This is a genomic window from Sulfitobacter sp. 1A13421 (assembly GCF_043557285.1).
In the GTDB taxonomy this organism is placed as follows: domain Bacteria; phylum Pseudomonadota; class Alphaproteobacteria; order Rhodobacterales; family Rhodobacteraceae; genus Sulfitobacter; species Sulfitobacter faviae.
The window spans coordinates 55,361-111,301 of the sequence record NZ_JBIFFQ010000011.1 but is presented as its reverse complement, the minus strand read 5'-3'; the positions used below and the strand labels follow the sequence as shown (position 1 = coordinate 111,301).

Annotated in this window: 52 protein-coding genes, 1 tRNA gene and 2 riboswitches (2 of these 55 only partly in view); of the genes, 27 read left to right on the top strand and 26 right to left on the bottom strand. The window is 62.7% G+C overall.

All coding sequences use genetic code 11. The features are described 5' to 3' along the window. The 10 genes from ACGYLI_RS16220 to ACGYLI_RS16175 all read left to right on the top strand — a co-directional run. A protein-coding gene (locus ACGYLI_RS16220; protein WP_394419898.1) for an ABC transporter permease crosses the window boundary here: on the top strand, window positions 1-224 show its final stretch. Its footprint begins 592 nt before the window's first position; only the last 224 of its 816 coding nucleotides appear in the window; its start codon lies beyond the left edge, outside the window; it ends in the stop codon at window positions 222-224. After that, window positions 221-1,822, top strand: coding sequence for an ABC transporter ATP-binding protein (locus ACGYLI_RS16215; RefSeq protein WP_394419897.1), 1,602 nt, complete (start codon window positions 221-223; stop codon window positions 1,820-1,822). The genes ACGYLI_RS16220 and ACGYLI_RS16215 overlap by 4 nt, the downstream gene beginning before the upstream one ends. A gap of 222 nt (window positions 1,823-2,044) precedes the next feature. Further along, window positions 2,045-3,004 (top strand): TAXI family TRAP transporter solute-binding subunit, encoded by a 960-nt coding sequence (locus ACGYLI_RS16210; protein WP_067268205.1) that lies wholly within the window; start codon window positions 2,045-2,047, stop codon window positions 3,002-3,004. A 103-nt stretch (window positions 3,005-3,107) separates the two neighbouring features. Then, a complete protein-coding gene (locus tag ACGYLI_RS16205; RefSeq protein ID WP_394419896.1) occupies window positions 3,108-5,861 on the top strand; it encodes a TRAP transporter permease in 2,754 nt (917 codons plus the stop codon). A gap of 12 nt (window positions 5,862-5,873) precedes the next feature. After that, window positions 5,874-6,305 carry a universal stress protein gene (locus ACGYLI_RS16200; RefSeq protein WP_067268202.1) on the top strand — a complete coding sequence of 144 codons (432 nt, stop codon included), beginning with the start codon at window positions 5,874-5,876 and terminating at the stop codon, window positions 6,303-6,305. A gap of 67 nt (window positions 6,306-6,372) precedes the next feature. Continuing rightward, the gene (locus tag ACGYLI_RS16195) at window positions 6,373-7,455 is read left to right on the top strand and encodes a nitrilase-related carbon-nitrogen hydrolase (RefSeq protein ID WP_394419895.1); all 1,083 of its coding nucleotides are present in this window, start codon (window positions 6,373-6,375) and stop codon (window positions 7,453-7,455) included. A 66-nt stretch (window positions 7,456-7,521) separates the two neighbouring features. Further along, window positions 7,522-10,257, top strand: a complete 2,736-nt coding sequence (locus ACGYLI_RS16190; RefSeq protein ID WP_394419894.1) for an aminotransferase class I/II-fold pyridoxal phosphate-dependent enzyme — start codon at window positions 7,522-7,524, stop codon at window positions 10,255-10,257. A 17-nt stretch (window positions 10,258-10,274) separates the two neighbouring features. Then, the gene (locus ACGYLI_RS16185) at window positions 10,275-11,732 is read left to right on the top strand and encodes a biotin carboxylase (RefSeq protein ID WP_394419893.1); all 1,458 of its coding nucleotides are present in this window, start codon (window positions 10,275-10,277) and stop codon (window positions 11,730-11,732) included. Between the two features lie 17 nt (window positions 11,733-11,749). Further along, window positions 11,750-12,721, top strand: a complete 972-nt coding sequence (locus tag ACGYLI_RS16180) for a C45 family autoproteolytic acyltransferase/hydolase (protein WP_394419892.1) — start codon at window positions 11,750-11,752, stop codon at window positions 12,719-12,721. Further along, complete coding sequence (locus tag ACGYLI_RS16175; protein WP_394419891.1) at window positions 12,718-13,821, top strand: CaiB/BaiF CoA transferase family protein; 1,104 nt, start codon at window positions 12,718-12,720, stop codon at window positions 13,819-13,821. The genes ACGYLI_RS16180 and ACGYLI_RS16175 overlap by 4 nt, the downstream gene beginning before the upstream one ends. A 50-nt stretch (window positions 13,822-13,871) precedes the next feature. On the opposite strand, the gene ACGYLI_RS16170 is transcribed toward ACGYLI_RS16175, so the two are convergent. After that, window positions 13,872-14,432 carry a type 1 glutamine amidotransferase domain-containing protein gene (locus tag ACGYLI_RS16170; protein WP_394419890.1) on the bottom strand — a complete coding sequence of 187 codons (561 nt, stop codon included), beginning with the start codon at window positions 14,430-14,432 and terminating at the stop codon, window positions 13,872-13,874. A 193-nt stretch (window positions 14,433-14,625) separates the two neighbouring features. On the opposite strand from ACGYLI_RS16170, the gene ACGYLI_RS16165 reads away from it, so the two are divergent. The 7 genes from ACGYLI_RS16165 (at window position 14,626) to ACGYLI_RS16135 (ending at window position 23,507) form a co-directional block, all read left to right on the top strand. Beyond that, on the top strand, window positions 14,626-15,237 hold the full coding sequence (locus tag ACGYLI_RS16165; protein WP_280322496.1) for a paraquat-inducible protein A: 612 nt from the start codon (window positions 14,626-14,628) through the stop codon (window positions 15,235-15,237). Next, complete coding sequence (locus ACGYLI_RS16160) at window positions 15,195-15,854, top strand: paraquat-inducible protein A (protein ID WP_209217005.1); 660 nt, start codon at window positions 15,195-15,197, stop codon at window positions 15,852-15,854. The genes ACGYLI_RS16165 and ACGYLI_RS16160 overlap by 43 nt, the downstream gene beginning before the upstream one ends. Next, window positions 15,847-17,931: an MlaD family protein gene (locus ACGYLI_RS16155; RefSeq protein ID WP_394419889.1), complete on the top strand. Its 2,085-nt coding sequence runs from the start codon at window positions 15,847-15,849 to the stop codon at window positions 17,929-17,931. Before ACGYLI_RS16160 ends, ACGYLI_RS16155 begins: the two co-directional genes overlap by 8 nt. Window positions 17,932-17,934: 3 nt before the next feature. After that, on the top strand, window positions 17,935-18,501 hold the full coding sequence (locus ACGYLI_RS16150; RefSeq protein ID WP_394408183.1) for a membrane integrity-associated transporter subunit PqiC: 567 nt from the start codon (window positions 17,935-17,937) through the stop codon (window positions 18,499-18,501). Between the two features lie 123 nt (window positions 18,502-18,624). Then, complete coding sequence (locus ACGYLI_RS16145; protein ID WP_276155695.1) at window positions 18,625-19,095, top strand: GbsR/MarR family transcriptional regulator; 471 nt, start codon at window positions 18,625-18,627, stop codon at window positions 19,093-19,095. Between the two features lie 42 nt (window positions 19,096-19,137). Beyond that, a complete protein-coding gene (locus tag ACGYLI_RS16140; protein WP_394419888.1) occupies window positions 19,138-20,379 on the top strand; it encodes an efflux RND transporter periplasmic adaptor subunit in 1,242 nt (413 codons plus the stop codon). Beyond that, window positions 20,376-23,507, top strand: a complete 3,132-nt coding sequence (locus ACGYLI_RS16135) for an efflux RND transporter permease subunit (RefSeq protein ID WP_394419887.1) — start codon at window positions 20,376-20,378, stop codon at window positions 23,505-23,507. The genes ACGYLI_RS16140 and ACGYLI_RS16135 overlap by 4 nt, the downstream gene beginning before the upstream one ends. A 7-nt stretch (window positions 23,508-23,514) precedes the next feature. Here the strand turns inward: ACGYLI_RS16135 and ACGYLI_RS16130 are convergent, their stop codons facing one another. From ACGYLI_RS16130 to pcaF, 15 genes are all read right to left on the bottom strand, one after another. Further along, entirely contained in the window at window positions 23,515-23,979 is a 465-nt protein-coding gene (locus ACGYLI_RS16130) for a PTS sugar transporter subunit IIA (RefSeq protein ID WP_067630567.1), read from the bottom strand. Between the two features lie 40 nt (window positions 23,980-24,019). After that, window positions 24,020-24,586 carry a ribosome hibernation-promoting factor, HPF/YfiA family gene (gene hpf / locus ACGYLI_RS16125; RefSeq protein ID WP_067267651.1) on the bottom strand — a complete coding sequence of 189 codons (567 nt, stop codon included), beginning with the start codon at window positions 24,584-24,586 and terminating at the stop codon, window positions 24,020-24,022. 308 nt (window positions 24,587-24,894) lie between these two features. Next, on the bottom strand, window positions 24,895-25,653 hold the full coding sequence (gene lptB, locus ACGYLI_RS16120) for an LPS export ABC transporter ATP-binding protein (protein ID WP_136720275.1): 759 nt from the start codon (window positions 25,651-25,653) through the stop codon (window positions 24,895-24,897). Further along, window positions 25,650-26,123, bottom strand: a complete 474-nt coding sequence (lptA, locus tag ACGYLI_RS16115) for a lipopolysaccharide transport periplasmic protein LptA (RefSeq protein ID WP_394374296.1) — start codon at window positions 26,121-26,123, stop codon at window positions 25,650-25,652. The genes lptB and lptA overlap by 4 nt, the downstream gene beginning before the upstream one ends. Before the next feature lie 26 nt (window positions 26,124-26,149). Further along, on the bottom strand, window positions 26,150-26,758 hold the full coding sequence (gene lptC, locus ACGYLI_RS16110; RefSeq protein ID WP_209216978.1) for an LPS export ABC transporter periplasmic protein LptC: 609 nt from the start codon (window positions 26,756-26,758) through the stop codon (window positions 26,150-26,152). A gap of 6 nt (window positions 26,759-26,764) precedes the next feature. Beyond that, the gene (locus tag ACGYLI_RS16105; RefSeq protein WP_394419886.1) at window positions 26,765-27,733 is read right to left on the bottom strand and encodes an SIS domain-containing protein; all 969 of its coding nucleotides are present in this window, start codon (window positions 27,731-27,733) and stop codon (window positions 26,765-26,767) included. Further along, a complete protein-coding gene (locus ACGYLI_RS16100; RefSeq protein ID WP_394419885.1) occupies window positions 27,730-28,344 on the bottom strand; it encodes a ribonuclease D in 615 nt (204 codons plus the stop codon). Before ACGYLI_RS16100 ends, ACGYLI_RS16105 begins: the two co-directional genes overlap by 4 nt. Before the next feature lie 54 nt (window positions 28,345-28,398). Next, entirely contained in the window at window positions 28,399-29,178 is a 780-nt protein-coding gene (locus ACGYLI_RS16095; RefSeq protein WP_394419884.1) for a PaaX family transcriptional regulator C-terminal domain-containing protein, read from the bottom strand. Continuing rightward, the gene (paaZ, locus tag ACGYLI_RS16090; protein WP_394419883.1) at window positions 29,168-31,192 is read right to left on the bottom strand and encodes a phenylacetic acid degradation bifunctional protein PaaZ; all 2,025 of its coding nucleotides are present in this window, start codon (window positions 31,190-31,192) and stop codon (window positions 29,168-29,170) included. The genes ACGYLI_RS16095 and paaZ overlap by 11 nt, the downstream gene beginning before the upstream one ends. Before the next feature lie 10 nt (window positions 31,193-31,202). Further along, window positions 31,203-32,267: a 2Fe-2S iron-sulfur cluster-binding protein gene (locus ACGYLI_RS16085; protein WP_394419882.1), complete on the bottom strand. Its 1,065-nt coding sequence runs from the start codon at window positions 32,265-32,267 to the stop codon at window positions 31,203-31,205. A 7-nt stretch (window positions 32,268-32,274) separates the two neighbouring features. After that, window positions 32,275-32,823, bottom strand: a complete 549-nt coding sequence (gene paaD / locus ACGYLI_RS16080) for a 1,2-phenylacetyl-CoA epoxidase subunit PaaD (protein ID WP_394419881.1) — start codon at window positions 32,821-32,823, stop codon at window positions 32,275-32,277. Beyond that, window positions 32,817-33,539: a 1,2-phenylacetyl-CoA epoxidase subunit PaaC gene (gene paaC / locus ACGYLI_RS16075; protein WP_247744737.1), complete on the bottom strand. Its 723-nt coding sequence runs from the start codon at window positions 33,537-33,539 to the stop codon at window positions 32,817-32,819. The genes paaD and paaC overlap by 7 nt, the downstream gene beginning before the upstream one ends. A 35-nt stretch (window positions 33,540-33,574) precedes the next feature. Continuing rightward, window positions 33,575-33,919 (bottom strand): 1,2-phenylacetyl-CoA epoxidase subunit PaaB, encoded by a 345-nt coding sequence (gene paaB / locus ACGYLI_RS16070; RefSeq protein WP_231886377.1) that lies wholly within the window; start codon window positions 33,917-33,919, stop codon window positions 33,575-33,577. 5 nt (window positions 33,920-33,924) lie between these two features. Continuing rightward, window positions 33,925-34,917, bottom strand: a complete 993-nt coding sequence (gene paaA, locus ACGYLI_RS16065) for a 1,2-phenylacetyl-CoA epoxidase subunit PaaA (protein ID WP_394409401.1) — start codon at window positions 34,915-34,917, stop codon at window positions 33,925-33,927. A gap of 28 nt (window positions 34,918-34,945) precedes the next feature. Next, on the bottom strand, window positions 34,946-36,151 hold the full coding sequence (gene pcaF, locus ACGYLI_RS16060) for a 3-oxoadipyl-CoA thiolase (protein ID WP_394419879.1): 1,206 nt from the start codon (window positions 36,149-36,151) through the stop codon (window positions 34,946-34,948). Window positions 36,152-36,357: 206 nt separating this feature from the next. On the opposite strand from pcaF, the gene ACGYLI_RS16055 reads away from it, so the two are divergent. Further along, a complete protein-coding gene (locus ACGYLI_RS16055) occupies window positions 36,358-37,905 on the top strand; it encodes an alkaline phosphatase D family protein (RefSeq protein ID WP_394419878.1) in 1,548 nt (515 codons plus the stop codon). A gap of 57 nt (window positions 37,906-37,962) precedes the next feature. Here ACGYLI_RS16055 and cobO read toward each other — a convergent pair whose 3' ends face one another. The 3 genes from cobO to aroC form a co-directional block, all read right to left on the bottom strand. Next, window positions 37,963-38,568 (bottom strand): cob(I)yrinic acid a,c-diamide adenosyltransferase, encoded by a 606-nt coding sequence (cobO, locus tag ACGYLI_RS16050; RefSeq protein ID WP_394419877.1) that lies wholly within the window; start codon window positions 38,566-38,568, stop codon window positions 37,963-37,965. A 70-nt stretch (window positions 38,569-38,638) separates the two neighbouring features. Continuing rightward, entirely contained in the window at window positions 38,639-39,577 is a 939-nt protein-coding gene (locus tag ACGYLI_RS16045) for a DMT family transporter (RefSeq protein WP_394419876.1), read from the bottom strand. A gap of 10 nt (window positions 39,578-39,587) precedes the next feature. After that, window positions 39,588-40,697, bottom strand: coding sequence for a chorismate synthase (aroC, locus tag ACGYLI_RS16040; RefSeq protein WP_394419875.1), 1,110 nt, complete (start codon window positions 40,695-40,697; stop codon window positions 39,588-39,590). Between the two features lie 92 nt (window positions 40,698-40,789). Beyond that, window positions 40,790-40,891, top strand: a riboswitch (TPP riboswitch). Window positions 40,892-40,925: 34 nt separating this feature from the next. On the opposite strand from aroC, the gene thiB reads away from it, so the two are divergent. From thiB to ACGYLI_RS16025, 3 genes are read left to right on the top strand one after another with little or no spacing between them, the layout of a single operon-like run. Further along, window positions 40,926-41,903: a thiamine ABC transporter substrate binding subunit gene (gene thiB, locus ACGYLI_RS16035; protein WP_394419874.1), complete on the top strand. Its 978-nt coding sequence runs from the start codon at window positions 40,926-40,928 to the stop codon at window positions 41,901-41,903. Beyond that, the gene (locus ACGYLI_RS16030; RefSeq protein WP_394419873.1) at window positions 41,879-43,435 is read left to right on the top strand and encodes a thiamine/thiamine pyrophosphate ABC transporter permease ThiP; all 1,557 of its coding nucleotides are present in this window, start codon (window positions 41,879-41,881) and stop codon (window positions 43,433-43,435) included. Before thiB ends, ACGYLI_RS16030 begins: the two co-directional genes overlap by 25 nt. After that, window positions 43,422-44,114, top strand: a complete 693-nt coding sequence (locus ACGYLI_RS16025) for an ATP-binding cassette domain-containing protein (RefSeq protein WP_394419872.1) — start codon at window positions 43,422-43,424, stop codon at window positions 44,112-44,114. Before ACGYLI_RS16030 ends, ACGYLI_RS16025 begins: the two co-directional genes overlap by 14 nt. Here ACGYLI_RS16025 and ACGYLI_RS16020 read toward each other — a convergent pair. Beyond that, entirely contained in the window at window positions 44,111-44,593 is a 483-nt protein-coding gene (locus tag ACGYLI_RS16020; protein ID WP_209219590.1) for a 6,7-dimethyl-8-ribityllumazine synthase, read from the bottom strand. The two genes, ACGYLI_RS16025 and ACGYLI_RS16020, sit on opposite strands and share 4 nt — an antisense overlap. 77 nt (window positions 44,594-44,670) lie before the next feature. Then, window positions 44,671-44,810, bottom strand: a riboswitch (FMN riboswitch). Between the two features lie 58 nt (window positions 44,811-44,868). On the opposite strand from ACGYLI_RS16020, the gene ACGYLI_RS16015 reads away from it, so the two are divergent. The 5 genes from ACGYLI_RS16015 to ACGYLI_RS15995 all read left to right on the top strand — a co-directional run bounded on the left by ACGYLI_RS16015 (window position 44,869) and on the right by ACGYLI_RS15995 (window position 49,668). Continuing rightward, complete coding sequence (locus ACGYLI_RS16015; RefSeq protein ID WP_394419871.1) at window positions 44,869-45,483, top strand: FMN-binding negative transcriptional regulator; 615 nt, start codon at window positions 44,869-44,871, stop codon at window positions 45,481-45,483. A 60-nt stretch (window positions 45,484-45,543) separates the two neighbouring features. Further along, window positions 45,544-46,152: a glutathione S-transferase gene (locus ACGYLI_RS16010; protein WP_394419870.1), complete on the top strand. Its 609-nt coding sequence runs from the start codon at window positions 45,544-45,546 to the stop codon at window positions 46,150-46,152. 190 nt (window positions 46,153-46,342) lie between these two features. Then, window positions 46,343-46,903 carry a ubiquinol-cytochrome c reductase iron-sulfur subunit gene (gene petA, locus ACGYLI_RS16005; RefSeq protein WP_276153787.1) on the top strand — a complete coding sequence of 187 codons (561 nt, stop codon included), beginning with the start codon at window positions 46,343-46,345 and terminating at the stop codon, window positions 46,901-46,903. 15 nt (window positions 46,904-46,918) lie between these two features. Beyond that, window positions 46,919-48,262: a cytochrome b gene (gene petB / locus ACGYLI_RS16000; protein WP_067265773.1), complete on the top strand. Its 1,344-nt coding sequence runs from the start codon at window positions 46,919-46,921 to the stop codon at window positions 48,260-48,262. Window positions 48,263-48,273: 11 nt separating this feature from the next. Beyond that, a complete protein-coding gene (locus ACGYLI_RS15995; protein ID WP_394419869.1) occupies window positions 48,274-49,668 on the top strand; it encodes a cytochrome c1 in 1,395 nt (464 codons plus the stop codon). Between the two features lie 249 nt (window positions 49,669-49,917). On the opposite strand, the gene mtaB is transcribed toward ACGYLI_RS15995, so the two are convergent. Continuing rightward, window positions 49,918-51,171 (bottom strand): tRNA (N(6)-L-threonylcarbamoyladenosine(37)-C(2))-methylthiotransferase MtaB, encoded by a 1,254-nt coding sequence (gene mtaB, locus ACGYLI_RS15990; protein ID WP_394419868.1) that lies wholly within the window; start codon window positions 51,169-51,171, stop codon window positions 49,918-49,920. After that, on the bottom strand, window positions 51,168-52,001 hold the full coding sequence (gene dapF, locus ACGYLI_RS15985; protein WP_394419901.1) for a diaminopimelate epimerase: 834 nt from the start codon (window positions 51,999-52,001) through the stop codon (window positions 51,168-51,170). The genes mtaB and dapF overlap by 4 nt, the downstream gene beginning before the upstream one ends. 104 nt (window positions 52,002-52,105) lie before the next feature. Here dapF and ACGYLI_RS15980 point away from each other — a divergent pair. Continuing rightward, window positions 52,106-52,181 (top strand) — tRNA-Lys (locus ACGYLI_RS15980). Between the two features lie 62 nt (window positions 52,182-52,243). Here ACGYLI_RS15980 and ACGYLI_RS15975 read toward each other — a convergent pair. The 4 genes in view from ACGYLI_RS15975 to ACGYLI_RS15960 are tightly spaced (at most 60 nt apart) and all read right to left on the bottom strand, a layout consistent with a single transcriptional unit that may run on beyond the window. Further along, window positions 52,244-53,092: an ABC transporter permease gene (locus tag ACGYLI_RS15975; RefSeq protein ID WP_067265764.1), complete on the bottom strand. Its 849-nt coding sequence runs from the start codon at window positions 53,090-53,092 to the stop codon at window positions 52,244-52,246. 4 nt (window positions 53,093-53,096) lie between these two features. Then, the gene (locus tag ACGYLI_RS15970; RefSeq protein WP_394419867.1) at window positions 53,097-54,326 is read right to left on the bottom strand and encodes an ABC transporter permease; all 1,230 of its coding nucleotides are present in this window, start codon (window positions 54,324-54,326) and stop codon (window positions 53,097-53,099) included. Between the two features lie 60 nt (window positions 54,327-54,386). Beyond that, window positions 54,387-55,430, bottom strand: a complete 1,044-nt coding sequence (locus ACGYLI_RS15965) for an ABC transporter substrate-binding protein (protein ID WP_067265759.1) — start codon at window positions 55,428-55,430, stop codon at window positions 54,387-54,389. Between the two features lie 59 nt (window positions 55,431-55,489). Continuing rightward, window positions 55,490-55,941 carry the final stretch of an ABC transporter ATP-binding protein gene (locus tag ACGYLI_RS15960; protein WP_209219605.1) on the bottom strand. It continues 640 nt past the right edge of the window, so 452 of the gene's 1,092 nt are visible here — the last part of the coding sequence; the start codon falls outside the window, past its right edge; its stop codon occupies window positions 55,490-55,492.

Here is a 55,941-nt window from a genome sequence, read left to right as displayed (position 1 = left end):
GCATCCTCGCCGAGGCGGGGCTGAGCTATGTCGGCCTTGGCGCGCAGCCGCCGGTGCCGTCTTGGGGCCGGATGCTGGCCGATGCGCAGACCATGGTCAGCATCGCGCCGCATATGGCCCTGATGCCGGGGTTCGCGATTATCCTGACGGTGCTGGGGCTGAACCTGATGGGTGACGGGCTGCGCGACCTGCTTGATCCCCGCCTGAGGGTGGCACGCACATGACGCTTCTTTCTGTTTCCAATCTTTCGCTCTCTATCCACGGGCTGCGCATCCTCGACGGGGTGACCTTTTCCGTCGCACCGGGAGAGATCGTGGCCGTGACCGGGGAAAGCGGCTCTGGCAAGTCGATGACCGCGCTGGCGGCGATGCAGCTGCTGCCCAAGGGCGCGACGACGACCGGGCATATCATGCTGGGCGAGGACGATCTGACCCAGATGGACGAGGCAGCGCTTTGCGATATGCGCGGCAATGACATCGGCATGGTGTTCCAAGAGCCGATGACCGCGCTCAACCCGGTGCAAAGCATCGGTCGCCAAGTGGCCGAAACCATCCGGGTACATGAACCCAGCGTCTCGCGGGCCGAGGCCGAGGCCCGCGCCGCCGATACGCTGACCCGCGTCGGCCTGCCCCAAGACCGCTTCCCCCTGTCGCGCTATCCGCATGAGCTGAGCGGTGGGCAGCGCCAGCGGGTGGTGATCGCCATCGCCATCGCCCTGCGCCCCCGTTTGCTGATCGCGGACGAGCCGACCACCGCGCTGGATGTCACTACGCAGGCGCAGATCCTCGCCCTGCTGACCCGTTTGGCGCGCGAAGACGGCATGGGGCTGTTGATGATCACCCACGACCTTGCCGTCGTGGCGGATATGGCTGACCGGATCATCGTCATGCGCAAGGGGCAGATCGTCGAACAAGGGGAGACGCAGGCCCTGCTGCACAACATGCAGCACCCCTATACCAAAATGCTTTTCGACGCCTCACGCCATGAGGTGAACCTGTCCGCGCCGCCCGCGCCTAAGCCTCTGTTAGAGGTCAAAGGCGTCTGCCGCGATTACCATCTGCCGCGCAAGACACTGTTCGGCGCGCCCGGCACCTTCCGCGCGGTGGACAACCTCAGCTTTACCCTGAACCGTGGGGAACGTTTGGGGCTGGTGGGCGAATCCGGTTGCGGGAAATCGACCCTGACGCGGGCGATTTTGGGGCTGGAGCCGGTGCAAGAGGGCAGTATCACGGTCGATGGCCAGCCGGTCTTTACCGGGACGCAGCCGAACCTTGCCGTGCGCCGCAAGATGCAGGTTGTGTTTCAAGACCCTTTCGGCAGCTTCAACCCGCGCCACCGGGTCGACCGTTTGGTGACCGAGCCGTTTCACCTGCTCGACAACCCGCCACAGGGGGCCGAGCGAACTCGCGCAATTGACGAAGCCCTGACAGCTGTGGGGCTGCGCCCGGCGGATGCACGGAAATACATCCACGAATTCTCCGGCGGGCAGCGGCAGCGGATCGCCATCGCCCGGGCGCTGATCATCCGGCCCGAGTTGATCCTTTTCGATGAGGCGGTCAGCGCGCTTGATGTCTCGGTCCGGGCGCAGATCCTCGACCTGCTGGCGGATCTTTGCAGCCATTATGACCTGACCTATCTCTTCATCTCGCATGACCTTTCGGTGGTGCGCACGGTGACGGACCGGGTGTTGGTGATGCAGTCTGGCAAGATCGTCGAGGCGGGAGAGACCGCGAAGGTCTTTGACGCGCCGCAGCATGAATATACCAAATCACTGATCGCCGCCGCCCCGGTTCTGCCTGACCTGCCCCAGCCGGTCGGGTAGGTGTTGCGGCCCTTCGTGTCAGCTGCATTGATTGCGATGAAAAACCGACCTAACGTGAAATCGGGGATTCCCGCCACAGGGGCATGTCTGCTCGCGGTCTGAATGGCGTGTGAAGAATTTCCTAGCCCAGTCAATTGCCTGAAGGCTGCGGCGCTCTACTTGTGCATGCAATGGTGTCCGCCTAAAGGGTGGTCCGCCAATTATAACAATGGGAGACATCTTATGAAAATGTTCAAAATGCTCGCGATGACCGGTGCCATGGTGGCCGGCACTGCGGCCATGGCTCAGGAAAAGTTCATCACCATCGGCACCGGTGGTCAGACAGGCGTTTACTTTGTCGTCGGTCAGTCGATCTGCCGTCTGGTGAACCGCGGCACAGCGGATCACAACCTGAAATGCACCGCGCCGTCGACCGGCGGGTCGATCGCCAACATCAACGCCATCAAAGCGGGCGACATGGACATGGGCGTGGCCCAGTCCGACTGGCAGTTCCACGCCTACAACGGCTCCTCCCAGTTCGAGGGTGACAAGTTCGACAACCTGCGCGCGGTCTTCTCCGTGCATGGTGAGCCGTTCAACGTCATCGCCCGTGCCGACAGCGGCATCGAGTCCTTCGACGACCTCAAAGGCAAGCGCGTCAACATCGGCAACCCCGGTTCCGGTCAGCGCGCCACCATGGAAGTCGTGATGGACGCCAAAGGCTGGACGCTGGACGATTTCGCACTGGCCTCCGAGCTGAAACCGGCTGAGCAAGCCGCCGCTCTGGGCGACAACAAGGTGGACGCGATCATCTACACCGTGGGTCACCCCAACGGTTCGATCCAAGAAGCCGTGTCGACCGTTGATGCCAAGCTGATCCCCGTGGACGGTGACGCGATCCAAGGTCTGATCGACGACAATCCCTATTATGCCGAGGCCACCGTGCCGGGCGGCATGTATAAGGGCACCGACGAAGACGTGAAAACCTTCGGCGTGAAAGCCACCTTCGTGACCTCTGCCGATGTTGACGACGAAGTCGTTTATCAGGTGGTCAAGGCGGTGTTTGACAACTTCGACCGTTTCAAGCGTCTGCACCCTGCCTTTGAGAACCTGACCCAAGAGGAAATGATCTCGGGCGGTCTTTCCGCGCCGCTGCACCCCGGCGCCGAGAAGTATTACAAAGAGCAAGGTTGGCTCGAGTAATCTATCCGTGACATGATAGCTCTGGCGGCGGTACGCTGCCGTCAGAGACCCGAAAAAAACAATATGCGCATCCACCCCAAGGTGGAGCCGACAGGGGGACGATATGTCTGAGAAGGACCAGCAAAAGGCGGCGGCTGTCGAAACCGCCGCGACCGGTGACCGGGGCGGATTGAGCCAGGCGGAACTGGACGAACTTGTCGCTTCTTCTGATACGGGTGGGCGTTCTGTCAGCGGGTTGATGGGCACCTTGCTGCTGCTGGTGGCATTGGCTTGGTCCCTTTTCCAACTCTACATCGCCTCGCCTATCGGCCTTTTCAACGATACGCTGGCCCGCTCCATTCACTTGGGCTTTGCCATATTCCTTGGCATCATGGTGTTTCCGGCCACGCGCACCAGTTTTCAGGTGGCGCTTGGCGTCATCGTTCCCATCGTTCTTGCCGCTCTCTTTATGGTCAGTACGAAGGATTCCACCGCGGTCTGGTGGATCCCGATCCCGGCGGCCTTTGTGGTCGCGACAGTGCTGCTCGGCTCGCCCAAGAACCGCATTCCGATCTGGGAATGGGCCTTGGCCATCGTCGGCACCTTCTGCGCGCTCTATCTCTTTATCTTCTACCGTGACATCGCCAATCGCGTCGGCGCGCCGATCCTGCCGGATTATATCGCGGGGGTGACCGGCCTGTTAATCCTGCTCGAAGCCACCCGCCGCGCCCTTGGGCCTGCGCTGATGATCGTGGCGAGCGTTTTTCTCTTCTACACCGTGCTTGGCCCCTATATGCCAAGCATCATCGCCCATAAGGGCAACAGCCTTTCGGAGATCGTGAACCACCAGTGGATCACGACCGAAGGCGTCTTTGGCATCGCGCTTGGCGTGTCGACCTCCTTCGTCTTTCTCTTCGTGCTTTTCGGCTCGCTTTTGGACCGTGCGGGGGCGGGCAACTACTTCATTCAAGTCGCCTTCAGCCTCATGGGCCACATGCGCGGCGGTCCGGCCAAAGCTGCCGTTGTGGCCTCGGCCATGACCGGCCTGATCTCGGGCTCGTCCATTGCCAACGTCGTGACCACGGGCACCTTCACCATCCCGCTGATGAAGAAGGTGGGCTTCAACTCAGAAAAGGCCGGCGCGGTCGAGGTGGCCTCTTCTGTCAATGGGCAGATCATGCCGCCCGTCATGGGGGCTGCGGCCTTCCTGATGGTCGAATATGTCGGCATTCCCTATTTCGACGTGGTCAAACACGCCTTCTTGCCTGCGGTGATTTCCTACATCGCGCTCGTGTACATCGTGCATCTTGAGGCGATGAAGGCCGGGATGCAGGGCCTGCCGCGCGCCTATACGCCCAAGCCGCTGGTGCAGCAGCTTATCGGCATCGCCTTTGCGATCATCGCGATCTGCGCGCTGTCCTTCGCCGTCTATTACCTGATGGGCTGGATCCGCCCGGCCTTCCCCGAAACGGCGGGCTATATCATCTTTGTCTTCCTCACGGCGGTCTATGTTGGCCTGCTTTATGTGGCGAGCAAGGAAGAACCGCTTGAGATGGAAGACCCCAACGCCGAGGTGACGACCCTGCCGATGCCGGGGCCAACTGCGCGTTCCGGTCTGCATTTCATCCTGCCTGTCGTGGTGCTGGTCTGGGCGCTGATGGTCGACCGCCTGTCGCCCGGCCTCTCGGCCTTTTGGGCCGCGGCCTACATGATCTTTATCCTGCTGACACAGCGCCCGCTGATGGCGATGTTCCGGGGTGAGAGCCAATTCGTCAACGATGTCAAAGCCGGGTTCCTCGACCTGATCGACGGTCTGGTCACCGGCGCGCGCAACATGATCGGTATCGGCATCGCCACCGCCACGGCGGGCATCATCGTCGGCGCGGTCAGCCAGACCGGTGTCGGCTCGGCGCTGGCGGATGTGGTCGAAGTGCTCTCGGGCGGCAATATCCTTGCCATCCTGTTCCTGACGGCGGTGCTCTCGTTGATCCTTGGCATGGGCCTGCCCACCACAGCGAACTATATCGTCGTCTCGGCCCTGCTGGCCCCGGTGATCGTAACGCTGGGCCAGCAGAACGGGCTGATCGTGCCGCTGATCGCGGTGCATCTCTTCGTCTTCTACTTCGGCATCATGGCCGATGTGACCCCGCCGGTGGGTCTGGCAAGCTTTGCCGCCGCCGCCGTTTCGGGCGGTGATCCGATCCGCACAGGTCTGGTCGCTTTCTTCTACTCCCTGCGCACTGCGGCGTTGCCGTTCCTGTTTATCTTCAACACGGAATTGCTGCTGATCGGGGTCACATGGGGGCAGGGGTTGTTCATCTTTGTGGTGGCCACCGTGGCCATGCTGCTTTTCGCGGCGGCGACCCAAGGTTTCTTTCTGGCCCGCAACCGTTTCTATGAAACCATCGCGCTGCTGCTCATTGCCTTTACCCTTTTCCGCCCGGGCTTTTGGATGGACATGATCTATCCCCCCTATAGCGAGGAAGCCCCGACCGAGATCGTTCAGGCTGCTGAAGAAACCCCCGCGGGCGAACGGCTGCGGCTGCGCATCTCGGGCGTGAACGATCTGGGCGATCCGTTGGAGTTCGTGGCGCTGCTGCCCATCGGCGAAGGTGATACCGGGGCCGAGAAGCTGGAGGCCGCGGGGCTCATGTTCCGCGAGGATGGCGACAAGATGATCATCGACGATGTCCTCTACGACAGCCCGGCGCAGGGCGCGGGCCTTGATTGGGATCAAGAGGTGCTGCGGGTGCTAAAACCAATGCCACAACCCAGCAAGTACTGGATGTTCATCCCCGCCCTGCTACTTCTGGCGCTAGTGGTCTTCTTGCAACGGGGCCGTGCCGCGCAGGCCCCCCGTAAGCCCGCGACAGCCTGAGGAGGGCGCATCATGTTCGATAACATCCTGCTGACCGTTGATCTGAGCGACCCGAAATCCTGGGAAAAGGCGTTGCCGCAGGCGATTGATATGATCCGCCTCTCCAAAGGCACGCTGCATATCCTCTCGGTCGTGCCGGACATGGGCACACCGCTGGTCGAAGGGTTCTTTCCCGCAGATTACGAGAAACAGGCCACGGGCCGCGCGGCCAAGGCGCTTGAGCAACTGGTCGAGCGTGAGGTGCCTGATGACGTAAAGGTGAAGCAGCATCTGAAATTCGGCAAGATCCACCGCGAGGCGCTGAAAACGATAAAGAAATCAAACGCCGATCTGGTGGTCATGGGGTCCGAGCACCCCGACAGCCTGCGCGAATTCCTCGTCGGTTCCAACGCCGACCGCATTGTGCGTCGTTCCCCTGTTTCCGTTCTGGTCGTGAGGGCGTAAGACACGTGCGTCGCGGAGATAGGCAAGGAAATGGTCCATTGCGCCGCGTAGTTCGGAGTATTCACGCATGACCCCTTTCGCGATTGCCGGCGTGCAGATGTACGTCAATGCCCTGCAGCCCAATGTCGAGGGCATGATCCAGCGGCTCGACATTCTGATGGCGCGTTTCCCTTGGACGCAGATGGTGCTGTTCTCCGAACTGGCACCTTTCGGCCCGCTCGACCGGTTTGCCCTGCCGCCCGAGAATGAGACGATTGAGCAGTTTCAGGCCGCCGCGCGGCGGCATCGGGTCTGGCTGATCCCCGGTTCGATGTTCCTCAAGCATCCCGAGGATGGCCGCGTGTATAACACCTCGGTCGTCATCAACCCCGAAGGCGAAGTGGTGCGCCGCTATGCCAAGATGTTCCCCTTCCGGCCCTATGAGGCCGGGATCGCGGCGGGCAATGAATTCTGTATTTTCGATGTGCCGGATGTGGGCCGCTTTGGCCTGTCGATCTGCTATGACATGTGGTTCCCCGAGACCACGCGCCAGCTGACCAGCCAAGGGGTCGAGGTGCTGCTGCATCCGGTCTTGACCGGCACGACCGACCGCGACGCGGAACTTGCCATTGCGCGGGCCACAGCGGCGCAGTTCCAGTGCTACATCTTCGACGTGAACGGCCTAGGCGCCGGGGGCGTGGGCAAATCCTGTGTGGTCGATCCCACCTCGATGGTGCTGCACCAGTCTGCGGGTCAAGAGGACATGTTCCCGATCGAGATCGACCTCAACATGGTTCGCCGTCAGCGCGAGACGGGGATGAAGGGGCTGGGCCAGCTGCTCAAATCCTTCCGCGACCGCCCGACAGACTTCCCGGTCTATGACCGTGACAGCGGCGCGGATGCCTTCCTGCACACCCTTGGCCCGCTTGAAATCCCGCAACAGGGCAGCCGCGCGGGGCTGCATGTCGATGTGCCCGCCCAGCAGGTGCCTGCTGAAATTCCGACCTATAAGGGCAAGAACGGTTTCCCGCCTGAGCCGCTTGCCAGCCCCACCGCCGGGACGGCGCCCGAGGTGGCCCAGACACCGGCGCCCGTGGCCCCGGCTGCGGGCACGCCCGACCCACAGACAACGCCCGACACGCCCGGGCAGAACGACAATACCAGCGGCTAGGCCGGGGTCAGGTTCGCGCAAAGCGCTACCTGACGCATCGGTCGGCCCTCCAGCAGAGGACGACTGATGCATTCTATGAACGACTATTCCTCGGCCATTCAACTGCGGTCGGATCGGTGGAGCGCCCTGCGCGCCGCCGCCGCCGCCATGTCACGCGATCCGAAAGGCAAGAACGCGGCGCAGGGGCGCAAGGGAATTGAGGCGCTGTTTGAGTCACTGGCCCTGATTGAGCCCTATTGGGCCTTTCCGGGCATGTCCGCCTTTGACCACATGCGCCGCCAGTTCGCCCATGGCAATTTCGAGGATCTGGCCTTTGCCGTGAACCGGGTAACCCGGGCGCTAACCACCGGTGCCTATCGCCGCCGCACCATCCCGTTGGAACGCGACAGTCTGGATCAGGACGAGCATGACGACGAGGCGATGCTGCCGCCCGAGGCGCGGGCGCTGGCGAAACCCTATTTCGAAGTGCTGATCGTCGACAATGTGAACGAACAGCAGGAACGCTGGCTGCGCAGCAATGTCTCCCGCATGCGCCGGACCGAAGACCCGTTCATCTACGAAGCCGTCGTGGTGCCCAGCCTCGAGGACGCGCTGATCGCGGTGATGTTCAACCACAACATTCAAGCCATCGTCGTCCGCCCCGGGCTCACGTTGAAATCGAAAGTCGATCAACAGATCCTGACCCGCTACCTCGCCCGCGCCGGCGGGCAGGATGAGATCGACGCACTTCAACCTGAAAGCTATGGCCCAGAGCTCTGCCGGATGATTGCCAAGGTCCGGCCCGAGCTTGATGCCTATCTGGTCACCGAACGCTCGGTCGAGGATATCGCCGGACTCGATCTGGGGATTTGTCGGCGGGTCTTCTACAATCAAGAAGACTTCATGGAGCTGCACCTCAACATCCTGCGCGGGGTGCAGGCACGCAACAAGTCGCCCTTCTTCACCGCGCTGGTGGAATATTCCAAACAGCCCACCGGCGTCTTCCACGCCATGCCGATCAGCCGTGGCAAGTCGATCACCCGCAGTCACTGGATTCAGGACATGGGGGCGTTCTACGGGCCGAATATCTTCCTTGCAGAGACCTCGGCGACCTCGGGCGGGCTCGACAGCCTGCTAGAGCCGCATGGACCGATCAAAGAGGCGCAGGAACTCGCAAGCCGCGCCTTCGGCTCTAAACAGACGTTTTTCGCCACCAACGGCACGTCGACCTGCAACAAGATCGTGGTGCAGGCGCTGGTGCGGCCCGGTGATATCGTGCTGGTCGACCGCGACTGCCACAAGAGCCACCACTACGGCATGGTGCTCGCGGGCGCGCAGGTCAGCTACCTCGACAGCTATCCGCTCAACGAATACTCGATGTACGGCGCGGTGCCGCTGCGCGAGATCAAGGAGCGGCTCTTGGAGCTGAAGGCGGCGGGCAAACTTGACCGGGTGCGGATGCTTTTGCTGACGAACTGCACCTTCGACGGGCTGGTCTATAACGTCGAGCGGGTGATGGAGGAATGTCTGGCGATCAAGCCCGACCTCATCTTCCTCTGGGACGAGGCATGGTTCGCTTTTGCCCGGTTTAGTCCCACATATCGCCAACGCACCGCGATGAACGCGGCCAATACCCTGCGGGCGAAGTTCAAGTCCGAGGCCCACGCCGCCGCCTATGAGGCCCAGCAAAAGACCCTGAAGGACGCGGATGATGAGACCCTGCTCAACACCCGGCTGATCCCCCCGCCGCAGGCGCGGGTGCGGGCCTATGCCACGCAATCGACCCACAAGACGCTGACCTCACTGCGGCAGGGCTCGATGATCCACGTCAACGATCAGGACTTCAAAGGCGAGGTCGAGCAGAGCTTCCACGAAGCCTATATGACCCACACTTCGACCTCACCGAACTACCAGATCATTGCTTCGCTCGACGTGGGGCGGCGTCAGGTCGAACTCGAAGGGTTCGAGTTTGTCCAACGGCAGGTCGAAGCGGCGATGTCGATGCGCCGTGCGATCAGCGAACACCCCCTCTTACGCAAGTATTTCAAAGTGCTCTCCGCCGGAGACATGATCCCCGAACAGCACCGCGAAAGCGGAGTCACCAGCTATTATGACGTTGAACAGGGTTGGACAGACATGTGGGATTGTTGGGAGCAGGATGAATTCGTGCTCGACGCGACCCGCGTGACCTTGGCCGTGGGCGGCACGGGCTGGGATGGCGATACCTTCAAGACCCAGATCCTGATGGATAAATACGGCATCCAGATCAACAAGACCTCGCGCAATACCGTGCTGTTCATGACCAACATCGGCACCACGCGCTCTTCGGTCGCCTATCTGATCGAAGTGCTGGTGGAGATCGCCAAGTCGCTCGACGATCTTTTGGACGATGCCAGCCGGATGGAGCGGCTGTCATTCGACCGGCGCGTCACCAATCTGATGGAGAACTACCCGCCGCTGCCGGATTTCAGTTGCTTCCACGAAGCCTTCCGCGCCGCCGATACGCCCGAGGGCGACATTCGCACGCCCTTCTTCCTCGCCTATGATGAGAAGAACTGTGATTACCTCGACCTGAACGGATCCTTGCAAGAGGTGATGGACGCGGGCGACACGGTGGTCTCGGCCAGTTTCATCATCCCCTATCCGCCCGGCTTTCCGATCCTCGTCCCCGGACAGGTCGTCAGTCAGGAAATTCTCGACTTCATGCGCGCGCTCGATGTGAGCGAGATCCACGGATACCGGCCCGATCTGGGCCTGCGCGTCTTTACCGCGGAGGCATTGAAACGCGTGCGCCGCAAAGACCTTTCTTCTTCACCCGTTTGACCAAAAGGACCTACGACATGGCAAAAATTCTCAAGAATATCTCCGAAATCCGCCGGTTCTTTCACCGAAACGAGGATCCGGTCTATTTCATCTCGGCCACCAACTTCAATCTGCTAGGCCTCGATGAATGGGTGAAGAATTTCAAGTACATCTGCTACATCGACTGCTACGGCGGCAAGCATCCCAACGTCTTCTGCCCCTCGGAACAGCCCCATGCGGAGTTCCAGAGCATCGAGGACATCAACAACTACCTGTTGCAGCACAAGGAGGTCATCGACTTCATCAAGCGCCGCGGCGGCAAGCCCAAATTCGTCTTCCTGATGTTCGACGAGGAAACCGAGCGCCTGAGCAAGGAGCTGGGCGCCGAGGTCTGGTTCCCGAAAGCGAAGCTGCGCCAGTCGATGGACAACAAGATCGAAACCGTGCGCATCGGCAACAAAGCTGGTGTGCCTTCCGTGCCCAACACGCTGAGTGTGGTGGAAAGCTACGACCATCTGCGCGAAATTTGCGAGAAAGCCGATCTGGGCCATGACCTCGTGCTACAATCGGCCTATGGCGACAGCGGGCACACGACCTTCTTCATCAAGTCCGAGGCCGATTTCCGCCGCCATGAGAGCGAGATTATCGGCGAAGGTGAGATTAAGATTATGAAGAGGATCGACTGCCGTGGCGCAGCGATTGAGGCCTGCGCCACCAAGGAAGGCACCATCGTTGGGCCGCTGATGACCGAACTGGTCGGCTTCAAGGAGTTGACCCCCTATCGCGGCGGCTGGTGCGGTAACGAGATCCTCGCAACCGCCTTCCCGCCCAAGGTTCGCGAGAAGGCCCGCGATCTGACCTTCAAGTTCGGGGAGCAACTGCGGAAAGAGGGCTATCGCGGCTATTTCGAGTTGGATTTCTTGATCGACAAGAAGACCGGCGATCTATGGTTGGGCGAGCTGAACCCGCGCATCACCGGGGCAAGCTCGATGACCAACCACGCGGCCTTTGCCCATGCCGATGCGCCGCTGTTCCTGTTCCACTTGCTGGAGTTCAGCCGTAAGAAGTTCACCCTCGACGTGGATGAGTTGAACGCCCGCTGGGCTGACCCGGACAATATCGACGGCTGGAGCCAGATGGTCATCAAACACACCGAAGACAGTGTCGACATCTGCACCGAAGCGCCCGAGACCGGGATTTACAAGATGAAGGAAGACGGCAGCGTGGTCTTTGATCGTTTCGACTATCACCGTCGCGCGGTCGAGAGCGAGAACGAAGCCTTCTTCCTGCGCATCTTGCAACCGGGTGATTATCGCTATGAAGGGGCCGATATCGGCATCCTTGTGACGCGGGGTCGTTCGATGACCAAGTCTTTCCAGTTGAATGAACGCGCGAAAAAGTGGATTCACGGGATCAAACGCAGCGTGGATGGCAAACCCTTGCCCACCGCCTCGGCCGGTCCAGAGCTTTCTGATCCGGCGTTCAAGATCCTGTAACGAGTTGAAAGGCCGCGATGTACTGGCGCGCATTGTCCGAAGACCAGCCCGGCCCGAAATGGGCTGGACTCTTCGCGGCCTATTGGCCTGATTATCACGCATGGTGGCTGAAGGAGGGGGAGGCCGCGCGTCCGACCTATGCCCAATGCCGCCGTGCGCTGGCCCAGCATATGCCCGAGATGCTGCCGCTATATGACCAGCTTTGCAGTCTAGCAGGCGGCGGCGATCACGCGGCGCGCTTCCTTAGTTTTTACTGCCCACCGCCTTATCTCTCGGCCTGTTCCCAGGCGATCTGGGCGGGGAAAGAGCCGGTCATGGTGCGCAACTATGACTACAACCCCAATGCCTTTGACGCGATGGTGCTGCGCACGAACTGGCAGGGGCGGCAGGTGATGGGCACTTCCGACGGGCTCTGGGGGCTGGTCGATGGGGTGAATGACGCGGGGCTGTCGATCTCGCTGACCTTTGGCGGGCGACGTGTGGTGGGCGAAGGCTTCGGCGTGCCGCTGATCCTGCGCTATGTCTTGCAGACCTGCGAAACCGCGCAGGAGGCGGGCGAGGTGCTGGCGCGGATGCCCACACATATGAGCTACAACGTGACCGTGCTCGACCGAAAACGCAGTTACCTGACAGCCATGATGGCCCCAGATCGCCCCGCTGTCATCACCCGCGCCGCAGTGGCCACCAATCATCAAGAGAATGTTGAGTGGATCAGCCACGCCCGCTTTACCGCCACGGTCGAACGGGAGCGTTATCTGTTACAACGTCTGCGCCTGCACCGCGATCCGGAGGAAAAGTTCATCGGGGCGTTCCTCAAGCCGCCGCTTTATTCCACTGCCTTCAACGCCGGGTTTGGCACGCTTTACACCGCCGTTTACCGTCCGCGCAAACGCGAGATGGAGCTGCGCTGGCCCGGCACGACATGGGCGCTGTCGCTGACGGATTTCACCGAAGGGGCGCGGCAGGTCTTGGTGCCGGGGGCGGCATGAGCGGGGCGACGCGCAAAGGGCCGCTGTCCTCGCTCAGGGTGGTGGAGTTTTCCGGCCTTGGCCCCGCGCCGCTGGCGGGGCAACTGCTGGCCGATCAAGGCGCGGATGTCATCACGGTTGACCGCAAAGCCGCCCCGGCGGACCCGTCGGACATCAACCGGCGCGGCAAGCGGTCGGTGGTGTTGAACCTGAAAACCGCCGAAGGCATCGCCGCGGCGAAGGCGCTGATCGCCTCTGCCGATGTGCTGATCGAAGGGTTTCGCCCCGGCGTGATGGAACGTTTGGGCCTTGGCCCTGACGCCTGCCCCGAGGCTCTGATCTATGGCCGCATGACCGGCTGGGGCCAGACCGGCCCATGGGCGCAGACGGCGGGGCATGACATCAATTATCTGGCTCTAACAGGGGCACTTCATGCCATGGGCCGCGCCGATGCGCCCCCGGTGCCGCCCCTGAACATGGTGGCGGATTACGGCGGCGGGACGATGTTCTTGCTGTTCGGCATCCTTGCGGCTGTGATCGAACGCGGGGTGACCGGCAAGGGCCAAGTTGTCGACGCCGCGATGGTCGATGGGGTGCCTGCGATGATGGGGCTGATCCATGGCATGCTGGCCCAAGGCACATGGACCGAAGAGCGTGCCGCCAATTGGCTTGATGGGGCCGCGCCGTTCTATCGGTGCTACACCTGTGCGGATGGGAAGTTCATCTCGGTCGGGGCTTTGGAGCCGCAGTTCTACGCGATCCTGTTAGAGAAGTTGGGCCTGCCTGCGGAGCTTGCCGAGAGCCAGAACGACAGGACGACATGGGAGGCGCGTATCGCTGAGTTCTCCGCGATTTTCGCCACCCGCGCCCGGGACGACTGGGCGGCGCATTTCGACGGCTCTGATGCCTGCGTGGCCCCGGTGCTCAGCTTTTCCGAAGCGCCGGATCATCCGCAGATGGCGGCGCGGGGCAATGTGGTGAGGACGAATGGCGTGTTTCAATCAGGCCAAGCGCCGCGGTTTGACGGTGCCGCGCCACAGATGCCTAGCCCCCCAAGGGCCATCGGCGCGGATACCGATGCGGTGCTGGCGGAGCTTGGCCTGCCGCGAGACCGCGCATGAAAAACCCCCGGCCAAAGGACCGGGGGTAAATCTCGTTACAGAGGCAAGGCTCAGGCCGCTTTGCGGTCGTGTTTGCCCTCTTCGACTTCCTCGACGATCTTGGCGACGAAAGCGTCGAGATCCTCGGGCGAGCGGCTGGTCACGATGCCTTGATCGGCCACCACTTCGCTGTCTTCGTAATGCGCACCGGCGTTCTTCACATCCGTTGCGATGGAGGAGAAGGAAGTCGCCTTGCGGCCTTTGATGATGCCCGCCTCGATCAGCAGCCACGGGGCGTGGCAGATGGCGGCGACGGTCTTGCCGCTGTCGTGGAACTTGCGGATCAGAGCCACCGCGTCTTCGTTGGCGCGCAGCAGGTCGGGGTTTATCTGGCCACCGGGCAGCACGATGCCTTGGTAGTCGTCGACATTCACGTCCCGAAGGGCAAGGTCTGCGGGCACGGTGTTGCCCCAGTCATCTTCGTCCCAGCCCTTGATCTCATTGCCGTCGGGCGTGGCCACATGGACGGTGGCGCCGCGGTCACGCAGATCGTTCAGGGGTTTTTCCAGTTCGGACTGCTCAAAGCCATTGGTGGCGAGGATCAGGATCTTTGCATTGGTGATATCAGTCATTGCTTTCTCCTTTGTCATTTCTGCAGGACCAACGGTCTGCATGGCCGCCTGTTCCACTCACATTCGCGCGAGGGCGATGATCCGCCGGTGCAGATGCGCCACAGGGCGGTGAATATTTGTTGATACGTCAAAGGGCGGCATCATATATGCGTTCAGAATGGATCGCCCCGACACCCCCCTTGCCGAATTGCCCATGGACGAATTGATCGTCTGTCCGCAATGCGACGCCGTCTACCGGCTGCGCCGCCCCGCCCATGGGGAGCGGGCGAGTTGTGAGCGGTGCCATACCGCCCTGATCACGCCCCGCAGAAACGCCGGGTTGCAGATCATCGCCGTGGCGGTGGCGGTCATGGTCTTGATCATCGGGGCGGCGGTCTTTCCTTTCCTCACCATCGACGCGGCGGGGGCCAGCAACGCGGTATCGGTGCTGGATGCAGCGCTTGCCTTTTCCGGCGGGCCGATGATCCTCTTGTCGCTGGCCACGGCGGCGCTGATCTTTTTCATCCCGCTCTTGCGGGTGCTGCTGACGCTCTATGTGCTGATCCCCGTGGTGCTGGATCGCCCGCCCGCGCGCCATGCCGTCGCCGCCTTTCGCCTGTCGGAGGAACTGCGCCCTTGGTCGATGGCCGAGGTTTTTGCCATCGGCTGTGCCGTGGCGCTGGTCAAAGTGGCCGATCTGGCCGATGTGGGCTTTGGCCCCGCGTTTTACATGTTCGGCGCGCTGGTGATCCTCGTCATCGCGCAGGACAGATTCTTATGCAAATGGTCCGTATGGAACTCTCTGGAACATCCCAAGACATCGTGAGCGCACGGGAGTTGGGCATCGTGGCCTGCACCCGCTGTAACAAGCCCGCGCCGATGGGCACAAAGCTTTGCAGCCGCTGTGGCAGCAAGCTGGTCTCGCGCGATCGGATGAGCCTTCAGCGTGTCTGGGCATTCTGGACGGTGGGGCTGATGTGCTACATTCCCGCGAATACCTATCCGATGCTTAAAACCCGCACACTGTTTCAGGTCGAGGAAAGCACGATCATCGGCGGCGCGGTGGAACTGGCGCAATATGGCAACTGGGGGATCGCCCTGATCATCCTCTTCGCCTCTGTCGCCATTCCGTTGGCCAAATTCATGGCCGTGGCCTTTCTTGCGATCAGCGTGAAACGGCGCTCGGTCACCTCGCAGCGCCAGCGGCATTACCTTTACGAAGTGGTTGAGTACATCGGACGCTGGTCGATGATCGATATCTTTGTGGTTGCGATTTTGTCGTCTCTGGTGCAACTCAAGACACTGGCCGCCATCAATCCCGGTACCGCGAGCATCTTTTTTGCCCTCTCCGTGATCTTTACCATGCTGGCGGCACAAGCGTTCGACACCCGCATGATCTGGGACGCTCAGACCAAGGACGAGGGCCTGAAAACCAATGACTAAGACGCCTCCCGACGTACCGATTTCCCCGACCCGCAAGATGTTTCTCAGCGGTGCCTCGGTGATCTGGATCATCCCGATCCTCGCCTTGATCGTTGCGCTTTTCGTGGCCTATCGGTCTTACAGCGAGCGCGGCCCGGTGATCGTCGTAGAATTCGAAGAGGGCGCGGGTATCTCTGCCGGAGAGACCGAATTGCGCTTTCGCGATGTGACGGTCGGGGTGGTCGAGAAGGTCGGCTTCACCTCGGGTTTGGACCGGGTGACGGCGCATATCCGCGTCGACAAAGACGTGGCGCCCTATATCGACAATGGCGCGGTCTTCTGGGTCGTGCAGCCCGAAGTCACCGCACAGGGCATTACCGGCCTCAGCACGGTGCTGAGCGGTGTCTATATCGAAGGGTCTTGGGACCAACAGGTCGGCCCGGCGGCGGAGCGCTTTCAGGGATCGTCGACCGAGCCGTTGATCCGCGGCGGCCAAGGCGGGCTTGAGATTGCCTTCCGCTCCACCGCAAACGGGCATCTGACCGACAATGCGCCGATCCTTTACAAGGGCATCGAAGTGGGCCGCGTCGGCTATGCCAAGATCGCCCCGCGCGGCAACTACGCCATTGTCGAGGCGCTGATTTTCGAAGAGCACCGCCAGTTGATCAATGAATCCACCCGCTTTTGGGACGCATCGGGCTTTAGCGTCAACATCGGCCCCGCGGGGGCCGAGATCGACTTTTCCTCGTTGGCGACCCTCGTTGGCGGCGGCATCACCTTTGACACTTTCGTCTCTGGTGGGGCGCAGGTGTCTGACGGCACGGTGTTTGAGATTTACCCCGACAAGGAAACCGCGCGGAACTCTGTCTTTAACGCCTCCGAGGTCGATCCGCTGAAGCTGAGTGTCGTGTTCGACGACAATATCTCGGGTCTGATCGTCGGCGCCCCGGTTGAGATGAGCGGGCTGGAGATCGGTGAGGTCGAGACCCTCTCGGGGCTGGTGGATTTCGAACGTTTCGGCGACAGCCGTGTGCGGCTGAACGCGATCCTGTCGATCCAGCCCGCGCATCTGGGGATGCAGGATGACGTCACCGCCGAAGCCGCGCTGGCGTTCTTGAAAGAACGTGTGGAAAACGGCCTGCGCGCGCGGCTTGCCTCGGCCAGCCTGCTGACGGGTGGTTTGAAGGTTGAGTTCGTCGCCGTCGAAGACGCGCCCGAGGCCTCGTTGAACGAGACGGAGAATGGCCTTGCGCTGATGCCGACCACGGAAAGCGATGTCTCCGATGCGGCGGCCACGGTCGAAGGGGTCTTTACCCGCATCAACAGCCTGCCGATCGAAGAATTGCTCAACAGCGCGATCACCTTCCTCAATTCGGCAGAGGCTTTCGTGTCGGACGAAGACCTGCGCGAAACCCCGCAGGACGTGCGCACCCTTTTGGGTGAATTGACCGGGCTGGTCTCTTCCGAAGAGGTCAAGAACGTGCCGGTCGCCCTGAACGGCACGCTGGTGCGGATCGAAGAACTGGTGGCCCAGCTTGAGGAAGAGCGGATTGCCGAACGGCTTTCCGCCGCGCTCGAGGGCGCATCGGATGCGGCCAATGCGGTGTCCTCCTCGGTCGAAGGCGTGCCGGAGTTGGTGGAGCGCATTCAGGCGGTGGCGGCCAAGGCCGAAACGCTTGAGGTCGAAGAACTGGTCGTCGCACTCACCGACCTCACCGAATCCGCCGATGCGGTGATCGGTACCGAAGATGCGGTGGCCCTGCCGGGCGCATTGAAACGCGCCTTGGACGAATTGAACGCCACGTTGGAAGAGCTGCGCGAAGGCGGCGCGGTCGAGAATGTGAACCGCACCTTGGCCTCGGCCCGCAATGCCGCGGACAATATTGCCCTCTCGGCCCAAGACCTGCCGCAGGTGGTCGAGCGTTTGACCGCGCTTTTTGCCCAAGCCAGCCGCACCATCGAAGGCTATAATCAGGGTGAGCAGCTGAGCCGCAGCGCCGAACGCACCCTGCGCGACATTCAGAAAGCCGCCGATGCCCTTGCATCTTTGGCGCGGACCATCGAACGTAACCCCAATTCTCTATTGCTGGGACGGTAACGCATGACATTTGCAAGACCCTTGATCACCCTCGGCCTGCTGGCTGCCTTGGCAGCCTGTGGCGGCACAGCTGAACGTTTCCCCGTCCGCGCCCCGGCGGTGACAGAGAAGACCTCCATCGCCTTCAGTTCCGTCGAAGTGCGCGACGTGTCTTTGCCGACCTACGCCGCCGCCGAAGAGATTTCGGTGCAATTGGCCGATGGCCGTCTGGTCAGCTCGACCGATGTGCTTTGGGCCGATGCGCCCGAACGGGCCGTGGCGCTGGAGCTTAGTCAGAACCTTGCGCGGATGACGGGGCGGCGCATCGCGTCCGAGCCTTGGCCGTTCGAGGCCTTCCCCGATGCCAGCCTCGAAGTGCGCTTTGCCGAACTGGTGGCCACCGAAGCGGGGGAGTTCCGCGCCTCCGGTCAGTATTTCGTGGCCGTCCGCGATGACCGGCGGGAGCGGTCGGGCCTGTTTGACCTCAGCGTGCCGTTCAATCCCGAAGGTGGCGCAAACGCCATCGCCGCGGCGCGGGGGCAACTCGTCCTTGATCTAGCCCGCTATATCGCCCGGAACGGGTTGAAGTAGGGTCGAGCGCCGGGGCTACCGGCGACGCGCGTTGTTCCGTCTGTTCGGAAAATTCTGAATAGTCTTGATTTGTGCCCCGCCTTGTCTATCTACCTTCAACGCGCCTGCCGTGGACGGGGAATGATGGATAGCACAGACCAAATCGACCAAGTCCGCGATGACTTCATCACCCGCATGGGCGTCGTTGCCATGGGCGAAGGGTTGCCGCGCATGGCGGGGCAGGTCTTTGCCATGCTGGTTTTCGAGGGCGAGCCGATTGCCTTCGGCGCGCTGTCGCGCCGCCTTTCCGTGAGCCGCGCCACGATCAGCACCTCTATCCGTCTGCTCGAAGAGCGGGGGTTGATCCGGCGTGTGAACAAGACGGGTGACCGGCAGGATTACTTCCAACTCGCCGATGACGCCTATGCCGCGATGACGAAATACGCGCTGGCAGGGACCCGCCACGCCAAATCCGAGATTAACGATACGATCCGCAAGCTGCCCGAGGAGGCCGAAGGGGTGCGCCAAAGGCTCGATACTTTCGCCGCCTTCTATGACACGATCAGCGCCGCGCTTGATGACGTAGCAACCCGGGTGAGCAAACCCAAGAATTGACGCGCGGCCCGATCACGGGGTCGCGGTGATGGAGTTCGATCAATGAGTGACACATCTCAAGAGCGCCAGACGCTTTCATTCGACAGCGATGCCGGCTCGAAACGGTCGAAGTTCATCGCCGGTGGGATCGCGCTGTTGATCGCTCTTTGGATGGGCAGCGGCTATATTATCCTCTCCGAAGAGACCGAGGAAGCCGCGCCTGCGCCCATTGCTCCCGAAGCGGTGACGGTGGCCGTGCGCGGCTCTCAGGCGGACAGCGTGACGCAGGTCTTCGTAGCTGAAGGGCAGGCCTTGCCGGACCGCGATACGATGGTCCGCGCCGAAGCGGGCGGTGAGATCGCCGAGGTGCTGGTGGACAAAGGCGATGCCGTCGAAGCGGGCGCGTTGATCGCGCGGCTCAGCACCACGGCGCGCGATTCCGATCTGGCCCGCGCGCGTGAGGAACTAAGTCGCGCGCAACGCGAATACGACAATGCCCAAGCGCTGCTGGACCGGGGTGTCTCGACCGTGGACCGCGTGAGCCAAGCCCGCGCGACGTTGGCCGCCGCCCAAGCCTCGGTCACCGCTGCCGAAGAGGCGCTGAACAACACCGAAATCCGCGCCCCCTTTCCCGGCCGGCTAGAGATGCTCGATATCTCAGCGGGAGAGTTCGTCTCTACCGGTGAGGAAATCGCGCGTCTGGTCGACAACACGCCGCTGACGATCCAAGTGCAGGTGCCCCAGCAGTCGCTTAAAGACATTAAAGAGGGTCAAACGGCCGAGGTCGTCTTCATCACCGGGACAGAGGCGCAGGGCGAGGTGCAATTCGTCTCAAGCAGTGCGAGCGCCGAAACCCGGACCTTTACCGCCGAAGTCAGGGTCGAAAACGCTGATGGGGCGATCCCCGCGGGCATTTCGGCCCGCGTGCGCATCCCCACGGGCGAGACCCGCGCGCATTTCGTCTCTCCGGCGATCCTGTCCTTGGACACCAATGGCACCTTGGGCGTCAAAACGGTGAACGATGAGGACAAGGTTGTCTTTAACAAGATCGCCATCGTGCGCGCCCAGACCGATGGCATCTGGATCGCGGGCCTGCCGGATGAGGCCCAGATCATCACCATCGGGCAGGGCTTCGTCAACGACGGGGAAACGGTCAACCCGCAGCCCGAAACCGGCGGCGACAATGAAGGGGAAGCGCAGCCCACGGCGGGTGTGCCCGAGATTGACGAGTTGGGAGACCAGCCAAGCGGCGACGGCCAGATCACCGGCAGCGCCGAAGCCGCCCAGCCGGAGCAAGTGGAATGAACACGCTGATCGACGCCGCTTTTAGCCGCGCCCGCGTGGTGATCCTGAGCTTGGTGATGATCTTGGCGGTCGGGGCCTATGCCTATGTCGGTATCCCCAAGGAAAGCTCGCCCGAGATTCCGATCCCGACGCTCTATGTCTCCACCTCTCTCGAAGGCATCTCGCCCGAGGACAGCGAGCGGCTGCTCGTTGAGCCGCTTGAGACCGAACTCAGCGCGATCACCGGGTTGAAACAGATCACCTCGAACGGGGCTGAGGGCCATGCCTCTGTGCAATTGGAGTTCGAGCCGGGGTTCGATTCAGATGAGGCACTCGACAAGGTGCGCGAGGGCGTGGACCGTGCCAAGTCGGACCTGCCCGAAGACGCCACCGACCCGGTCGTGACCGAGATCAACACGGCGCTTTTCCCGATTCTGACCGCGATCCTTTCCGGCCCGGTGCCGGAACGGACGCTCAACTCCATTTCCGAAGAGTTGAAGGACGCGATCGAAGGGCTGTCCGGCGTGCTTGAAGTCGATGTCGGGGGGGAGCGGACCGAGCTTTTGGAGGTGCTGATCGACCCCACGGTCTTTGAGACCTACAACATCTCTTTCGAAGAGCTGATCAGCCAGATCAACCGCAACAACCGCCTGATCGCGGCGGGGGCGATTGAAAGCGGCGCGGGGCGGCTGGTGCTCAAGGTGCCGGGGCTGATCGAGAATGTCGAAGACGTCATGTCGCTGCCGATCAAGGTGCGCGGCGATACGGTGGTGACCTTTGCCGATGTCGCCACGATCCGTCGAACCTTCAAAGACCCGACTGGCTTCGCCCGGATCGACGGCCAGCCTGCGCTGGCGCTTGAGATCAAGAAACGCTCGGGCGCGAATATTATCGAGACGGTCGCGGCGGTGCGCGAATTGATTGACGAGATGCGCGCGGAATGGCCCGACAGCATCACCGTCAAATACACCCAAGACGAATCCGAGCAGGTCCAAGACATGCTCAGCGATCTTGAGGCCAATGTTATCGCGGCGGTGATCCTTGTGATGATCGTAATTGTCTGGGCCTTGGGCGTCCGCTCGGCCCTGCTGGTGGGCTTGGCGATTCCGGGGGCCTTCTTGGCCGGGGTCACGGCGCTTTGGGTCATGGGCTATACGATGAACCTTGTGGTGCTCTTCTCGCTGATCCTTGTGGTGGGGATGCTGGTGGACGGGGCTATCGTGACCACCGAACTGGCCGACCGCCGCCTGCAAGAGGGGCATTCGCCCCGCGCCGCCTATGCCCATGCCGCCAAGCGCATGGCATGGCCAATCATCGCCTCCACGGCGACGACGCTCAGCGTGTTCTTCCCGCTGCTGTTCTGGACCGGCACGGTGGGGGAGTTCATGAAGTTCCTGCCCATCACCGTGATCCTGACCCTGACCGCCTCGCTTTTCATGGCGCTGGTCTTTATCCCCGTCGTGGGCGGGATCATCGGCAAGCGCCCGCCGCAATCGGCCAAGGACAAGGCCACGCTCCATGCCGCCGAACAGGGCGACCCGCGTGATCTGAAGGGCTTTACCGGCGGCTATGTCAAACTGCTGCAATTCGCCATCCTGCGCCCGTGGATGACCCTGATCCTTGCCATCTCAATGCTGATGGGAGGCTTTACGGCCTATGCGCAATTCGGCAATGGGATCACCTTTTTTCCCGATGTAGAGCCTGATTTTGCGCAGGTGCAGGTGCGTGCGCGGGACAATTTCTCGATCTACGAACAAGACGCGCTGGTGCGGCAGGTCGAACAGCGCCTCTTTGCCTATGACGAGATCGCCAGCGTCTATGCCCGCACCGGCAGCAGCAACCGCGACAGTGCCGATCTGATCGGCACCATTCAGGTTGAGTTCACCGAATGGGACGAACGCCGCCCCGCCGCCATCATTGGCGAGGAAATCCGGACCGAGATGGCGGCCATTCCGGGGATCGACGTGCAGGTGCAGACCGCATCGAACGGCCCCTCGGCGGGCAAACCCGTTAATTTGCGGATCGAGGCGCATGACCCGCAGGTGCAGCAGCAGGTGGTGGATCAGATTCGCGAGAAGATGGCCGATATCGGCGGTTTCACCGATGTGACCGACTCGCGCCCTCTGCCGGGGGTGGAATGGCGCATCGCCGTGAACCGGTCCGAGGCCGCGCGGTTCGGGGCCGATATTTCGACCCTGGGGCAGGCGGTGCAACTGCTGACGCGGGGCATCACCGTGGCGGATTACCGGCCTGACGATGCCGAGGGTTCTATCGACATCAACGTGCGCTTCCCCTCCGATGAGCGCACGCTGGAAGAGTTGCAATCGCTGCGCGTGCCGACCTCCGCAGGGCTGGTGCCGATCTCGAACTTCGTGACTTTCGAGCCGAGTCCGCGCACCGGCACGATCACGCGGGTGGATCAAGAGCGGGTGGTCACGATCGAGGCCAATGTCGCGCCCGGTGTCTTGGTGAACGACCAGACCGTCGCGCTGCGCAGCGCGATTGACGCGATGGACCTACCGCCGGGTGTCGAAGCCTCCTTCGCCGGGGAGGCGGAGGACCAGCAGGAATCGATGATCTTCCTCGTGGGCGCCTTCATCACCGCGATTTTCCTGATGTTCGTGATCCTCGTGATCCAATTCAACAGCTTTTACCAAGCCTTCGTCGTCATGTCGGCAATCGTCTTTTCGATCGCCGGGGTGCTCTTTGGCCTGCTGATTACCGGACGGCCCTTCGGGGTGGTCATGGGCGGCATCGGGGTGATCGCGCTGGCGGGGATCGTGGTGAACAACAATATCGTTCTGATTGACACCTATAACGACCTCAAGAAACTGGGGCTGTCGCCGCTAGAGGCAGCGCTGCGCACCGGGGCGCAGCGTTTGCGGCCCGTGGTGCTGACCTCGGTCACCACGGCGCTTGGCCTGATGCCCATGGTGATCGGCCTCAACATCAACTTCTTCACGCGCGAGATCGTCTATGGCGCGCCTTCCACCCAATGGTGGACCGAGCTAAGCTCGGCCATCGCGGGCGGTCTGGTGGTCGCCACCGTGCTGACGCTTGTGGTGACCCCGGCGATGTTGATGCTGGGAGAGAAGAAAGCGAAACGCGCCGAGCCGACCCCGCCGGAGCCGGAACCGGTCGCCGTCTAGGACAAGGTCAGGCGGCCTTATCGGCCTTGTCTTCGGTCAGGATGGTGTAAAGCGTGGCCGGGTCGGGGTTCGACCGCAACTTGGTGCAGATGCTGGTGTCGCGCAGCGTGCGGGCCACCAGTGCCAATGCTTTGAGGTGCTCCACCCCCGCATCTTCGGGGGCGAAGAGGGCAAAGGCCACGTCGACCGGCTGCCGGTCGACCGAGGAAAAATCAATCGGCTTGTCCAACAGCACGAAGGCACCGACGACCTTGTCGATCCCGTCCATCCGCGCATGGGGCAGGGCAACGCCATGGCCGACACCGGTCGGCCCGAGGGTTTCGCGCGTCATCAACGCGTCCACCACTTGGCCGGCCGGCAGCCCATAGGCTTGCTGGGCGAGTTCGCCGATATCCTGCATCAGACGCTTCTTGCTCGAAGCCGAAGTCAAAACCTTCACGGCCTCTGGCTTGAGGAGTTTGCCGAAATCCATTCCGCTCGCCCTGCTCTGTGGCGGAAGTTACCGCCGTGGGTTACGAAGGGTCGATCCAGCCGATGTTGCCGTCTTCGCGGCGGTACACGACATTCATCCCTTCCTGGCCTTCCTTGCGAAACAATAGCACCGGATCGCCCGACAATTCCATCTGCATCACCGCTTCGCCGACAGACAAAGTTGGCACCTTCGTCTGCATCTCTGCAATGATCATGGGTTGGAGGGTATCAGGTTCCTGCGCATCTGAATCGCTGTCTGACGCGAGGATATAGGAGGACGCCCCTAGAAGTTCAACCGGTTCGGCGCGTTCTTTGTGATGGTCTTTCAGGCGGCGCTTGTAGCGGCGCAGCTGTTTTTCCATCTTTTCGCAGCAGCTGTCGAAGGCGGCGTAGATCTCTGTCGCCTTGGCCTTGGCCGACGCATTGAGACCGGTGGAAAGATGCACGGTCGCCTCGCAGGCAAATTCGTGGCCCGTTTTGGAAAACACCACCATCGCATCTGTCGGGCGTTCGGCATATTTGCTAACCGCCTCGTCCAGTTCGGTCCGGACATGTGTCCGAAGCGCGTCGCCAATGTCGATCTGTTTGCCACTGATCTGATACCGCATATCGTCTCCTTGTCTTTCTTGTTCCGAACATTGCCAAACGGTCCACATGCGTGGAGCGCGACAACTTTCAGATATGGAGGAATGGCGCTGCGACCAGGATGATTTTGACCGTTCCTTCGCGGGAAGGGCGATGCAGGATCAAACAGGAACGCGATGTCACCATAGCTCAATGAGGCCGCGTTTCGGTTTGAAAGTCAATGGCGCCGATGCGCGCGCCATCCTTTTATCGCTACAATCAGAGCGGTTTTCCGCATCATGCGAGCAAGGCTTCGCCGAGGGCTGGAAGGCCCGGAAAAACGCGCTAAGTCTTAGGAAATACGGAAATTATCGCCAAGGTAGACGCGGCGCACATTCTCGTTTTGCACAACTTCTTCGGGCGTTCCGGACATTAGAACTTTGCCCTCATGCAGGATATAGGCGCGGTCCACGATCTCTAGGGTTTCGCGCACATTGTGGTCGGTGATCAGCACCCCGATGCCGCGTTTCTTGAGGTCGGCAACCAGTTGCCGAATGTCCCCGACCGAGATCGGATCGACCCCGGCGAAGGGTTCATCAAGCAGCAGATAGTTCGGGTTGGCGGCCAGACAGCGGGCGATTTCCACCCGGCGCCGCTCCCCGCCCGATAGCGCCAGCGCAGGTGCGCGGCGCAGGTGTTCGATGGAAAATTCGGTCAGCAACTCTTCCAGCCGTTCGCGGCGCTGGTGGCGGTGTTTGACCCGGATATCGAGGATCGCGCTGATGTTGTCTTGGACCGACAGCCCGCGAAAAATGCTCATCTCCTGCGGCAGATAGCCGATGCCAAGCTGCGCGCGGCGGTACATCGGCAGGGTGGTCACATCCTTGCCGTCAACCGTGACGCGCCCGCCCTCGGGCGTAACCAGACCGGCCACCGCGTAGAAAGTCGTCGTCTTGCCCGAGCCGTTCGGCCCCAGAAGCGCCACGACCTCCCCGCGGTCGAGCGCCATCGAAAAGTCGCGGATCACCGCTTTCTTGCGGTAAGACTTGCGCAGATGCTGAATGCGCAGGCCGGAATCGCCCCCGGCGACTTTCAGCTCGGGCGGCATCAGTTGTCGCTGCCGGGCTGCAAAATGGTCTTCACGCCGCCCGACATCTGCGCCGTGCCGTCGTTCAGGTTCACCGTCATTTCCTGCGCGCTCAGCGCACTGGGGCCTTGGGTCATCAGCACATCGCCGCGCATCACCAAGGTGCCAGCGTCGATGTCGTAGTCGGCGCGCTGCGATTCAGCGGCGTCCTCCCCCGCGACCAAGACCACGCCGCCGGTCGCCTCCAGCTTGGCAATGCCCTGATCCGAGGCGCGATAGACGACCTCGACCTTACCGGCGGAAAGGGTCATTTCGCCCTGAGAAATCAATACATTGCCCGTGAAGACGGCGGTGCCCGTGGCATTGTCGACCGACAGGTTATCGGCGGTCACTTCGACGGGTTGGCTGGTGTCTTGCTCAAGCGCGCCGAAGGCGACATTGGCAGATTGTGCAGAGACAGGGGCGGCCTGCAGCGCGAAAAACAGCGGCAGCATCAAAATAAACAAATGTCTCAAGGCAGTTACTCTTTCGTTGCTTGCGGCGTGTATATCAGTTTCACACCCTTTGTGAAAAGCAATTGCGATCCGGCGCTGTTCTGCCGGTTGGTGATGGCCATGCTGCCGGCGGTGATCTCGCCCGCGGGGCTGGTGGCGCGCACCGGGCCGGGCGATTGCAGGTCCAGCGTGGTGAGGTTCGAGATCATCCGCTCGGACAGGATTTCGTAGCCGGTTGAGGTGCTAACCCGCACATCGCCCGCCAGTTCCGCTTCCTCAGCCCCGGTGTCGAACCGCCCGCTGTTGGAGTGTAGCGTAATTTTGGAGCCGCCCTCTAGGTCCAGCGTCGCCTCGATCTCTTCGGCCTCATTGGTGCCGGTCTCCCCGCCCGGGGTGGTCAGCTTTTCGGCAGAGAAAGAGATCAGATCGCCATCCGCCGTGGTGCCGGAATAGAAAGGGCCGGTGATCTGCTGGTCGCGCAGCCGTTCTTGAACCTCTTTGTCCGCGAAGGGGATCACGGCCTGCGGTTCAATCGCCCGCGACAGCAGGAATAGGGTCGATAGCAGCGCCAGCGCGATCAGCGGAAAGAGCACTTTCAGCCACGACACGACACGAGAGTGGCGATCCCCCTTCATCCCGCGTCACCCCAGCCCGACGCGCAGGCAGTCGTGGATATGCAGCAGGCCGATGGGCGATTTGCCGTCGTTCTGCGCGGGGTCAGTCACGATAAGGCAGGTGATCTTGCGGCTGTTCATCACGCCCACGGCCTTTTCGGCCAATTCGTCGGGGGTGATGGTCACGGGCGAGGGGGTCATGACGTCGCGGGCGGTCATGGTCATCAAGCCATCCAGATGCCGGGCGAGGTCACCCATGGTGATGATCCCGGCCAGCGCGCCTTCCGCATCGGTGACGCAGACCACGCCAAAGCCCTTGCGGCTGATCTCGCTCAGCGCCTCGGGCATCGGGGCGTCGGCGGTGACCAGCGGCAGCTTGTCGCCCACATGCATCAGATCGGCCACGCGGCTCAGCCTTGCACCCAGCTTGCCGCCGGGGTGAAAGTCGCGGAAATGCTCTGCGGTGAAGGCGCGGTTCTCCATCAGCGCCACGGCCACGGCATCCCCCATCGCCAGCGTCAGCGTGGTCGAGGTGGTGGGCACCACGCCGGTGCCGCAGGCCTCTGCCGCTCGGGGCAGTTCGAGCACCACGTCGCTATGGCGGCCAAGGCTGCTCTCGGGGCGGCTGGTGATGCCGATGAGCGGAATGGCGTAGCGGCGCGAATAGGCGATGAGGTTGGCCAGCTCCGGTGCTTCGCCCGAGTTGGAAATCGCCAGCACCACATCGGCGGCTGTGATCATGCCCAGATCGCCGTGGCTCGCTTCGGCCGGGTGGACGAATTGCGCGGGCGTGCCGGTGGAGGCCAGCGTTGCCGCGATCTTATTGCCGATATGGCCCGACTTGCCGATGCCGGTGACGATCACGCGGCCCTTGCAGGTGCGCATCAGGTCAACCGCGGCGCGAAAGCGATCATCAAGGCTGTCGGCCAGCAGCGTCAGCGCGTCGGCTTCGCAGCGGATCACCCGGCGGGCGGTGTCGAGGAAAGGTGTGTTCATGCGTGTGCGAAGATGTCCGTGTCCGGCCATCCCTCCAGATCCAGCCGGGCGCGCATGGGCAGGAAATCGAAACAGGCCTGCGCCATGTCCATCCGGCCTTCGCGTATCAGGCGTTTGTTAAGTTCATCGCGCAGCCGGTGCAGGTAAAGCACGTCAGAGGCGGCATAGTCGATCTGCGCTTGGGTCAGCTCTTCGGCCCCCCAATCGCTGGATTGCTGCTGTTTCGAGATATCGACGCTCAGAAGTTCTTGGCAAAGCTTCGCCAGCCCGTGCCGGTCGGTATAGGTGCGCACCAGTCGGCTGGCGATCTTGGTGCAATAGACCGGCGTCGCGGTGGCGCCAAAGGTGTTGAGCATCGCGGCAATGTCGAAGCGGCCATAGTGGAACAGCTTCAGCACATGAGGGTCCTCCAGCAGCGCGCAGAGGTTCGGTGCCCCGGTTTGGCCTTTGGCGACCTGCACCAGATGCGCGTGACCATCGCCGCCCGAAAGCTGCACGACACAAAGCCGGTCGCGATGCGGATGCAGCCCCATCGTTTCGCAATCAATCGCGACCATCGGCCCAAGGTCCAGGTCATCCGGCAGGTCGTTCTGATAGAGGAAATTTGTCATGAGCACGTCTATATCCTGCTTGTCCGGCATGGGAAAGCAGGGCTTTGCGCCGCGTCAGACGGTGGCCAGATCCCGCAACGCGGGGCGCGGGTAGCGGCGCAGAAGGCGGTCGACCAGCAGATGGCAGCGGTAACCGGGCCATTCGGGGCGGATCAGCCCGCCGGGCAGGGTGGGATGCTTTAGCACCAATCGCCGCCAATTGTGCACGATCAGGCAGCGCAAGACCGCGACGTCCAAGGGGGTGAGTTGCTCTGGCGCGGGAAGCTCGGCATCCAAGGCTGTGAGTGCGGCCAAGAGCGCGTCATAGTCATCCTCAAGCTCGGCGGGTTCCACTGCGCGGCGCAGCCACTCGGGCGGCGGGGTGCCGGGCAGGGCAAGGCATCCCGTGGGGGCCGCGCTCACGGCGCGCCCGACATAGGCGCGGGGCAGGGCGGCGATGAACCCCGCCTCTCGCAGGGCGCTGTCGGTCTCGCGCCCGTTCTCCTCGGTCACGACCATCTGCCAAGGCTCCGTCAGGTCCGGGGGCGCGGCGTAGATGCGCGGACTGGCAGCAGCGCTTTCCGCGCGGCCTTGGGCGGTCAGGCTGTGCTGGCTAATCCGCCCCACCTTTTGCGACTGTAGCCAGCCGTCATTGCGCAGCCGGTGCAGCGCCACGCGGCTTGCCTCGGGCCGCACGTCGAGCGCGGCCATGATCTGCGACAGCACCGGCCCGTCGATCGCGTCGCCCTGTCCCTGTGCCAGATCGCCGAAGAGGCTGACCATCAGCGACCAGACCCGCTGACCGCCAAGGCCAGCGAGCGCCGCGACGACCGAGGGGGCGTGGTCAGACGGCATTCATCGTCAGCAGGTCGTATTCGGCGACCGCCTCCTCACGCTGGTTCGTCAGGGTCACATGCCAGCGCACCTCGCCGTATTCCTCGTTGCGCGGCGTCTTGTGCTTGACCGAGAGCCGCACCTTGATGCTGTCGCCCGCCGAGACCGGTTCGAGGAAGCGCAGGTTGTCGAGGCCGGTGTTGGCCAGCACCGGGCCGGGGTCGGGCTGCACGAAGAGGCCTGCGGCAAAGCTCAGCAGCAGGTAGCCATGCGCCACGCGCCCCGGGAAGAAGGGGTTCGCCTTGGCGGCCGCGTCATCCATGTGGGCATAGAAGGTATCGCCGGTGAAATGGGCGAAGGTCTCGATATCCTCCAGCGTCACCTCGCGGGCGGGCGAACGGAATGTCTCGCCCAGATCGAGCTCGGTGAAGCGGCGGGTGAAGGGGTGAGCGCGGTCAGTGATCTCCTCGGCCCCTGGCACCCATTGCTTGCCGATGGCCGTGAGGATGTCGGGGCTGCCCTGCACCGCGGTGCGCTGCATGTAATGCATCACGCCGCGCACGCCGCCCAACTCCTCGCCGCCGCCCGCGCGGCCCGGGCCGCCATGCACCATATGCGGCAACGGGGAGCCATGGCCGGTGGCCTCGCCCATAGATTTGCGGTTGTTGAAGTAGAGCCGTCCGTGGAAGCCCGCGGAGCCCATCGTCAACTCGCGCGCGACTTCGCCGTCGTTGGTGATGATCGACGCCACCAGAGAGCCTTGGCCGCGGTTGAGAAGCTGTGTGGCGTGTGCGAGATCGCGGTAGGGCATGAGGGTGGAGACGGGGCCGAAAGCCTCGGTGTCATGCACCCGCTCGGCAGCGTCGGGGTCGGCGCAGTGGAACAGCATCGGCGGGAGGAAGGCGCCCTTGTCGCGGTCGGCACCCTTCACGGTGAAGTTGTCGGGGTCGCCGAAAACGCGCTCGGCCTCGGCGCTCAGCAGCCCGACCTTCTCCAACACGTCGCGTTTCTGGCTGCCCGAGACCAGCGCGCCCATGCGCGTGTCCTCGGCCCGGGGATCGCCGATGGTGGTCTTAGCGAGACGCTCGGACAGCGCCGAGATCACCGCGTCGATCTGCGCTTGCGGCACCATGATGCGGCGAATGGCGGTGCATTTCTGCCCCGCCTTGGCGGTCATCTCGCGCTGCACTTCCTTGACGAAGAGGTCGAACTCCGGCGTGCCCGGCGCCGCATCGGGGCCGAGCACGGAGGCGTTGAGGCTGTCCTGCTCGGAGGTGAAGCGCACGGAGTTTTCCATGAGCTTCGGATTGCCACGCAGCTTCAGCGCGGTGTCGGCGGAGCCGGTGAAGGCCACGGCATCCTGACAGCCGAGCAAATCGAGCATGTCGCCCAAGCCGCCGCTCACGAATTGCAAAGCACCCTTCGGCAGCAGCCCGCTGTCCAGCATCAGACGCACGCAATGCTCGGTGACATAGCAGGTGGCGGTCGCGGGTTTCACGATGGCCGGAACGCCTGCAAGCAGCGTCGGGGCAAGCTTCTCCAGCATACCCCAGACCGGGAAGTTGAAGGCGTTGATATGCACGGCGACACCCTGCAGCGGCGTGCAGATATGACGGCCCATGAACTGGCCCTCGCGGCCCAGTTGCTCGGGTGCGCCGTCGAGGTAGACATGCGCATCCGGCATCTCGCGACGGCCTTTGGAGGCGAAGACCAGCATGGTGCCGATGCCGCCATCGACGTCGATCTTGTGGTCCGAGAGCGTGGCGCCGGTGTCGTAGCTCAGGTCATAAAGCGCCTGTTTGTGCTCCATCAGGTGCAGCGCCAGCGCTTTGAGCATGCGCGCGCGGTCGTGGAAGGTCATGGCGCGCAAGGCAGGGCCGCCATGCTCGCGAGCGAAGCTAAGCATTGCGCCGGCATCGAGCGCGTCATTGCCGGCCTGCGCGATGACTTCGCCGGTGATGGCGCTGGCGATGTTGCGGGCACCGGCCCCGGGGGCCAACCATTCGCCGGCGGCGTAGCTGTGAATATCGCGCATGTCGGCTCCTTCAGTGGGTGTCGTAGTCGATGGTGAGTTTATCGCTTAGCGGGTAGCTCTGGCAGGTCAGTACATAGCCGCGCTCGACTTCGTAATCCTCCAGCGCGTGGTTCGAAATCATCTCGACCTCGCCCTCCAGAACCTTGCCCATGCAGGTCGAACAGACCCCGGCCTTGCAGGAGAACGGCGCTTCCTGTCCGTTCTCCAGCGCGGCTTCGAGCACCGACTGGCCTTTCTGCATGGTAAAGCTGCGCCGCGCACCGTCGATGATGACGGTGATCTCGGTGCCCTTCTGGCCCTCGCTGCGCTTGGCCATTTCCTGTTTTGCCAGACGACCCTGCTGGCTCTCGCTGAAGAGTTCGAACTTGATCTGTTCCTCACCGAGGCCATGGGTCTTCAGCGCTTCGGCAATCGCCAGCATCATCGGCTCCGGCCCGCAGATAAAGGCGGTATCGATGGTATCGATCTGGATCCAATGCTTAAACAGCGCGTCGCATTTCGCCTGATCGACACGGCCCTCGAAAAGTTCGACGTCCTGCCCGGATTCGAGGATATGGATCACCGTCAGCCGGCCCATGTAGCGGTTCTTGAGGTCTTCGAGTTCCTCTCGGAACATGATCGTGTTCACCGCGCGGTTGGCATAGACCAGCGTGAAGGTCGACTGCGGCTCGCGTTTCAGCACGGTTTTCAGGATCGACAGCACAGGGGTGATGCCCGAGCCCCCTGCGAAGCCGAGGTAGTTCTTCGCCACCTCCGGCTCGATCGGGGTGAAGAACTTGCCCTGCGGCGGCATGGCGTGCAGCACGTCGCCGACCTTGAGTTCGGTATTGGCATAGGTCGAAAAGGCCCCGCCATCGACGCGCTTGATGCCGACCTTCAACTCGCCATCGTCGAGACCGGCGCAGATCGAATAGTTGCGGCGCAACTCGGTGCCGTCGAAATCCTGCTTGAAGGTCAGGTACTGGCCTTGGGTAAAGGCAAAGGCCTCGGGGTCTTCCGGCTTCAGCGTGAGCACCACCGCGTCGCGGATGGTGTGGTGAATGTCGGTGACGGTGAGAGGGTGGAACTGGCTCATCGGGGCCTCAGATACATTTGAAATAGTCAAAGGGTTCAAGGCAGTCCAAGCACCGCCATTGCGCCTTGCAGGGGGTCGAGCCGAACTGACTGATCCGCTCCACCGCTTTCGATTGGCAGTGCGGACAGTGTTGCGGCCCGCCGGCGGGGCGCGGCGGCGCGATGCCGTAGGCTTCGAGCTTGGCGCGGCCGGTGTCACTCATCCATTCGGTGGTCCAAGGCGGGGAGAGCTGGCGTTTCAACTCCAGCTTTTCGATCCCATGGCCGTGCAGCGCCGTCTCGATGTCGAGGTTGATGATGCTGGTGGCCGGGCAGCCCGAATAGGTCGGTGTGATGGTGACGACCAGCGTGTCGCCCTGCCATGCCACATCGCGGATGATGCCCAGATCGGTAAGGGAGATCGCCGGGATCTCGGGGTCCGGGATCCCGGAGAGCCACGCCCAGACCGTCTCGACCGACGGCCTTTCGCCGCGGGCGGGGCCGCGCGAGGGGGACCCGCGCACCACCCCCGGCACCGGCGCGGGGGCGGGCCGGCTGTGGGGGGCGGGTTTCACCATGTGGCGTCCGGGTAGGCGCGTTGCAGCCACTGCATCTGGGTCAGCATATGGCCCAGATGTTCGCTGTGCCGTGCGCCGGTCTTCCCGCCCCTATGGGCAAAGTCGTCCTCGGGCTTACTGAGGGTCGCCGCCGCCAGCGTGTCGCCGACCAGTTGGTCATAGCTTTTGCGCATGCTCGCCGGATCGGGGGCGATACCGGCCTCGGCCATGGCGGCGTCGACATCATCGCTGATGAACATCTCACCCACATAGGGCCAAAGCAGGTCGAGAGCCGCCTGCATCCGGCGGTGGCTTTCCTCGGTCCCATCACCAAGGCCGATCACCGTGTCCGAGGACCGCTCCAAATGATAGGTCACCTCTTTCGCCGATTTCTCGGCGATGGCGGCGATTTCTTTATCGCTGGAGTCGATCAGCGCGGTGAGCTGCGCCAAATGCCATGCGTCGAACAGGAACTGCCGCATCATGGTCTGGCCGAAATCGCCGTTGGGCTGTTCCACCAGCAGGACATTGCGGAAGTCCCAGACATCGCGGTGAAAGGCGAGCTTGTCGGCGTCGCGGCCTGCGCCCTCGACCTCGCCCGCCAGTCCCAGCCAAAGCTGCGTCTGGCCGATGAGGTCAAGCGCGACATTGGCCAGCGCGATGTCCTCTTCCAGCACCGGCGCCACGCCGCACCATTCCGAGACGCGATGCCCCAGCACCAGCGCGTTGTCGCCCATCCGGCAGAGAAATTCGAACTTGGGATCGGTGCCGCTCACATCGCCCCCACTTCGTCGGGAATGTCGTAAAAGGTCGGGTGGCGGTAGACCTTGTCGTTGGCAGGCTCGTAAAGCGCGCCTTTCTCCTCGGGGGAGGAAGCGGCGATGGCGCTGGCCTCGACCGCCCAGATGCTCACACCTTCGTTGCGGCGGGTATAGACGTCACGGGCGTTCTTGATCGCCATTTCCGCATCCGCCGCGTGCAGGCTGCCGACATGGCGGTGGCTCAGCCCGTGCTGGCCGCGGATGAAGATTTCCCACAGGGGCCATTCGGTGGGCCGTGCGTCGCCGTGGGGGGCGGCTTCGGTGCCTTTGTATTCGCTGGATTCAGGGCTGCTCATGTCGCTTACTCCGCTGCCATTTGTCTGCTGCGCTTCTTCTCGGCGTGGGCCAAAAGCCCCTCGCGCACCCAGCGGCCCTCGTCCCAAGCCTTGTTGCGCGCCGCCAGCCGTTCGGTGTTGCAGGGGCCATTGCCCTTGAGCACCTGAAAGAACTCTTCCCAATCCGGCTCGGCAAAGTCGTAATGGCCGGTTTCCTCGTTGAACTTGAGGGTCTCGTCGGGGATCGTGAGGCCGAGGTATTCTGCCTGCGGCACCGTCTCGTCGACGAACTTCTGGCGCAGCTCGTCATTGGTGTTCATCTTGATCTTCCACGCCATTGACTGGGCGGAATGGACCGAGTCCTTGTCCGAGGGGCCGAACATCATCAGCGCTGGGAACCAGAAACGGTTCAGCGCGTCCTGCGCCATCTTGCGCTGGGCGGGCGTGCCATTGGCCATCTTCATCATGATGTCGAAGCCCTGGCGCTGGTGGAAGCTTTCTTCCTTGCAGATGCGGACCATAGCGCGAGCGTAGGGCCCATAGGAGGTGCGCTGTAGCGGCACCTGGTTCATGATCGCGGCACCATCGACGAGCCAGCCCACGGCGCCCATGTCGGCCCATGTCAGCGTGGGATAGTTGAAGATCGAGGAGTATTTCATCTTCCCCGAAAGGAGGTCGCGGGTCATCTGGTCGCGGGTCACGCCGAGCGTTTCCGCCGCGCAGTAGAGGTATAGACCGTGGCCGGCCTCGTCCTGCACCTTGGCCAGAAGGATCGCCTTGCGCTCCAGCGTCGGGGCGCGGGTGATCCAGTTGCCTTCCGGCAATTGGCCCACGATCTCAGAATGCGCATGCTGTCCGATCTGGCGGATCAGGTTCTTGCGGTAGCCGTCGGGCATCCAGTCCTTGGGCTCGATCTTGCCGCCCGCGTCGATGCGTTCCTGAAAGGCGCGCTCGTCGGGGTCCATTTCGTCAAGGGATTTGATGCCCTTGCCGGTGGATTTGATCATCTGTGCATACATCGGTCCGTTCCTTTCGAGGAAAGAAGTGTCAGCCTGCGTTTTCGAGGATCAGGGCAACGCCCTGACCCACGCCCACACACATGGTACATAGCGCGTATTTGCCGCCCGTCCGCTTGAGCTGCAGCGCCGCCGTCATCACCAGACGCGCGCCGGACATGCCCAGAGGGTGGCCGATGGCAATCGCGCCGCCGTTGGCGTTCACATGCGGCGCGTCGTCCGGCACGCCAAGCGCCCGCAGCGTGGCGAGGCCTTGGCTCGCGAAGGCTTCGTTAAGCTCGATCACGTCCATCTGCTCGATCGTGAGGCCCGCGCGGTCCAGCACCTTGCGCACCGCCGGGATCGGGCCGATGCCCATAACCCGCGGCTCGACGCCCGCCGCGGACATGGCCACAACGCGGGCGATGGGGGCAAGGCCGTGGTCCTTCACGCCGGCCTCGGAGGCGAGCAGCATCGCCGCGGCACCGTCGTTCACGCCCGAGGCATTGCCGGCGGTCACGGTCAGGTCGGTGCCGTTGATGCCGCGCAGCTTGCCCAGTTTCTCCAGCGTGGTGCCAGGGCGGGGGTGTTCGTCGCTGTCGACGACGATGTCCTCGCCCTTGCGCTGCGGGATGGTGACCGGGGCGATTTCTTCGGCGAAGATGCCCTTCTCGGCGGCGGCGGCATAGCGTTCTTGGCTACGTGCGGCGAAGGCGTCCTGATCTTCGCGCGACACGTCATAATCGGCGGCGACGTTGTCGGCGGTCTCGGGCATGGAATCCACGCCGAACTGTGCCTTCATCTTCGGGTTTACGAAGCGCCAGCCGATGGTGGTGTCATAGACGGCGTTGCTGCGCGAAAAGGCGGTCTCGGCCTTGGGCATCACGAAGGGCGCGCGCGACATGCTTTCGATCCCGCCGGCGATGACGAGGTCCATGTCGCCCGCGCGGATCGCCCGAGCGGCAGCACCCACGGCGTCCATCCCGCTCGCGCAGAGACGGTTGATCGTCGCACCCGGCACATCGACCGGCAGACCGGCCAATAGCGACGCCATGCGTGCCACGTTGCGGTTGTCCTCGCCCGCCTGATTGGCGCAGCCCATGATCACGTCATCGACCCGCGCCCAGTCGACGGAAGGGTTCCGCTCCATCAGCGCCTTCAACGGCACGGCGGCCAGATCGTCGGCGCGAACCGAAGAGAGGGCGCCGCCGTAACGGCCAATGGGGGTGCGCTGCGCGTCGCAGATGAATGCCTGCATGGGGGCCTCCTGTTGTTGCACCGCAACCTACACAACGGGGCGATTCGGTTCAATCAAAATGTTACGGAATGAAAATAGGGTACGGATTTTGGTAACACGTCATCGCGCTGTCACCAAAGCTTTGCCAAAGAGTCACGCAGCTGTCGGCCATCTGTCACGCATCGGGGGTTCTGTGCCGCCATCGCCACCCTCAGAGGAAGCTCAAGATGACCAAACTGATCCGCCCGACCCGTCGCGCTGTGCTGGCGGGCTCCACCGCCTTTGCCGCAAGCCTTGCCATGCCCAGCCTTAGCCGTGCGGCCTCGCGCCCGGTGTTTACCCATGGGGTGCAATCGGGCGATGTCGACACGCAGTCCGGCATGATCTGGACCCGCACTGACCGCCCGGCGCGGGTGCAGGTCGAAATCTCCACCACCGAAAGCTTTGCCAACGCGCGCCAGCTTGCACCGATGAACGCGCTGCCGAACCACGATCTGGCGGTGAAACGTCTGGTCGAAGGGCTGCCCTCGGATCAGGATATCTTTTACCGCTTCACCGCTGCGGACTTGAGCGACATCAACGCCACTTCCGAGCCGATCATCGGCCGCTTCCGCACCGCGCCCACCGCGCGCCGCGACGTGCGCTTTGCTTGGTCCGGTGACACCGCCGGTCAGGGCTGGGGCATCGACGATGAGGGCATGCGCACCTATGCGACCATGGCCAAACACCGCCCCGACTTCTTCCTGCATTCCGGTGACACCATCTATGCCGATGGCCCGCTTGAGGATGAGGTGCAGCTTGACGATGGCACGATGTGGAAGAACACCACCATCATCGACGAGAAACGCAAGGTGGCTGAGACGCTGGACGAATACCGCGGCCAGTGGAAATACAACCTGATGGACGACCATGTGCGTGAGATGAACGCCCATGTGCCGACCTTCATGCAGTGGGACGACCATGAAGTCGTGAACAACTGGTCCTCGTCGCGCAGCCTGATGGAAGACGACCGCTATAGCGAGAAGTCGATCCATGTCCTCGCCGCGCGTGCTTCGCAGGCCTTCCATGAGATGACCCCGCTGCGCATCACCCCCGCCGAGCCGGGCCGGGTCTACCGCAAGATCAACTACGGTCCGATGCTGGATGTCTTCTTCCTTGACCTGCGCAGCTACCGGGGGCCGAACAGCGAGAACATGCAGACCGAGATGTCGCAGGCCACGGATATCCTCGGGGCCGAGCAGATGGCATGGCTCAAGCGGGAGCTGACCAATTCGGCGGCCACATGGAAGGTCATCGCCTGCGACATGCCCATCGGTCTGGTCGTCGGCGGCGGGGCCGAGGCGGTTGCCAATGGCGACAATGGTGCCGCCAAGGGGCGCGAGCAAGAAATCGCGGGGCTGCTGCGTTTCATCAAAACCGCGCAGGTCGACAACGTGGTCTGGTTCACGGCGGATGTGCATTACACCGCCGCGCATTACTACAACCCCGACAAAGCGCAGTTTCAGGACTTTGACCCATTCTGGGAGTTCGTCTCGGGCCCGCTGCACGCCGGCACCTTTGGCCCGAACGAATTGGACGGCACCTTTGGCCCTGAGTTGAAATACGTCAAAGCGCCCGAAGAAGGTCAGGTGAACCTGCCGCCCTCCGCCGGTCTGCAATTCTTTGGCTTGGTCGATATCGACGCCAAGACCCAGCAGATGAAAGTGCGCCTGATGGACCGCGCCGATACCGAGCTCTACTCGGTGACACTCGACCCCAAGGGCGCGGCGATCTAAGCGCCCTCTGCATGGCACAGTGAGAGGATCGCCCGGAAGCGGGCGATCCTTTTTGTTTCAGTAGTCGACGCCGCGCTGTGCTTTGATGCCCGCTTTGAACGGGTGTTTGACCTCGGACATTTCGGTCACCAGATCGGCATAGTCGCAAAGCTCGGGCCGGGCGTCGCGGCCTGTCAGCACCACGGCGGTGCGCTTGTCGCGCGCGTCGAGCCCGGCGATCACGTCCTCGATCTTGAGGTATTCATAGCGGATGGCGATGTTGATCTCATCCATCACCACAAGGTCATAGTCGCCGCTCTCCATCATCTCGCGCGCCTTGCCGAATGCGGCCTCGGCGGCGGCGATGTCGCGGTTGCGGTCTTGGGTGTCCCAAGTGAACCCTTCGCCCATCGTGTGCCATGTCACCTCATCCAGCCGTTCAAAGAACAATCGTTCGCCGGTTTTCCATTTGCCCTTGATGAACTGTACCACGCCGACGCGTTGCTTCCAGCCAAGCGCGCGCACCACGACGCCGAAGGCGGAAGAGGATTTGCCCTTGCCCGGGCCGGTATGGACCAGCACCAGACCCTTCTCGGGGTCTTGCAACTCGGCCACCTTGGCGCGCTGTTCGGCCTGACGCTGCTGCATCTTTTCCTTGTGATCTTTCGGTTCCGCGTCGCTCATCGGTCATCTCCTCTATCCGGTTTCGGGGCACCATAGGGAGAGGACCGGTCAGGCGAAAGCCCGCATTCGATCACGCCTTGGGATCGGTGACAGACCGCGCCTTGCCGCGCTCCATCCCCAACTGCCGCTCACGCCAGATCACCAGCGCGCCTGCGCTGATCACCAGCGCCGCGCCCGCCAGCATCATCATCGTGGGCAGTTCGGCAAAGAAGACATAGCCCAGCAAAATGGCGAAAAGCATCGAGGTGTAATCATAGGGTGCGAGCATTGAGGCCGAGCCGAAGCGGTAAGCCGAGGTGATCAGGATCTGCGCCACCCCGCCGATCAACCCGGCGAGGACCAGAAGACCAAAGGTTTGCAGATCGGGCATGACCCAGCCGAAGGGCAGGGTGAAAAGCGCCAGAATCGACGCGGTGGCCGAGAAATAGAACACGATGGCTGCGGTGTCTTCGCTTTGCACCAACTGGCGAATGTGGATCTGCACAAGGCTGCGCACCATGGTCGCCATCAGGATCAGCAGCGCGCCGATGGTGGCCGTCTGCTCCATCGTGCCGATGCTGGTGAAGCGCGGCCAGAGGATGATCATTACGCCCACCAGCCCAATCGCCACGGCACTCACGCGGATCAGCCGGATTTTCTCGCCCAGCAACACGGCAGCGAGGATGACGGTGAAAATCGGTGTGGCAAAGCCGATGGCCGTGACCTCGGGCAGGGGCAGCAGGCCGAGGCCGGTAAAGGTCAGCCCCATCGCCGTGGTGCCGAAGAGCCCGCGCCAGACATGGCCCATCGGGTTTTGCGTCTTTAGCCCGCTTTTCAGTTTGCCGCGCTGCGCCAGCCAGATCAGGATCACTGGAATGGCAAAGAAGGAGCGGAAGAAGACCGACTCCCCGGCGGGGACCTCGTCGGCCAGCGATTTGATGATCGCGGACATGCAGGTGAAAAGCAGGATCGCCGTGATTTTCAGTCCGACACCAAGGGCGGGGCGGGCGGAGAAATCATCGACTTTCATGCTTTGATCCTCACGCCTCGGGGCCAATTATGCCGCGGTTCTGGCCAATCTGTCCGCGATGCAGCAGCAGGTGATCCAGCAGCACGCAGGCCATCATCGCCTCGCCCACTGGCACTGCGCGGATGCCGACGCAGGGATCGTGGCGGCCCTTGGTGATGATCTCGGTCTCTTCGCCCTGTTTCGTGATCGTGCGCCGCGTGGTCAGGATGCTGGAGGTCGGCTTCACCGCGAAACGCAGCACCACATCCTGCCCGGTGCTGATCCCGCCCAAGATGCCGCCCGCGTGGTTCGAGGAATATTCCGGCCCATCCGGCCCCATGGTGATCTCATCGGCGTTCAATTCGCCGGTCAGCATCGCCGCCGACATGCCCTCGCCGATCTCCACGCCTTTGACGGCATTGATGCTCATCATCGCGGCGGCCAGATCGGTGTCGAGCTTGCCATAGACCGGCGCGCCGAGACCCGCAGGCACGCCGCGCGCCGTCACTTCAATGATCGCGCCGACGCTGCTGCCGGACTTGCGCAGCCCGTCGAGGTAGTCGGCCCAGTCCGCCGCTGCCTTGGCATCCGGCACCCAAAAGGGGTTTTGGTCGATCTGATCCCAGTCAAAGGCATCGCGGTCGATCTTATGCGGCCCCATCTGCACCATGTAGCCGGTGATCTGAAGCTCCGGGGCCAGCGCCTTGATCGCCTCACGCGCCAGACCGCCCGCCGCCACCCGCGCGGCGGTCTCCCGGGCCGAGGAACGGCCACCGCCGCGATAGTCGCGGATGCCGTATTTCTGGAAATAGGTGATGTCGGCATGGCCGGGGCGGAACTTGTCCTTGATGTCGCCGTAGTCTTTGGAACGCTGATCGGTGTTCTCGATCATCAACTGGATCGGCGTGCCGGTGGTGACCCCTTCAAAGGTGCCCGACAGGATCCGCACCTCATCCGCTTCGCGCCGCTGAGTGGTGTATTTGTTCTGGCCCGGTTTGCGCTTGTCGAGCCAATGTTGAATCATGCCCTCGTCAATCGGCACGCCGGGAGGGCAGCCGTCGATGGTCGCCCCAAGGGCGAGCCCGTGGCTCTCGCCCCATGTGGTGACCCGGTAAAGATGGCCAAAGCTGTTGATCGACATGGGCGGACCTCCTGTTGTCAAACCCTTAGCCGGGGCAGCGCCCTGCCTCAAGGGGATTTGCCTTGCCAATTGTGCAGGTCCGATCTACCCCTGACGCTACCTCGGGGGGCCTTTGGGCTGAGATGTGCATGTTGTGCGGACCCGTTGAACCTGAACCGGTTAACACCGGCGGAGGGAAGGTCAGGACAGACATCCACCTTTTACCTTTCGCCGCAAAAGGAGGATGCGATGAAGTATCTTACACTTGCTGCGGGCGTCATGGGCGCATCGGCCGCATGGGCCGAGACGCCTGAACTGACGGTCTATACCTACGACAGTTTCGTCACCGAATGGGGGCCGGGCCCGGCCATCGAAGAGGGGTTCAAGGCCGACTGCGGCTGCGATCTGAAGTTCGTCGGCATGGGCGACGGTGCGGCCTTGCTGGCGCGGCTCAAGCTGGAAGGCGCACGGTCGGACGCGGATATCGTGCTGGGGCTGGACACCAGCCTTGTCGCCGCCGCGAAAGAGACCGATCTGTTCGCGCCGAGCGGGTTGCAGGCCGACTATGACCTGCCGATCACTTGGGAAGACGAAGTCTTCGTGCCCTATGACTGGGGCTACTTCGCCTTTGTCCACGGCACCGATCTGGACGCGCCCGGTAATTTCAAAGCGCTGGCCGAGAGCGATCTGAAAATCGTGATCCAAGACCCGCGCTCCTCAACGCCCGGTTTGGGCCTGCTGATGTGGGTCAAAGCGGCATACGGCGACGACGCACCTGAGGTTTGGGCAGGACTGGCGGATAACGTCGTGACCGTGACCAAAGGGTGGTCCGAAGCCTACGGACTCTTCCTCGAAGGCGAAGCCGATATGGTGCTGAGCTACACCACCTCTCCGGCCTATCACCTGATCGCGGAGGAGGACGACAGCAAGACCGCGGCGCTGTTCGACGAGGGCCATTACATGCAGATCGAAGTGGCGGGGAAGCTTGCCGGGTCGGATCAGCCGGAACTGGCGGATCGGTTCTTGCAATACCTCGTCTCTGATGCCGCGCAATCGGTGTTGCCGACGACCAACTGGATGTATCCCGCCGTGACGCCCGAAGGCGGGCTGCCCGAAGGGTTCGAGGGCATGATCCAGCCCGACAAGGCGCTGTTAGTGCCGAACGACGAGGTCCCCGCGCTCCGTGAGGAGGCTTTGGACGAATGGCTGACCGCGCTGTCGCGTTAAGCGGCAAGACGGGGCTTTTCGCCGCCGCGCTGGTCGCAGGGCTGATCCTTGCCGCTTTGGTCGCTGTCTTCGCGGCGGCCGATGTGGGCGCAGGGCTCGGCCCGGCAGATTGGGCGGCGGTGCGGTTTACCGCGACACAGGCGGTCTGGTCGGCAGTGCTGTCTGTGCTGCTGGCCGTGCCGGTGGCGCGGGCGCTGGCGCGGCGGCGGTTTTGGGGGCGCGGCGCGCTGATCACGCTGCTGGGCGCGCCCTTCATTCTGCCGGTGATCGTGGCGGTGCTGGGGCTGCTGACGGTCTTTGGCCGCTCGGGCGTGCTGAACCAGTTTGGCGCGGCTCTGGGCCTGCCGCCAGTGTCGATCTACGGGCTGCATGGTGTGGTACTGGCGCATGTCTTCTTTAACCTGCCGCTGGCGACGCGGCTTTTGCTGCAAGGCTGGCAGAGCATCCCTTCTGAGCGGTTTCGGCTCGCGGGGCAGCTTCAGATGACGCCGCGGGCGCTGTTTCTGGCACTGGAATGGCCGATGCTGCGGCAGGTGCTGCCCGGCGTGGCGGCGCTGATTTTCGTGATTTGCCTGACCAGTTTCGCCGTGGCCCTGACGCTGGGCGGTGGGCCGCGGGCGACGACGATTGAATTGGCGATTTATCAGGCCTTTCGGTTTGACTTTGATCTGGGGCGTGCCGCGCTGTTGTCCGTGGTGCAGCTTGTTCTGGCTGGCGCTGCGGCGGTGGCGGCGCTTTGGCTGATCCCGCCGATCAGCTTGGGCGGCGGGTTTGACCGCCCCCTGCGCCGCTGGGATGCGCGGGGCGGAGGGCAACGGGCGTTGGACGGGCTGGTGATCGCGCTCGCCGCGCTGTTCTTGCTGCTGCCGCTGGGGGCCGTGGTTCTGCGCGGGCTGGCGGGGGTCGCGGAACTGCCTGCCTCGATCTGGCAGGCCACCGGGAATAGCATTCTGGTGGCGGGGTTGAGCGTGGCGGTGCTGGCCCTGCTGGCGCTGCCGATGGCAGGCTGGATCGCCACCCGGCGGCGCGGCGGGGTGGAGGCGATTGGCCTGATGGGGCTTGCGGCCTCTCCGCTGATGATTGGCACGGGGTGGTTCATCTTGATCAACCCTGTGCTCGACCCCGCACGGCTGAGCCTGCCGGTTACCGCCCTGGTCAACGCGCTGATGGCGCTGCCTTTCGTGCTGCGCATTCTGGTGCCGCGCCTGCGCGAGACCTTGCAGGATTATGGCCCTCTGACCCAAACCCTCGGCATGACGGGTTGGGCGCTGTGGCGGCTGCTGGTCCTGCCGCGTCTGCGCCCGCAACTGGGCTTTGCCGCAGGGCTGACGGGGGCGCTCTCGGTGGGGGATCTCGGCGTGATCGCGCTTTTCGCCGATCAGGAACGTGCGACGCTGCCTTTGCAGATGTATCGTCTGATGGGCGCCTACCGGATGGAGGCCGCGGCGGGCGCAGCGCTGCTTTTGCTGGTCTTGGCGCTGGCGTTGTTTTTCATCTGCGACAAATGGGGGCGCTGGCATGCTGACGCTTGAAGACATGCGCATCGAGCGGGGCGATTTCAGCCTCGTGGCCGACATGACGTTGGCGCAGGGGCGCAGCTATGCGGTGATCGGTCCCTCTGGGTCGGGCAAGTCGACCTTGCTCGCGGCGATCTGTGGCTTTGTCCCGGTGGCGGCGGGGCGGCTGCTGCGGGATGGGGCGGAGATCACCGATCAGGATCCGGGCCAGCGCGGCATGACGATGCTGTTTCAAGACAACAACCTATTCCCCCATCTCACCGTGCGGCAGAACGTCGGCCTTGGCCTGCGCCCCGACCTGCGGCTGAAAGCGGCGGATCGGGAGGCGGTCGATGCCGCCCTCGCGCGGGTGGGGCTTGCCGCCCATGACGCCAAACGCCCCGGCGCGCTGTCGGGCGGGCAGCAAAGCCGCGTGGCGCTGGCGCGGGTGCTGGTACAGGCGCGGCCTTGGGTGCTGTTGGATGAGCCCTTTGCCGCGCTCGGCCCGGCGCTTCGGGTCGAGATGCTGGATTTGGTCCAAGACCTCGCCCGTGAGACCGGCGCGGGGCTGATCATGGTGACCCATGCGCCCGATGACGTGCGCCGCATCGCGGATGAGGTGATCTTTGTCGAAGGCGGGCGCGCCCGTGCGCCGGGACCGGCGGCGGAATTGCTCGACAACCCGCCCCCGGCCTTGCGCGCCTATCTCGGCTAGGCGGCGGAAATTTTTGAAATTTCCGCGCCGTTTTCATTTGAAGAAAACGTCTCCAGCGCTTGGGTCATGCCAAGAGCAGCCTGCGCGGCCTCGCGCCCCTTGGTGACGAAATGATCGCGGTAGATCGCGTTGTGGTGATCCGTTTCCTGATAGTGATGCGGGGTGAGCGAGACCGACAGCACCGGCAGATCGCAGTCGAGCCCCACGCGCATCAGCCCATCGACCACCGTCTGCGCCACGAAGTCATGCCGGTAAATGCCGCCATCCACCACGAAGGCCGCGCAGATCACGGCGTCGTAGCGCCCGGTCTTGGCCAGACGCTGCGCCATGAGCGGCAGTTCAAAGGCCCCGGGAACGGCAAAACTGTCGACCTGTGCGGCGTCGATAACTTCGGTAAACCCGTCATAGGCGCGGTCGACGATATCCGCATGCCAGCTTGCACGCACAAAGGCGAAACGGGCGGAACGTTCTTGTGTCATGGTGATCTCCTTTAGGTTCAGACACGTCCACCCAAGGCGATCACGCGCAACGACCGGGGCTTCGCCCCTGTCCTTGTTCGCATTCTCTTTCATCCGGACTGTGACCGTCGGCTCTGGAGTCGCACCAGATCTGCTGACACCTTCGAAAAGGCCGCTCGCGGGCTTGCGGGGACCGCTTACCGCCGGTGGGGAATTTCGCCCCGCCCTGAGAATGATGTCAGGTTGCCAAGTTGCGCAAGGCTCTGCAATACCAAAAGAAACGCATAGGAGGCACCATGCACCCCAATCCGATCTACCGCAAAGAGGGCCGCGACCGGAACCTTGCCTTTGCTCGTGATACCGGCTTTGGCGTTCTGGCGATCAACGGGGCAGAGGGGCCGTTGATGGCGCATGTGCCTTTCATCCTGAACGACACCGGGGATTTGGCCGAGTTGCATCTGGTGCGTTCAAACCCCATCGCGCGGGCGCTGAAAACCCCGCATCCGGTGCGTTTGGCGGTGACGGGGGCCGATAGCTATGTCTCGCCCGACTGGTACGGGATCGAGGATCAGGTGCCGACATGGAACTATGTAGCCGTGCATCTGACCGGCACGCTCGCGCTGCGCCCGGCAGAGGAACTGCCCGATCTGCTGGCCCGGCAATCGGCGATCTATGAGGCGCGGCTGGCCCCAAAGACCCCGTGGAAGATGGACAAGATGACCCCCGAGGCGCGGGACAAGATGCTGCGGATGATCGTGCCTTGCCGCCTCCGCGTCACCGGGATCGACGGCACATGGAAGCTGGGCCAGAACAAGGATGCGGCCGTGCGTCTCGCGGCGGCGGAGCAGATGGCGGCGCATGGGTTCGGTACGGATCCGGCGGTGATGGCGGCTCTGATGCGCGGGGTGTGATCGCCGTTGCGTCTGGCGCGGCGCCGTTGAATAGTGCGGGCAACCAAGGGGGGACTTCACGTGAAACTATTTTATTCTCCAACCTCGCCCTATGTCCGCAAGGTCATGGTGCTGCTGCATGAGACCGGCCAGCTTGGTGATGTCGCGCTGGAGGCGACATCGGGCACGCCGCTGGCCCCGGCGGAGGGCTTTGCCGCGCGCAACCCGCTGACCAAAGTGCCTGCGTTGGAGCGGGAGGACGGCTGCACGCTTTACGACAGCCGGGTGATCTGCGCCTATTTGGATGACCGCGCCGGGGCGGGGCTTTACCCCCAAGGCACAAGCAGGTGGGACACTTTGACGCTGGAGGCCACGGCGGATGGGATGCTCGATGCTGCGCTCGCCATGGTCTATGAGGGCAAGCTGCGCCCCGAAGATAAACGCATGTCGGAATGGGTCGAAGGCCAGTGGGGCAAGGTCGACCGGGCCTGTAAGACGCTTAACAATCAATGGGCTGCGCATTTGGCCGGGCCCTTGGACATGGGGCAAATCGCGCTTGGCTGCGCCTTGGGATATATCGATTTTCGCCATGCTGCGCGGGATTGGCGGGCCGGAAACCCCGATCTGGCGACATGGTTCGATGCCTTTGATTCGCGCCCTGCGATGACCCATACCGCGCCGCCGCAGTAAGCGCGCCGTAATGATATTGCCACAATCGCGGTATTTTTGCCGCGTTGTGGCGCGGTTGATCCAAGATGCGCGGCTTTGACATCTGGACGGGCGCGGTCCATCCCGGTAGATAGCGGCGAGAAGTCAGGTGGCAAGGTGACGCCACCCCTATGTCTGTCGGCCAAAGTTGGCCAAGAATTGGAGTAAACCCGTGTCCCAAGCAGAAGAACACGCAGGCACCCGGAGGGATTTCCTGTATTACGCGACAGCCGGTACAGGTGCCGTCGCCGTTGGTGCCGCCGTCTGGCCGCTGGTCAACCAGATGAACCCCTCTGCCGACGTAAAGGCGCTGTCGTCCATTCGTGTGGATGTGTCCGGCGTCGAAGTCGGGACGCAGCTGACTGTGAAATGGCTGGGCAAGCCCGTGTTCATTCGCCGCCGCACCGAGGCCGAGATCGAAGAAGCAAACGCTGTCGACGTGTCCAGCCTGCCGGACCCCATCGCGCAGAACGCGAACCTTGGCGGCGATGTGCCTGCGACGGACGCGAACCGCGCCTTGGACGAAAGCGGCGAGTGGCTGGTTCAGATGGGCGTTTGCACACACCTTGGCTGCGTGCCTTTGGGTGATGCTGGCGACTTTGGCGGCTGGTTCTGCCCCTGCCACGGGTCGCACTACGATACCGCGGGCCGCATCCGTAAAGGGCCGGCTCCGCGCAACTTGCCGGTGCCTGTCGCCGAATTCGTGGACGAGTCCACGATCAAACTGGGTTAAGGGAGCGGAAGAGAGATGTCTGGAATTCCTCACGACCATTACGAGCCGAATTCGAACGGCGAAAAGTGGCTGCACCGCCGCCTTCCCATCGTTGGCCTGTTGTACGACACATTGATGATCCCCACGCCCAAGAACCTGAACTGGATGTGGATCTGGGGCATCGTGCTGACTTTCTGTCTGGCACTGCAGATCATCACCGGCATCGTTCTGGTGATGCACTACACGCCGCATGTCGATCTGGCCTTCTCGTCGGTTGAGCACATCATGCGCAACGTGAACGGCGGCTATATGATCCGCTATCTGCATATGAACGGCGCGTCGCTGTTCTTTATCGCGGTCTATGCGCATATTTTCCGTGGTCTCTACTATGGCTCCTATAAAGCCCCGCGTGAGATCACATGGATCATCGGCATGTTGATCTATCTGCTGATGATGGCCACCGGCTTTATGGGCTACGTTCTGCCTTGGGGTCAGATGTCCTTCTGGGGCGCGACCGTGATTACCGGCCTCTTTGGCGCGGTGCCCTTCGTCGGTGAAACACTGCAGACATTCCTGCTGGGTGGACCTGCCGTTGATAACGCGACGCTGAACCGCTTCTTCTCGTTGCACTATCTGCTGCCCTTCGTAATTGCGGGCCTTGTGGTTCTCCACATCTGGGCCTTCCACACGACCGGCAATAACAACCCCACCGGGGTCGAAGTGCGCCGCACCTCGAAGGAAGACGCCAAGAAAGACACGCTGCCGTTCTGGCCCTACTTCGTGATCAAGGACTTGTTCGCGCTGGCCGTGATCCTGACGCTGTTCTTCGCGGTTGTTGGCTTCATGCCGAACTATCTGGGCCACCCGGACAACTACATCGAAGCCAACGCTCTGGCGACGCCTGCACACATCGTGCCGGAATGGTACTTCCTGCCTTTCTACGCGATCCTGCGGGCCTTCACCTCTGAGGTTTGGGTTGTGCAGATCGCGTCCTTCGTGACCGGTGGCATCATCGACGCCAAGTTCTTCGGCGTGCTGGCGATGTTCGGTGCGATTGCCGTGATGGCGCTGGTGCCATGGCTGGACACATCCTCTGTACGTTCGGGCCGGTATCGTCCGATGTTCAAATGGTGGTTCGCTCTGCTGGTGATCGACTTCTTCGCCCTGATGTGGCTGGGTGCGATGCCCGCAGAAGAGCCCTATGCGAGCTTCTCACTGATCGCTTCGGCCTATTGGTTCGCCTACTTCCTCGTGATCCTGCCCCTCTTGGGCGTGATCGAGAAGCCGCTGGCGCAGCCTGAAACCATCGAAGCCGACTTTGACGCGCATTACGCGCCGAAGGCAGGCGGCACCAAGACGCTTGTGAACCCGGCGGAATAAGGATCATGACCATGATGAAGACCAACCTCCTTTCTGCCGTGGTAACTCTGGGCCTTGCCCTGCCGGGGACGGCGGTGCTGGCGCAGGACACAGCGACAGAAGAAGAACTGCTAACAACTCCGGCGGAAACGCCGGAGGCCGAAGCCGAAACCGCGCCTGCTGAAGCGCCAGCGGCGGAAGAGGCACCTGCTGAAACTGACGCGCCCGCAGCCGAACCCGAGGTCGACGCGGCCCCGGCTGACGAACCCGCGGTTGAGGCAGCCCCTGCTGAGGACACCGCAACCGAAGAGGCACCTGCTGCCGAGGCTCCGGTTGATGACGCACCAACTGAAGAGGCGACAACCGAAGAAGCTCCGGCTGAAACGGCGCCTGCCGAGGAAGCACCAGTAGCGGAAGAGGCCCCGGCCGAAGAAACCGCCACTGAGGATGCTGCCACCGAGGAAGCGCCCGAAGAGGTTTCTGCCGAAGACGCCGAAGAAGCGCCTGCCGAGGAAGTCGAAGCCACGGACGAAGCGCAATCGACAGCCGAGGAAAACGCTGAAAACGAAGTGATCGCCGAAGACGATGTTGCCGGTCAGGCGCATAGTGATGACCCCAACGTGGGTGTCATGGAAGCGGAAGACCACGGCGAGGAAACTGCCGCTGAAGATCACGCCGGTGACGACGATCAGGGTGACGATTCCCACGCCACACCGCATATCGACAACATCGATTTCTCTTTCGATGGTCCGTTCGGCGGTTACGACGTAAACCAGCTCCAGCGCGGTCTGCAGATCTACACCGAGGTTTGCGCGGCCTGCCACGGTCTGGAATATGTCGCGATGCGGACATTGGCGGACGAAAGCGGTCCGAACATGCCCGAAGAGCAGGTGATCGAATACGCCAAAGGCTATGACGTCTATGACGCCGAGCTGGACGACACCCGTCCCGGCACCCCGGTTGACCACTTCCCCGGTTCCAACCTGCCGAACGCGCCGGACCTGTCGCTGATGGCCAAAAAGCGCGCCGCGTTCCACGGCCCTTACGGTCTGGGCATCAACCAGTTCCTTAAAGGGATCGGCGGGCCGGAGTATATCACAGCGCTTCTGACCGGCTACACCGGCGAAGAGAAAGAGCAAGCGGGCACGGTTCTCTATGAGAACACCGTTTTCCCGGGCGGCTGGATCGCCATGGCGCCCCCGCTTTCGGATGAGCTGGTCGAGTTCGCGGATGAGCATGCCAACGACGTGCAGCACATGGCCGAGGACGTCTCTGCCTTCCTGATGTGGACCGCCGAGCCGAAGCTGGGCGCACGCAAACAAGCTGGCTTTGCCGGGGTTGTTCTGCTGGGTCTGCTCTCGGTCCTGCTCTATCTGACCAACAAGAAGCTCTGGGCGCCGGTCAAGAACCGCCGCAAGGACGGCTGATCGGGCCACGGCTTTTGGAAATGAGAAGGGCGTCGGGAAACCGGCGCCCTTTTTTGTGACCATGCGTTATGATGGCGTCCATTGGACCTAAAACCTCTCAACAGGTTCCGCCCGGTGGCACACCGGGCATCGCCCTCCCTCCCTCGGAAGGCGATTTGGCTAGGTGTCATGATACGGAATCGTTTCGAGTACGGCAGCCCTTCCGGCCACAGCCTCGTTCCATCGTCCCCGGAGGGGATGCCCTTAGCGTTAGGCGGTCAGCTGCGTTCCTGAAATTCCGGTGATCTCAGCCTGCACGATCTCACCTTCAACCTGCGGCGCAGCAAAGCTCACCTCGGTGAACTGCGCCGTGCGGCCCATGTGGGGGTTCTCCATCAACACGTCATGCGTGCGCCCGACCTGCGCCTCCAGATGCCGTTGCACCTGCCGTTCGCCAGCCGCGCGAAGCCGGGCCGCGCGTTCCTTGATCGCCGCGCCATTCACGGCGGGCATCCGCGCCGCGGGGGTGCCGGGGCGGGCGGAGTAGGGGAAGACATGCAGCCATGTCAGGTCGCATTCCTCGACCAGTTTCAGCGAATTGTAGAACATCGCCTCGGTCTCGGTCGGGAAGCCTGCGATGATGTCGGCCCCGAAGGTCATGTCGGGGCGCAACGCGCGGGCCTCCTGGGCAAACCGGATCGCGTCATCGCGCAGGTGACGGCGCTTCATGCGCTTGAGGATCATGTCGTCGCCATGCTGCAGCGACAGATGCAGATGCGGCATCAGGCGCGGTTCGGTGGCGATGGCCTGCATCAGGTTCTCGTCCACCTCGATCGAATCGATTGAAGAGATCCGCAACCGTGGCAGGTCGGGTACCAGCTTCAGGATGCGCATCACCAAGTCGCCGAGCTTCGGCGTCGCCGGCAGATCGGCGCCCCAAGAGGTCAGGTCGACCCCGGTCAGCACCACCTCGTTGAAGCCCTTGTCCACCAGCCGCTTGATCTGGTCCACCACCACGCCCGCGGGCACCGAGCGCGAATTGCCGCGGCCATAGGGTATGATGCAGAAGGTGCAGCGGTGGTCGCAGCCGTTTTGGACCTGCACATAGGCGCGGCTGCGGGTGCCAAAACCGTCGATCAGATGGCCAGCGGTCTCGGTCACCGACATGATGTCGTCGACCTGCACGGTCTCAGTCTCGCCGATGAAATCGGCGGCCATGCCCTGCCACGTCGCGCCCTGCATCTTCTCGGTGTTGCCGATCACGGCATCGACCTCAGGCATGGCGTTAAAGGTCTCGGGCTCGGTCTGGGCGGCGCAGCCGGTCACGATCAACCTCGCCTCGGGATGTGCCTTGCGCAGCTTGCGGATGTCCTGACGGGCCTTGCGCACGGCCTCGGCCGTGACCGCGCAGGTATTGACCACCACGGCGTTCTCAAGGCCCGCCTGTTCGGCGAGTTCTTTCATCGCCTCGGTCTCATAGGCGTTGAGGCGGCAGCCCATGGTGCTGAAAATCGGGGCGCTCATGTCAGGCTCTCCAGAAATGCGGGGGTGAGGCTGCCGGAGAAGACATGCATCGTCGGCCCGGTCATCCAGACGCCATCCTCGCGCCAGTCGATATGCAGCGTGCCGCCGTCGAGATCGATGCGCACGGCACGGCCCGTGAGGCCCCGGCGCGCGGCCGCCACGGCGGTGGCGCAGGAGGAGGAGCCCGAGGCGAGCGTCACGCCGACGCCACGCTCCCAGACGCGCATACGGATATGGTCCGGTCCGACGATCTGCGCGACCTGCACGTTGGTGCGCTCAGGGTAGAGCGGGTCATGCTCGGCGCGGGGGCCGAGGTCGGAGAGGTCCACCGCTTCGGCATCCGCGACGAAGAAGGTGCAATGCGGATTGCCCATGCCGGTGGCGGTCGGATCGCCGTCGATCGGTAGGTGCAGCGTGTCCATCTCGCGCGCCAGCGGCACCTCGTCCCACTTTAGCTGCGGATGGCCCATGTTGACCGAGGTCAGGCCACCCCCGGCGTCTTTCGCTGCCAGATCGCCACGCGCGGTGGTCAGATGCAGCGAATCGCGGCCTGTGTCGTCCATCAGATAGCGCGCGATGCAGCGGGTGGCGTTGCCACAGGCGGCGGAAAGGGAGCCGTCGCTGTTGTAAAAGGTCAGATGCGCGTCGCCCGTCCCGCGCGTGATCACCGCAAGCTGATCGAATCCCACGCCAAATTGCCGGTGCCCGATGGCCTGTGCCATCGCCGGGGTCACGTCGATTCCTTCCGCGCGTGCATCGAACACGACGAAATCATTGCCAAGCCCATGCATCTTCATGAAGGGCAATCCGGGGGTCTGATCGCTGTACATTCGGCGCATATAACCCCGGCATGAAAACTAATCCAGCATCTCGCAAGATTTTCGTAATTAAGGGCTTGACCCTGCCGCCCGTAATTTCTAGTTACCCGCCTAGTGGGCCGTTAGCTCAGTTGGTAGAGCAACTGACTTTTAATCAGTAGGTCGATGGTTCGAACCCATCACGGCTCACCACTCACCCCCCTTCCTAAATGGTTATGGATCAGGTGTTTGGTGCCGCCCTCGGGCGGTTTTGCCTATTCTTGACCGCGCAGTCGGGCCGAGCGTCGGCGCAGGGCTTCCAGCACGAAAAGCATCGTCGCCGAGAGCACCACCAGCAGCGTCGCCACCGCGAGAATCGTCGGGTTGATCTGCTCGCGCAGGCCCGAGAACATCTGCCGCGGAATCGTGCGCTGCTCTGGCCCTGCAAGGAAGAGCACCAGCACCACTTCGTCGAAGGAGGTCACGAAGGCAAAAAGCCCGCCGGAGATCACGCCGGGGCGGATGAGCGGAATCACCACGTCCCAGAACACCTTGATCGGCGAGGCGCCGAGGCTCAGCCCCGCCACGAAGAGCGAGCGGTCGAAGCCGCTGAGCGTGGCGGTGACGGTGATGATGACAAAGGGCACGCCAAGGGCGGCATGGGCGATGATCAGCCCGGTGAAGGTGCCCACGAGGTTGAACTGCGTGTAGAAAAAGAACATGCCCGCCGCGATGATGATCAAGGGCACGATCATTGGCGAGAGCAGCAGCGCCGTGATCACCCGTTTGAATGGCATCCAAGGCGAGGCGAGGCCCACCGCCGCCAGCGTGCCCAGCACGGTGGCGATGCTGGCCGCCGCGATGCCGATGACGAAGGAGTTGCGGATCGCGATGCGCCATTTCTGATCATCGACGATCTCCTGATACCAGCGCGTCGAATAGGCGTCCGGGTCGAGCGAGAGCATGCCTTGGGTGAAGGTGAAGAAGGGCTCGGCATTGAACGACAGCGGCATGATGACGAGGATCGGCAGCATCAGGAAGACCAGCACCAGCCCCGCCATGATGCGCAGGCCATAGTGCCCCGCCTTGTGCCAGATCGTGTAATAGTCGGGCAGTTGGCTCATGACGTCATCTCAGCTTGAGGTTGTCGGTGCCGACGAAACGGTCGAACAGCCAGTAGAGAACGAGGATCAGGATCAGCAGGAGCGAGCCCAAGGCCGCCGCCAGCTCCCAGTTGTTCGACACCTGCATGTGGAAGGCGATGATGTTCGAGATCATCTGCCCATCGGTGCCGCCCACAAGTGCGGGCGTGATGTAGTAGCCGACCGAGATGATAAAGACCAAGAGCGCCCCGGCAGAGAGGCCCGGCAGGCTCATCGGCAGGTAGATCTTGTACCACGCGCCGATGGGGTTCGACCCCATGGAGATCGCGGCGCGCATGAAGCTCGAATCGATCCCGCGCATCACCGCGTAGAGCGGGAGCACCATGAAGGGCAGCAGGATGTGGGTCATGGCGAGGATGGTGGAGAACTCGTTGTAGAGAAGCTCGATCGGTTCGTTGATCAGCCCGGCCCAGAGCAGGGAGGAGTTCACCACGCCCCCGGCTTGCAAGAGCGCGATCCACGCGGTGGTGCGCACCAAGAGCGAGGTCCAGAAGGGCAGCAGGACAAAGACCATCAGGAAGTTCGCCGTCGCGGGGCTGGCCTGCGACATGTAAAAGGCCAGTGGGTAGCCGAGGATCATGGTCAGCCCGGTGATGATCAGCGCCATCTTCAGCGTCTTGGTATAGAGCTGTTTGTAGATCTGCGTGTCGCGTTGGACGATGTCCCCTTCGGAGTCGTATTCCATATCGACAGCGGTGAGGTAGTAGCTCGACGTATAGACCTGCCCGGCGCTGCGGATCGCGCGCCAAGTGGCGGGCTTGGCCCAACGGTCGTTCTTTTCCAGCAGCAACTCGGCGCCATTGGCGGCAAGCTCGGCGTCCTCGGCGCGGCGCAGGCCCCGGGCCGTGGATTTGATGACGCTCGACATGCCCGGCAGGGCGCGGTTGATCTCATCGGCGAACCTGCCGGAGGTGCGGTTGTTGGCCATGCGCTTCATGTCGATGGCCATCTGGGTGATGACCGCCGTGTCGGGCAGGCTCTCGCCCTCCCAGTCTTCGAGCATCTCCAGCGTTTCGGGCACCAGTTCGGCCACGGTGGGGTTGTAGACGCTGCGGAACAGCATCGTGGTGATCGGTGCGACAAAGGCGAAAAGGATGAAGAGCAGCAGCGGCACCACAAAAAGAAACGCCTGCAGGCGGCGTCTGCGCATTTGGCGACGGGCGTTGGCGGCGTCTTGGGAAGTGAGGCTGGACACGCGGTTACTCTTCAATAGGGGTTGGGTGCCCCGCGCCCGGTCAGGCGCGGGGCAGGGGGCTTATTGCAGCAGCCATTCGTTGAACTTCTCGCCCAACGTCTCGCCATAGTCGGCCCAGAAGATGCCATCGGCTTTGACGCCTTCGTCAAGATGCGCGGTGGGCAGGTCTTGTTTCACGTCCTCGGGCAGCAGCGCTTGGGCAGAGGCGCGGGTCGGACCATAGGCCACGTCCTGCATGCCCGAGAGCGGCACGGTGCCGGTGGCGAACTTGATGAACTCCATCGCCTCTTCTTTCTTCTCCGTGCCCTTCATGATGGCCCAAACGTCGAGGTCATAGATGTGGCTGTCCCAGACGATCTCGAAGGGGGCGCCATCGTCCTTGATCGCGGCGAAGATGCGGCCATTGGCGGATTGCACCATGGTCGCCCCGCCGTCGTTCAGCAGCACGGGGGCCTGCGACCAGCTGTCGTACCAAGTGATGTCGTCCTTGATGGTGTCGAGCTTGGCAAAGGCGCGTTTCTGCCCCTCTTCGGTGGCCAACACCTCATAGACCTCTTCCGGGGCGACGCCATCGGCCAGCAACGCCCATTCCATGTTGACCTGAGGCCGCTTGCGCAAACCGCGTTTGCCGGGGAACGCCTCGGTGTCAAAGAAGTCTTCGATGGTTTTGGGGCCTTCGCCGTTCTCGGTGTTCACGGCGAAGACGACGGACCAGACGATATTGCCCACGCCGCATTCATTGGCCAGCGCGTCATCGATGAAGTCATCCGCCGCCGGGGTGCCATCGTCGCCATCGGGCAGAACCGATTGGTCGATCACTTCCAGATAGCCCTCGGCACAGGCGCGTTCGAGGTCGATCACTTCGATGTCGACGACATCCCACAGGATGTTGCCCGCCTCGACCTGCGCCTTCATCTCGGCCACGCCGCCGCCGTAGTCTTCGAACAGGATGTTGGTGCCGGATTTATCCATATAGGGTTGGATCATATGTTCCATCTGTGCGGCGCCATAGGCCCCGCCAAAGGACGTCACCGTCAGATCCTCGGCCAAGGCGGGGCTGGCGATCAGCGCCGCGGTGGCCAAATAACTCAGATGCTTCTTCATCGGTCTCTCCTTGTCATGTCCAGGTTTTATGCGGGGCCCCGGTTTGCCCCCGGTCGCCCTTAATTGGCAAAGGCGATGCAGTCTTTCGTCAAGGACAACAGCTGCGCCGTCGCGCCCTCTTCGAACTCAGGCGCGGACAGGTCATTGAGCACTTTGACGATAATGTCGGTGCCGTCCGGCAGGCGGAAATAATAGCGGATGAAATCGCCCACATAGATGCGCGTGACGAAAGTCGCCGTTAGCGCGTTGTCATGGGCATGGGTCGTGGGGTGAATGAACAGTTTCTCGGGACGGATCGAGACGCGGCATTGCGCGCCTTCGGTCAGCCCTTCGGAAGTTTGCGTGGTGATCGTGCCGGTATCGGTCTCGACCTTGGCGATCTCGCCCTCGATCCGGGTGACGCGGCCCTGCACGAAGTTGTTCTCGCCGATGAACTCGGCCACGAAGGCATTCACCGGGCGCTCGTACAATTCCGCGGGCGGGGCGCATTGCTGCACCACACCGTCGTTGA

What these genes read in the sequence shown, in the direction of transcription:
- ACGYLI_RS16025 (WP_394419872.1), top strand. Translation starts at nt 43,422, where the DNA reads ATGCTGACGCTTGAAGACATGCGCATCGAGCGGGGCGATTTCAGCCTC.
- ACGYLI_RS16195 (WP_394419895.1), top strand. Translation starts at nt 6,373, where the DNA reads ATGACCCCTTTCGCGATTGCCGGCGTGCAGATGTACGTCAATGCCCTG.
- ACGYLI_RS16130 (WP_067630567.1), bottom strand. Translation starts at nt 23,979, where the DNA reads ATGGATTTCGGCAAACTCCTCAAGCCAGAGGCCGTGAAGGTTTTGACT.
- paaZ (WP_394419883.1), bottom strand. Translation starts at nt 31,192, where the DNA reads ATGCGCGATATTCACAGCTACGCCGCCGGCGAATGGTTGGCCCCCGGG.
- ACGYLI_RS16135 (WP_394419887.1), top strand. Translation starts at nt 20,376, where the DNA reads ATGAACACGCTGATCGACGCCGCTTTTAGCCGCGCCCGCGTGGTGATC.
- ACGYLI_RS16200 (WP_067268202.1), top strand. Translation starts at nt 5,874, where the DNA reads ATGTTCGATAACATCCTGCTGACCGTTGATCTGAGCGACCCGAAATCC.
- ACGYLI_RS15965 (WP_067265759.1), bottom strand. Translation starts at nt 55,430, where the DNA reads ATGAAGAAGCATCTGAGTTATTTGGCCACCGCGGCGCTGATCGCCAGC.
- paaC (WP_247744737.1), bottom strand. Translation starts at nt 33,539, where the DNA reads ATGGGCGACAACGCGCTGGTGCTGGGGCATCGCGTCTCGGAATGGTGC.
- ACGYLI_RS16205 (WP_394419896.1), top strand. Translation starts at nt 3,108, where the DNA reads ATGTCTGAGAAGGACCAGCAAAAGGCGGCGGCTGTCGAAACCGCCGCG.
- ACGYLI_RS16210 (WP_067268205.1), top strand. Translation starts at nt 2,045, where the DNA reads ATGAAAATGTTCAAAATGCTCGCGATGACCGGTGCCATGGTGGCCGGC.
- ACGYLI_RS16100 (WP_394419885.1), bottom strand. Translation starts at nt 28,344, where the DNA reads ATGACAAATTTCCTCTATCAGAACGACCTGCCGGATGACCTGGACCTT.
- ACGYLI_RS16165 (WP_280322496.1), top strand. Translation starts at nt 14,626, where the DNA reads ATGGACGAATTGATCGTCTGTCCGCAATGCGACGCCGTCTACCGGCTG.
- ACGYLI_RS16095 (WP_394419884.1), bottom strand. Translation starts at nt 29,178, where the DNA reads ATGCCGTCTGACCACGCCCCCTCGGTCGTCGCGGCGCTCGCTGGCCTT.
- ACGYLI_RS16105 (WP_394419886.1), bottom strand. Translation starts at nt 27,733, where the DNA reads ATGAACACACCTTTCCTCGACACCGCCCGCCGGGTGATCCGCTGCGAA.
- ACGYLI_RS16175 (WP_394419891.1), top strand. Translation starts at nt 12,718, where the DNA reads ATGAGCGGGGCGACGCGCAAAGGGCCGCTGTCCTCGCTCAGGGTGGTG.
- ACGYLI_RS16140 (WP_394419888.1), top strand. Translation starts at nt 19,138, where the DNA reads ATGAGTGACACATCTCAAGAGCGCCAGACGCTTTCATTCGACAGCGAT.
- ACGYLI_RS16030 (WP_394419873.1), top strand. Translation starts at nt 41,879, where the DNA reads ATGGCTGACCGCGCTGTCGCGTTAAGCGGCAAGACGGGGCTTTTCGCC.
- ACGYLI_RS16145 (WP_276155695.1), top strand. Translation starts at nt 18,625, where the DNA reads ATGGATAGCACAGACCAAATCGACCAAGTCCGCGATGACTTCATCACC.
- ACGYLI_RS16055 (WP_394419878.1), top strand. Translation starts at nt 36,358, where the DNA reads ATGACCAAACTGATCCGCCCGACCCGTCGCGCTGTGCTGGCGGGCTCC.
- ACGYLI_RS16085 (WP_394419882.1), bottom strand. Translation starts at nt 32,267, where the DNA reads ATGAGCCAGTTCCACCCTCTCACCGTCACCGACATTCACCACACCATC.
- ACGYLI_RS16015 (WP_394419871.1), top strand. Translation starts at nt 44,869, where the DNA reads ATGCACCCCAATCCGATCTACCGCAAAGAGGGCCGCGACCGGAACCTT.
- ACGYLI_RS16215 (WP_394419897.1), top strand. Translation starts at nt 221, where the DNA reads ATGACGCTTCTTTCTGTTTCCAATCTTTCGCTCTCTATCCACGGGCTG.
- lptA (WP_394374296.1), bottom strand. Translation starts at nt 26,123, where the DNA reads ATGCTGCCGCTGTTTTTCGCGCTGCAGGCCGCCCCTGTCTCTGCACAA.
- ACGYLI_RS16160 (WP_209217005.1), top strand. Translation starts at nt 15,195, where the DNA reads ATGGTCCGTATGGAACTCTCTGGAACATCCCAAGACATCGTGAGCGCA.
- ACGYLI_RS16155 (WP_394419889.1), top strand. Translation starts at nt 15,847, where the DNA reads ATGACTAAGACGCCTCCCGACGTACCGATTTCCCCGACCCGCAAGATG.
- mtaB (WP_394419868.1), bottom strand. Translation starts at nt 51,171, where the DNA reads ATGAGCGCCCCGATTTTCAGCACCATGGGCTGCCGCCTCAACGCCTAT.
- paaD (WP_394419881.1), bottom strand. Translation starts at nt 32,823, where the DNA reads ATGGTGAAACCCGCCCCCCACAGCCGGCCCGCCCCCGCGCCGGTGCCG.
- paaA (WP_394409401.1), bottom strand. Translation starts at nt 34,917, where the DNA reads ATGTATGCACAGATGATCAAATCCACCGGCAAGGGCATCAAATCCCTT.
- ACGYLI_RS16185 (WP_394419893.1), top strand. Translation starts at nt 10,275, where the DNA reads ATGGCAAAAATTCTCAAGAATATCTCCGAAATCCGCCGGTTCTTTCAC.
- ACGYLI_RS16180 (WP_394419892.1), top strand. Translation starts at nt 11,750, where the DNA reads ATGTACTGGCGCGCATTGTCCGAAGACCAGCCCGGCCCGAAATGGGCT.
- petB (WP_067265773.1), top strand. Translation starts at nt 46,919, where the DNA reads ATGTCTGGAATTCCTCACGACCATTACGAGCCGAATTCGAACGGCGAA.
- ACGYLI_RS16020 (WP_209219590.1), bottom strand. Translation starts at nt 44,593, where the DNA reads ATGACACAAGAACGTTCCGCCCGTTTCGCCTTTGTGCGTGCAAGCTGG.
- lptC (WP_209216978.1), bottom strand. Translation starts at nt 26,758, where the DNA reads ATGAAGGGGGATCGCCACTCTCGTGTCGTGTCGTGGCTGAAAGTGCTC.
- hpf (WP_067267651.1), bottom strand. Translation starts at nt 24,586, where the DNA reads ATGCGGTATCAGATCAGTGGCAAACAGATCGACATTGGCGACGCGCTT.
- pcaF (WP_394419879.1), bottom strand. Translation starts at nt 36,151, where the DNA reads ATGCAGGCATTCATCTGCGACGCGCAGCGCACCCCCATTGGCCGTTAC.
- ACGYLI_RS16045 (WP_394419876.1), bottom strand. Translation starts at nt 39,577, where the DNA reads ATGAAAGTCGATGATTTCTCCGCCCGCCCCGCCCTTGGTGTCGGACTG.
- ACGYLI_RS15975 (WP_067265764.1), bottom strand. Translation starts at nt 53,092, where the DNA reads ATGAGCCAACTGCCCGACTATTACACGATCTGGCACAAGGCGGGGCAC.
- dapF (WP_394419901.1), bottom strand. Translation starts at nt 52,001, where the DNA reads ATGTACAGCGATCAGACCCCCGGATTGCCCTTCATGAAGATGCATGGG.
- cobO (WP_394419877.1), bottom strand. Translation starts at nt 38,568, where the DNA reads ATGAGCGACGCGGAACCGAAAGATCACAAGGAAAAGATGCAGCAGCGT.
- ACGYLI_RS15995 (WP_394419869.1), top strand. Translation starts at nt 48,274, where the DNA reads ATGATGAAGACCAACCTCCTTTCTGCCGTGGTAACTCTGGGCCTTGCC.
- thiB (WP_394419874.1), top strand. Translation starts at nt 40,926, where the DNA reads ATGAAGTATCTTACACTTGCTGCGGGCGTCATGGGCGCATCGGCCGCA.
- ACGYLI_RS16170 (WP_394419890.1), bottom strand. Translation starts at nt 14,432, where the DNA reads ATGACTGATATCACCAATGCAAAGATCCTGATCCTCGCCACCAATGGC.
- ACGYLI_RS16150 (WP_394408183.1), top strand. Translation starts at nt 17,935, where the DNA reads ATGACATTTGCAAGACCCTTGATCACCCTCGGCCTGCTGGCTGCCTTG.
- ACGYLI_RS16190 (WP_394419894.1), top strand. Translation starts at nt 7,522, where the DNA reads ATGCATTCTATGAACGACTATTCCTCGGCCATTCAACTGCGGTCGGAT.
- aroC (WP_394419875.1), bottom strand. Translation starts at nt 40,697, where the DNA reads ATGTCGATCAACAGCTTTGGCCATCTTTACCGGGTCACCACATGGGGC.
- paaB (WP_231886377.1), bottom strand. Translation starts at nt 33,919, where the DNA reads ATGAGCAGCCCTGAATCCAGCGAATACAAAGGCACCGAAGCCGCCCCC.